The sequence below is a fragment of the Kitasatospora purpeofusca genome (genome assembly GCF_042691725.1).
GTDB lineage: Bacteria > Actinomycetota > Actinomycetes > Streptomycetales > Streptomycetaceae > Kitasatospora > Kitasatospora purpeofusca_B.
Genome location: NZ_CP170483.1, coordinates 6,793,603 through 6,846,327 on the forward strand (window position 1 = coordinate 6,793,603; position 52,725 = coordinate 6,846,327).

A 52,725-nucleotide genomic window follows, 5' to 3' on the forward strand; every position below is an offset into this window, starting at 1 on the left:
GCCGGGCACGGGGACGGAGGCCGCGGCGGTGCGCTCCACCACGGTTCGGGTGACCGTCGGTGGATCCCCCGCGCTCGCCGGCTCGGAGCGGACTCGCGCGCTCGCCTCGTCGAGCAGGTCGACGGCGGCGCCCGGCAGGGCGTGGCCGGGCAGATGCACGCGGGCGAGTCGGGCTGCCGCCACCAGGGCCGGCTCCGTGATGGACACACCGTGGTGCTCGACCAGCCGGTGACGGGCGCTGTGCAGGATCTCCAGCACCTCGCCCGGCGTCGGCTCGTTCACCGGTACCGGTTGGATCAGGCGGTCGAGCCCGGGGTCGCGGTCCCAGCGCTGGTACTCGGCCGTGGTGGCGGCCGCGATGACGGAGACCCCCGGTCGTCCGAGGACCGGCCGGAGGAACGCCAGCGCCTCCGCCTGTCCCTCCCGCGTCCGGACGGTGGTCAGGGCGTTGTCGAGGAACAGGACGAGCCCCGTCGCCTGCCGGAGGTCGCCGATCAGCTCCGACATCACTTCGGTGAACCGTCCGTGGTGCTGCGGGTCGGTGAAGAGCTCGCCGACGTCGAGCAGGCGGACGGTCCGGTGGCGGAGGTTCGCCGGCCCGTTCCCCTGCGCCAGGGCCGCGGCGAGCCCGAGCACCACGCTCGTCTTCCCGACTCCCGGTTCGCCGGTCAGGAGTGCGACGTTGCGGGTCCGCCGGCTGAGGACCTGGATGAGCCGTGCGATCTGCGGCTGCCGTCCGACGATCCCGGCCGCCTCGTCACGGAGATCCCGGCTGAGCGTCTCGAACACCGTCGGCGGACTCTGCGGCGCCGGGTCGGGTTCCCCGCCCGCCGCGAACGTCTCCAGGATCTCGACGATCCGCCCGCGCACCTGGTCGATGTCGACACCGAAGGACGTGAGCACGAGCGCGGCCACACCCCCGCCCTCACGCATGAGGCCCAGCAGGATGTGCTCGGTGCCGATGTGGTTGTGATGGAGGGCGAGGGCCTCGCGCAGCGAGAATTCGAGGGCCTTCTTGACTGCGGGGGTGAAGGGGAGATGGTCGGGGTCGTTGTTGTATCCGCCGGACCCGATGCGGTCCACCACCCTGCCGGTGATGGCGTCGAGCGGGAGGCCGAGGGCCTGCAGGGCCTTCACACCCACGCCTTGGCCTTCGCGGACGAGGGCCAGGAGGAGGTGTTCGGTCCCGATCTCGGTGTGACCGTGTTCGCGTGCCGACTCCTGCGCGAGGACGACGATCCTCCGTGCGCGGTCGGTGAACCGCTCAAACATCGTGCCGACCCCCTTCCAGTGCCGCCAGGTCCTTGCGGGCCCGCACCGTGTGCGGGTGATTCCCGCCCAGCAGCCGCTCCCGTTCCACGATCAGCTGGCGCAGCAGGGCCACCGCCTCCTCCTCGGCGTCCGTCAGCGCAAGGTTGCGGGCGAGCATGTGGCGCGTGCGCAGGGTGTCCTCGTGTTCCCCGCCGAGGACGCGGCTGCGGTCGGCGAGCAGGATCCGCAGCAGGGCGACCGCCTCCGCCCGGCGGCCCGACTCGCCGAGGTTGACGGCGAGGAACTGGCGGGTGTGCAGGGTCTCCGGGTGCTCGGCGCCGTGCAGGTGGGCGAAGGCCTCCGGGAGGGGGCGCAGCAGGCGGGCGGCCTCCGTCGGGTCGCCGGCGCCGCCGATGCAGTGGGCGAGGGCGCGGCGGGAGAGCAGGGTGTCCTCGTGCTCGGGGCCGAGGAGGTGGCTCTGCCCGGCCAGGACGGCGCGCAGGGTCTCGGCGGCGCCCGGCCAGTCGCCCTCCAGGGCCTGCTGTTCGGCCTCCTCCCGCCGGGCTCGCAGCGCGGACGCGGCGAAGGCCCGGTTGAGGCCGAGGGCGGTCTGGTCGGCGTTCTCGGTGCCCCGGTTGCGCGGGACGGGCAGGCTCTCGGCGCGCATGACGGCGGCGAGCCGCCCGTAGAGCGCCGCGATGGTGAGCTCCTCCGGGCCGCCGACGATGCCCTCGCGCAGCAGTCGCAGGAGCCGCCCGGAGAACGCGGTGTGCTCCTCGTCGGGCGGGGAGAGGGAGACCTGGTCGTGCGAGGAGGAGGCGAGCACATAGGTGCCCGCGACCTCCAACTGCGCGATGGCGGCGTTGTTGCCGGCCATGGCGTCGTTGACGGCGCGGCCGGAGAAGCAGCAGTCCAGCACGATGATCTTGGTGGTGGCGTGGCTGTTGAGCACGGTGGCGCGCAGCTTGTCGTACTCGATGGAGTTGAACTCCGGCGCCTCGTACTCGCTGTCGGGCAGCGCCAGGTAGAGGTCGTGCCGTCGTCCGCCGACCAGCCCGTGCCCGACGAAGTAGACCAGCAGCAGGTCCTCGGCCGCCCGCGCGGCGTCCCGCAGCCGGCGGCCGACGCCGGACAGGTCGCCGTCGTTCAGCAGGACGGTGCAGTGCTCCTCGGGGACGATGCCGTGGTCCGGGTCGGTGAGCTGGGCGGCGAGGTCGGTGACGGTGCGCCGGACCGCCGGGAGGTCCGGCAGGTCCGGGTCCGTGTAGTCGCTCGCGCCGACGAGCACGACGCGGGAGAGCCGGGGGTTCGGAAGCGGCACGTCAGTCCTGCTCGGCGTCGGCGCCGGCCGCGTCCTCCAGCGCGCTGCGCAGGATCGCCTCCAACTCCCCGGCGCGCACCCGCTTGGCGTCGAGTTCCACCGTGACGCCGCCCGGCCGGCGGATCTTCAGCCGGACGTCGCTGCGCCGCGGCTGCGCGAACCACGTCCGCAGCGAGGAGGCGAGCACCGACAGGCCGCCGCCGGCCCCGAGGGCCACCGAGACGGTGTCCAGCACCCCGCCCATCTCGCCGGGCCCCGGCGTCCGCCCGGTCAGGGCCACACCCCGCAGCCCGGGCTCCCCCCGGAGCCAGTCGGTCAACGACTCGGCCTCCGCGACGGTCTCCCCACCAGTCACGGAAATGTGCACGTCCACGAGCGCCCCCCACAAGGCCTGGTGTCGGACGGAGTTGAGGGCGGCCAGTCTACTGATCCAGGCCTCTGTCCGCCCGTACCTCCGGGGGTACGGTGGCCCGGTTCCGTGACCTCGTGACGCCCTCCAAGGAGACGGTTGTGCCGTACTACCCCGACGGTTCGCCCTACGAGTACGACGACCTGTCGCCCGAGCTGGTGAACATCGGCTGGCTGGACGCCTCCCACCCGTACCCGCGCGGCGACGTCCCCGCCGAGGTGGTGGACGGCCTGCTGCGGCTGGCCGCCGATCCGGTGAACGTGACCCGGGGCGTGCACACGTGCCCGATGTGCGGCGGGTCCTACCTGGAGGTGGAGAACCCGCACGCCGCCTCCGGTTCGACACTGCTGGGCCACGCCGAGGTCCACCTCCCCGGGGCGGGCGGCACCGGCTTCGCGGCGCCGACCCTGGTGATCCACTACATCCTCGACCACGGCTACGCCCCGCCGCCCCCGTTCCGGGCGGCCGTGCTCAGGGGCCGGGGGTGAGGAGGTGGAGGGCGCCCGGGGCGGCGGTGACCTCGAGGGGGAGGGAAGCCATGAACTCGCCGTCGGCGTAGGCGGTGATGCCCGGGGAGGTGAGACGCAGCGAGGGGGTGCGGTGGGTGGTGACCTCCGGGTGGTCGATGTGGGTGCCCTTGAGGAGGGTGGGGAAGAAGCGGGCGATGCGGCGCCGGGGCATGGCGTCGACGAGGGTGACGTCGAGGAGGCCGTCCGCGGGGTCGGCGTCGGGGCAGATGAGCATGCCGCCGCCGTAGCTGCTGGTGTTGCCGACGGCGGCGAGGGTGAGGTCACGGCTGATCTCGGTGCCGTCGGCGAGGGTGATCCGGAACGGCAGGGGGCGGAGGTTGGCGAACTCCACGGCGATGGCGAGGTGGTAGCGCATCCGGCCGCGCGGCCAGCGCAGGCGGTTGGTGCGGTCGCTGACGAGGGAGTCGAAGCCGCTGGCGAGCACGGAGCCGAACCAGCGGGTGGCGCCGTCGGCCCCGGTGACCCGGCCGAGGTCGACGGTGCGGGTGTGGCCGGCGGCGATGACGTCGGCGGCGGCCTCGGGGTTGTCGCGGGGGAGGCCGTGGGCGCGGGCGTGGTCGTTGCCGGTGCCGGCCGGTATGACGCCGAGCGGGGTGGTGGTGCCGGCGACGGCCTGGAGGCCGAGGTTGATCATGCCGTCGCCGCCGACCACGACCAGGGCGTCGCAGGAGCCGGAACCCGAGCCCGAGCCCACGGCGGCGCGGGCGAGGGCGAGCGAGTCGGCGGCGCAGGCGCCCGCCCGGGCGTCCACGGTGATGCCGTGGTCGCGCAGGCGGGCGGTGGCGCGGCGGGCCGCCGGTTCGGCGTGGCCGGCGGCCGCCGCGGGGTTGGTGAGGAGAACGACGCGGGCGATGGTTCTCCGGCCGCTCATGGGATCAGCTTGCCCGGGTTGAGGATCCCGGCCGGGTCCAGCTCGGCCTTGACGGCGCGCAGGATGCGCACGCCGACCTCGCCGATCTCGTCCGCCATCCAGGGGCGGTGGTCGGTGCCGACGGCGTGGTGGTGCGTGATGGTGCCGCCGGAGCGGACGATGGCGTCGCCGGCGGCCCGCTTGGCGGCGGCCCAGCGCTCCAGCGGCTCCTCGCCGAGGGCGGCGACCACGGTGAAGTAGAGGGACGCCCCGGTCGGGTAGACGTGCGAGATGTGGCACAGCAGGAGGGCGCCGGGCAGGGCCTCGGTCAGCGCGGCGGTGACGGCGAACCGCAGGACCGCCAGCTGCTGCCAGCTGGTGGCGGTCTCCAGCGTCTCGCACAGCGCGCCCGCGTCGAGCAGGGAGTCGCGCAGGTAGGGGGCGTTGAAGCGGCCGTGCTCCCAGGCCCGGGCGGGCGCCTCGCCGAGCGAGGTGCCGCCGGCGGCGAGCAGGGCGGCGCGGGTGAGCCGGTGGCGGGCGGCGACCTGCTCGGCGGTGCCCTCGAAGACGGTGACGGCCAGGCAGCCGGTCACCGCGGCCTCGCCGCCGATCTTCTCGGTCATGGCGAGGTTGATCATGGTCTCGGCCTCGTCGGAGAGCCGGATGACGGTCGCTCCGGTGCCCTGCTGCTCGACGGCGCGCAGCGCGGCGGTGCCGGTGGCGAAGTCGGGGAACGACCAGGCCTCGTACGCCTTGACCTCCGGCACGGCGTGCACCCGCACCCGCACGGCGGTGATCACGCCGAGGGTGCCCTCCGAGCCGAGGAACAGTTCGCGCAGGTCGGGGCCGGCGGCGGAGGCGGGGGCGCGGCCGAGGTCCAGCACACCCGCCGGGGTGACGACGCGCAGGCCGCGCACCATCTCGTCGAACCGCCCGTGGCCGGCCGAGTTCTGCCCGGAGGAGCGGGTGGCCGCGAAGCCGCCGATGGTGGCGAAGCGGAAGCTCTGCGGGTAGTGGCCGAGTTCGAAGCCGCGTTCGGCGAGCAGGGCCTCCGCGGCCGGGCCGGTGAGGCCGGCGCCGAGCAGGGCCTCGCCGGAGGTCTCGTCCAGGTCGAGCAGCTGGTCGAGGCGGCGCAGGTCGAGGGAGACGACGGCGGCGAAGGCGCCGCGCTGCGGCTCCAGCCCGCCGACGACGCTCGTCCCGCCGCCGAACGGCACGACGGCGATGCGGCGCTCGGCGCAGACGGCGAGCAGCGCGGCGATCTCCTCCTCGCCGCCGGGCAGCACCACGGCGTCGGGGGCGTCCTGCGGCTCGCGGGAGCGGCGGCGCAGCAGGTCGGGGGTGGACTTGCCGCCGGCCCGGGGGAGGCGGTCGGCGTCCGCGGTGCTGACGTGGGCCTCGCCGACGGCGGCGGCGAGCGCCGCGAGGTCGTCGGGGGTGAGGGCGCAGGGCCGCAGCACGACCTCCGAGGCGTCCGGGCCCGGGGCGGCGTCACCGGTGACGCCCAGGGCGGCGGCGAGCAGGCCCTTGATGTCGGCGGACAGCTCCTTGGCGAGGGCCGGGTCGCCCCAGGCGTCCCACTTCATCGGGGGGAGGGGCAGCGCGGCCGCACCGGCCGGCGCTGCTTGCTTCTCGGGGGTCATGCGTTACAGTTTTACACATCATGTCAAGTAGTAACGATGCCTCCGGACCGTCGGCCGAACCCCGCGGGACCGATGACGCGATCCTCGACGCCGCCGCCGAGCTGATCGTCCAACTCGGCGTGGGACGAACCCAGTTGGCCGAGATCGCCCGCCGCGCCGGGGTGAGCCGGCCGACCGTCTACCGGCGCTGGCCGGACGTCCGGGCGGTGATCGGCGCGCTGCTCACCCGCGAGATCGGCGCCACCCGGGACGCCGTCCGGCTCACCGGCACCGACCGGGCCGCGTTCGTCGACGGCGTCGTCGAGGTGGCCGTCCGGCTGCGCGACCACCCGGTGCTCGGCGCGCTGCTGCGCTCCGCCGACTCCGACACGCTCTTCGAGTACGTGGTCGACCGCCTCGGCACCAGCCAGCGAGGGCTGCTGGAGGCGCTGCGGGCCGGTATCGCCGAGGGGCAGCGGCACGGGTCGATCCGGGCCGGCGAACCGCTCGAACTCGCCGCGATGGTGCTGCTGATCGCCCAGTCCACCGTCCAGTCGCACCGCATGGTGGCCGCGCTGCTGCCCGAGGCCGCCTGGCGGCGCGAACTCGCCCGCGCCCTCGACGGCTACCTCGCGCCCTGACCCTTCCCGCCCTGCCCCTTCCCGCCCCCCGTAGACCTGGAGGCCGCAGATGACCACCACCGCCGGTCCCTTCGCCGGTCCCTTCGCCGGGACCTCCCGACTCACCGCCCGCCGCCGGGAGTCGGAGCTCGACGCGCTCGCCTCCGGGCCGGCGGTCGACCTGCTGGTGATCGGCGGCGGGGTGACCGGCGCGGGCGTCGCCCTGGACGCGGCCGCGCGCGGGCTGACCGTGGCGCTGGTCGAGGCCCGCGACCTCGCGTTCGGGACCAGCCGGTGGAGCTCCAAGCTCGTCCACGGCGGCCTGCGCTACCTCGCCTCCGGGCGGATCGGCGTGGCCCGGGAGAGCGCCGTCGAGCGCGGCGTGCTGATGACCCGCACCGCCCCGCACCTGGTCCGCCCGCTGCCCCAACTGGTGCCGCTGCTCGACGGGTTGATGAAGCCCGGGCAGGCCGCGCTGGTCCGGGCGGGCTTCCACGCGGGCGACGCGCTGCGGCTGAGCGCCGGCACCCCGGGGCGCCTGCTGCCGCGGGTGCGCCGGGTGGGCGCCGACCGGGCCCGCGCCCTGGTGCCGGGGCTGCGCGGCGCCGGGCTGTCCGGTGCGCTGGTCGCGCACGACGGCCAACTCGTCGACGACGCGCGGCTGGTGGTGGCTCTGGCCCGGACGGCGGCGCAGTACGGGGTGTCGGTGCTGACCCGGGTGCGCGCCGAGCAGGTGACCGGGACCGGGGCCCGGCTCACCGACACCCTGACCGGCGAATCGTTCCCGCTGACCGCCCGCGCCGTCGTCAACGCCACCGGCGTCTGGGCGGGCGAGGTGGACCCGTCCATCCGGCTGCGCCCCAGCCGGGGCACCCACCTGGTGGTCGACGCGGCCGCGCTCGGCCGGCCCGCCGCCGCGCTCACCGTGCCCGTCCCGGGCTCCACCAGCCGGTTCGTCTTCGCGCTGCCGCAGCAGCTCGGCCGGGTGGCGATCGGCCTCACCGACGAGGACGCGCCCGGCCCGATCCCGGACGAGCCGCAGCCCACCGAGGCCGAGCTGGACTTCCTCCTGGACACCGTGAACACCGCCCTGGAGACGGCGCTGACCAGGGCCGACGTGCGCGGCGCCCACGCCGGTCTGCGCCCGCTGATCGACACCGGCGACGGCGCCACCGCCGACCTCTCCCGGCAGCACGCCGTGCTGGAGTCGCCGAACGGGGTGATCACCGTGGTCGGCGGCAAGCTCACCACCTACCGCCGGATGGCCGAGGACGCCGTGGACACCGCGGTCCGGCTGCGCGCCCTGCCCGCCCGCGCCTGCTGGACGGCCCGCCTGCCGCTGGTCGGCGCGCCCGCCCACCGCGACAGCCGCCCGGCGCCGGAGGGCGGGGTGGCGGCCTCGCTGCTCGCCCGGCACGGCGGCGCGGCGGGCGAGGTGCTGGCGGCGGGGGAGGAGCGGCTGGGCGCCGGCCACGGCGCGCCGGTCGCGGAGGGCATCGACGTCAGCCGCGCCGAGATCGCGTACGCGCTCACCCACGAGGGCGCGCTGGACGCCGAGGACGTGCTGCACCGGCGCACCCGCATCGGCCTCGTCCCCGCGGACGCGGAGCGCGCCCGCGCGGCCGTCGAGGAGATCGCGGCGACGATGCGCTGACTCCGGGGGCCCTCAGCGCTCCGTCCGCTCCGCCATCGGGTACACGGCCCCGTCCAGCTCCAGCGCACACCCGAGCGGCCGCTCCGCCGAGCCCGTCCGCTCCAGCCGCACCGCCACCGCCCGCGCCGGCTCCCCGGCGAGCCGCGCGGCCAACGTGAGCGGATACACCCCGTGCCCGTGCACCCGGTGGAAGGCCACCTCCTTGCCGTCCACCAGCACCTCGGTCTCGGTGATCCACCCGGACCGCACGTTCACCATGAAGGAGTGCCCGCCCCGTTCGAGGTGGAAGCTGTGCCGCTGGCGCATGAGGACCTCCCGGCAAATCCGGCGAAACCGCCGTCAGTCTACGGCGGCCCGCTACCATCAGGGCCCGGAAATGCCGTCAGGCTTGATGTCGCGGCCGGGGTGACCGTCTCGGTGATGGCCGCCGGAATGCTCGTGGTGTCCGGAATCTCGGACCGTGACTGTTCCGGTTCCGGTTCCGGGGCGGACCGGGCGGTGGGGAGCCCGGAGGTCGCGATCCTGCTGGACGGCCGCCCCTCCGAAGCGGGCGCGGTCGGCGCTCCCGCAGCCTCGTGCGACCAGGACGGCGGATACTCCTACGCGGTCGGGCGCTTCACGTACCAGGGGACGGAGGCCGGAGTCGTGGGTCACTACGCCGCCCTGGCTGCCGCGGGCGGCTGGAAACGGGACCTCCCGTAACCCGCCGCACCGGTGACCTCGGACGCGTGCTTCAGCCGGACGGTCGGGGCCGAGCGGTTCACCGCACACGGGCTCCGCGACGCGGGGGCCGAGGTGTTCGCCGGCGAGGTCGAGCGGACGTTGGAGGAAGAGGAGACAACGGACCGGTGACCCTGTAGGCCGACCCGCCGGGCACCGGCGGGTCGGCCGCAGAGCGGTGGTCGGGCCCCGCGATCGGCAGCCCGCCGATCGCGGGGCCGCCGCCCAGGTTCCAAGATCTACAACAACATCAAGCAGGGTAAGTGGAACTGATTCGGAAGGCAGATCCAGTGGAGGATGACCGCCTTCTTTCTTTGGCCCTGGCCGACGCTCGCATCGCGTACGGCTCTCTCGTAGATCCGAACTTCTCCTTCGCCACCCACGCGTACCAGCGTCAGCGATGGGTGGGATCTCGTAGGGTGATCCGGGGGGAATGGGATAAGGGCTGAGGGTGATTCCGTTGGGCCGGAATCACCCGGGATCCTCCCCGCGGCCGAGGTGTGTCCGGGGGCTGGGCTGATCGGTAGGGTGGCGCGCCGGAGGATCGGGAGAGGGCGGATGCACCAGTACCGGGTGGTGAAGTACTCGGCGGAGGAGCGGGCGGGGACGGTGCCGGCGTGGACGGCGATGTCCGACATCGGCCGGAGCTTCGGTGGTGAGGTGCTCACCGAGGTGGAGTATCTGGCGACGGAGGGGCGGTATCTCGCGGCCGTCCGCCGGTTCGCGGCGGTGCAGGGGGTGACCGGGCTGCGGGTCGACGGGCTGGAGGTCCACCCCGAGAGCCCGTGGTGGCAGCGTGTCGCCGAGGGGGACCGGTTGCCGCTCGACGAGGCGATCGAGCTGGCGAGGTCGATTCTGCGCGAGGAGTTCGTCTGGTGCAGGCTCGTCGGTGACGGCGACTTCTTCGTGCACTTCGGCTACGACTACTACCTGTACATCGGCGCTGAGCGCTCGCCGGAGGAGGCCGTCCGGGAGGTACGGGAGTCCGGCCTCCACGTCGACGAGTTCGAGTCGCCGTACCTGACGTAGGAAAAGGAACCGGGACAGCGGTGCGTTGGGTCAACACGGACTTCGACTATTACGCGCCGTGCCCGGTGGATCTCCTCCCCTCGTGGACCGGACATGAGGCGGATGCCACGGTCGTCGACGACATCACTCTTGGAGGCGAACCGCTCGAAGTCGCCTGGATCCCCGAACGGTTCGCCTTCATTCGCTGGATTTCCGCCGACAGCGACCTGAGCCGGCCCCGCTCAGGCGGGCGGGGAGCTGGAATTGGCGGCGGCGTTCGTCGAGCTGTTGGCCCGGCGGGCCTGCCTGCTGGCGGACCAGGTCCCCCGGATGTTGTCCGGAGACGGCTGCTCGTGATCTCTACAGTGCTGTAGATTCGTTTGCAGGGAGAGCGACCGAGGAGGGCACATCGTGGGAGTTTCGCTGGCCAAGGGCGGCAACGTCTCGCTGACCAAGGAGGCGCCGGGGCTGACGGCCGTCATCGTCGGGCTCGGCTGGGACGTCCGTACCACCACCGGCGCCGATTACGACCTGGACGCCAGCGCGCTGCTCTGCAGCGCGCACGGCAAGGTCGTCTCGGACCAGCACTTCGTCTTCTTCAACAACCTGCGCAGCCCCGACGGTTCGGTCGAGCACAGCGGCGACAACCTGACCGGTGGCGGCGACGGCGACGACGAGCAGATCAAGGTCGACCTGGACGCCGTCCCGGCGGACGTCGCCAAGGTGGTCTTCCCGGTGTCGATCTACGACGCGGACGCCCGGTTCCAGAGCTTCGGGCAGGTGCGCAACGCGTTCATCCGGATCGTCAACCAGGCCAACGGTCAGGAGATCGCCCGCTACGACCTCACCGAGGACGCCTCCACCGAGACCGCGATGGTCTTCGGCGAGCTGTACCGCAACGGCGCCGAGTGGAAGTTCCGGGCGATCGGCCAGGGTTACGCCTCCGGCCTGCGCGGCATCGCCACCGACTACGGCGTCAACGTCTGACCCGAAGCGGAGCGGCGGGCCGGTTCCCGCCGGCCGACGGGGGGTTCGGCTACCGCCCCAGCGCCAGGCCGCCGAACCCGCCCGTGGCGCCCAGCTGTTGGCGCCACCACGCGACCATCCCCGGCTCGTCGATGGCCGCCCAGTCCGGCGCCGCGGTGACCTGCGCCCGGCCGAGCCGGCGGCTGAGGTCCACCAGGGCGTGCCCGGCCGCGCCGCGCTCGCGGTCGTAGCCGGGCAGCAGTCCGGCCCAGTCGTCCGCCGCCCGCCAGGCGTCCTCGAAGGCGCAGGCGTCCTGGAGCGCCTTGGCCGCGCCGCTGGTGGTGTGCGGCCGGACGAGCGTCGCGGCGTCACCGGCGAGCAGCAGCCGCCCGGCGGTGCGGCGCGGGGTCTCCAGGTCGTGGATCGGCTGGAGCAGGATCCGCTCGACCGGGGTCAGGTTGACCACGCCCGCCCAGTACGGCGGCAGGACGCGCTCGGCGAGTTCGGCCAGTTCGCCGTGGCGGGCGGTGTCGAGCGCGCCGACCGGGAAGCCGAGCGGGTCGGAGTCCTCGTCGGCGCGCCGCAGCCAGGCGGGCGCGGGGGCGTAGAAGACCCAGTTCACCAGGGTGGAGCCGGGGTCGAGCCCGGGGATGCGGTAGAGCACCACCTGGCCGCCGGGGTAGCAGGCGGTGATCACCTCCTGCTCGGGCCAGCGGGCCGCGCCGCCCGGGAGGCCGTCGAGCAGCCGGGCGTCGAAGCTGCCGCGCCAGGCGACGTACCCGGCGTACTCGGAGCGGGCCTCGGGGCAGACGGCGGCGCGCACCACCGAGCGGTGGCCGTCGGCGCCGACCACCAGGTCGTGCTCCTCGCGCCCGCCGGTGGCCGTCTCCACCCAGGCGGGCCCGGCGCCGTCGGCGCCGTCGACGTCTTCGGCGCCGCCGACCGCCGTCACGGCCGTCCCGGGGCGGAACTCGACGCTGTCCGGGGTGCGCTCGCGCAGCCCCTGCCAGAGCACGCCCCAGTGGTAGGAGTGCATGGCCATCGGCTGCACCCACAGCGCGCGCCCCCGCGCGGAGCCCTCCGCGTCCCTGGCCACCCAGTGCCGGGCGGTGACGGGGTGGTGGCGGATGCCGTCGTCGAGGTGGCCGGCCCGGACCAGCTCGTCGTAGCGGTCCAGCAGGATGCACAGGCCCACCCCGCGGTCCTCCAGGTGCCCCGGGCTGCGCTCCAGCACGGTGACCCGCTCGGCGCCGCCCCGGGCCGCGGCCCGGGCGACCGCGCATCCCGCGATGCTTCCGCCGACCACGGCGACCGATCCACCCCGCACGACCGTCCCCCCTCCTCGCCGGGGCCCCACCGGCCCCGTCCGTCGTCCCGTCGACCTCGACGATACGACGTGAACTGATGATCCGTCAGCGAAAGCCCGGAGCGGTGCCCGGAGGTGTTCCCCGGATCACCTATGCAACTGGTTGCATAGACGGATCCGCGTCCCCTACCGTGTGGTAACCACCAGCCCCCGGGGCCGCCCCCGTCCGTCCCAGGAGACGCCGCGATGACGACGACCGCCAGTACGACCCCCGGCGCGGCCCCCGCGACCCCGACCCCCGCGACCCTGACCCCCGCGCCCTACCCGCACCTGCTGCGCCCGCTCGACCTCGGCTTCACCACCCTCCCCAACCGCGTGATCATGGGCTCCATGCACGTCGGCCTGGAGGAGGCCCCGAACGGCTTCGAGCGGATGGCCGCCTTCTACGCCGAACGCGCCCGCGGCGGCGTCGGCCTCATCGTCACCGGCGGCATCGCCCCCAACGAGGCCGGCCGCCCCTGGGACGGCGGCGCCAAGCTCACCACCGAGCAGGAGGCCGACGAGCACCGCGTCGTCACCGACGCCGTGCACGCCGCCGGCGGCCGGATAGCCCTGCAGATCCTGCACTTCGGCCGCTACGCCTACCACCCCGGCCTGGTCGCCCCCAGCGCCGTCCAGGCGCCGATCAGCCCCTTCCCGCCGCACGCCCTCACCGCCGACGAGGTCGAGCGCACCATCGACGACTTCGTCCGCTGCGCCGCGCTCGCCCGGCGGGCCGGCTACGACGGCGTCGAGATCATGGGCTCCGAGGGCTACCTGATCAACGAGTTCATCGCCGCCGCCACCAACCACCGGGAGGACGCCTGGGGCGGCCCGTACGAGAACCGGATGCGCTTCCCGGTCGAGATCGTCCGCCGGGTCCGCGAGCGGGTCGGCCCCGACTTCATCCTCGTCTACCGGCTCTCCATGCTCGACCTCGTCCCCGGCGGCTCCACCCTCGACGAGGTGATCCGCCTCGCCAAGGCCGTCGAGGAGGCCGGCGCCACGATCATCAACACCGGCGTCGGCTGGCACGAGGCGCGCATCCCCACCATCGCCGCCTCGGTGCCGCGCGGCGCCTACGCCTGGGTCACCCGGCGGGTGATGGGCTCGGTCTCCGTCCCGCTGGTCACCAGCAACCGCATCAACACCCCCGAGCTGGCCGAGCGGCTGCTCGCCGACGGTTGCGCCGACCTCGTCTCGCTCGCCCGCCCGCTGCTCGCCGACCCCGACTTCGTCGCCAAGGCCGCCGAGGGCCGCCCCGAGGCCGTCAACACCTGCATCGGCTGCAACCAGGCCTGCCTCGACCACACCTTCAGCGGGAAGATCACCTCCTGCCTGGTCAACCCGCGCGCCTGCCACGAGACCGAACTCGTCCTCGCCCCCACCCGGCTCGCCCGGCGGATCGGCGTCGTCGGCGCCGGACCGGCCGGCCTCGCCTGCGCCGTCACCGCCGCCGAGCGCGGCCACCGGGTCACCCTGTTCGACGCGGCCGACACCATCGGCGGCCAGCTCGACATCGCCCGCCGCATCCCCGGCAAGGAGGAGTTCGCCGAGACCCTGCGCTACTACCGCCACCGGCTCGACGCCCTCGGCGTGGAACTGCGGCTCGGCGCCCGGGTGGAGGCGGCCGGGCTCGCCGCCGAGGGCTTCGACGAGGTCGTGCTCGCCACCGGCGTCACCCCGCGCACCCCCGACCCCGCCGACCTGCCCGGCGTCGACCACCCCCGCGTGCTCGGCTACCTCGACGTGCTGCGCGACGGCGCGCCCGTCGGCGAGCGGGTGGCCGTCCTCGGCGCGGGCGGCATCGGCTTCGACGTCGCCGAGTACCTCACCGACGCGGGCGACGCGGCGAGCCTCGACGCCGCCGTGCACCGCCGCCACTGGGGCATCGACGAGGAATACCGCGAGCGCGGCGGCCTCGCCCGCCCCGAGCGCCCCGAGCCGCCGCGCCGCGTCCACCTGTTCCAGCGAAGGACCGGCAAGGTCGGCGCCGGGCTGGGGAAGACCACCGGCTGGATCCACCGCACCGAGCTCAAGCACCGCGGCGTCACCACGGTCGCCGGCGCGCGCTACGACCGGATCGACGACGCCGGCCTGCACTTCACCGTCGACGGCGAGCCGCAGCTGCTGCCGGTCGACACCGTGGTGCTCTGCACCGGCCAGGAGCCGCGCCGCGACCTCGACGCCGCCCTGCGCGCCCTCGGCGTCACCCCGCACCTGATCGGCGGCGCCGACGAGGCGGCCGAACTCGACGCCAAGCGCGCCATCAAGCAGGGCACCGAACTCGCCGCCGGCCTCTGACCCGGGACGCCGCCCCGTACGAGCCGCACCGGCCGTGCGGGGCGACGCCTAGGATCGGTGCCATGTCGCTGCCGCACGCCATCCTCACCGCCCTGCTGGAGAAGCCGTCCTCCGGCCTGGAGCTGACCCGGCGGTTCGACAAGTCGATCGGCTTCTTCTGGTCCGCCACCCACCAGCAGATCTACCGCGAGCTGGGCCGGCTGGAGTCCTCCGGCCTGATCCGGGCGCTCCCGCAGGCCGGGCCGGTGCGCGGGCAGAAGAAGGAGTACGAGGTGCTGCCCGCCGGCCGCGCCGAACTGGAGCGGTGGACGGCCGCCGAGGACGAACCCCGGCCGATCCGCGACCCGCTGCTGCTGCGGCTGCGCGCCGCCGCCGTGGTCGGCACGGCCGGTCTCGAAGCCGAGCTGCGCCGGCATCTGGCCCTGCACCGGGAGCAGTTGGCCCACTACGAGGAGATCGAGCGGCGTGACTTCCCGGCCGGGGAGGAGTCCGACGGCGACCCGCTTCAGCACGCCGTACTGCGGGCCGGTATCGGCCTGGAGGCCTTCTGGGTGAGCTGGCTCGCGGAGACCGTCGGCACCCTGCCCGAGGCCCCGGCGGAACCCGCCTGACCTGCGGCGATGCCCACCGGGCGGGCGGGGTGGGGCCGCCGGTGGGACACTGGACGCCTGTCCCTGCCCGACCTCATCGACCGGGGGCCGTATGTCTCTCCCGAGGCCTCTCCTCGCCCTCACCGCCGCGGCCGTCACCACCGTGCTGAGCCTCGGCACCGCCCAGCTCGCCGCCGCTTCGGCGCCATCGGCGCCATCGGCCGCGCCGGTGACCGCCGTCGGCGCCGCCGTCGGGCTGCCCACCGACGCCCAGCTCAGGGCAGCCCTGCTGACGGCCGCCGAACTCGGCCCCGACTTCACCGAAGTCCCCGCCGATCCCGGCTCCTCGCCCGAAGCCGAGCCCGAGCCCGGCGCCGGCGCCTCCCCGATGGCCGGCTGCGACACGCTGCGCGCCCTGCTGAACCAGGTCGGCGCCAACGGCCCGTCCCAAACCCCGCACCAGGAGGCCGAGTTCGACGGCCCCGACGGCAACCCGATGGTCACCGAGTCGCTCACCGCCGAGGAACCCGAGCGCCTGAACGCCGACTTCGCGACCGTCACCGCCGCGTTCGCCGACTGCCACAGCCTCACCTTCACCGACGACATGGGCGGGGCCGTGACCTTCTCCGTCACCCCGCTCGCCCTGGGCGAGCGCGAGGGCGCCCCCGCCGTCCGCATCGACGGCACGATCTCCGGCGTGCGGCTCAACGGCTACCTCGGCATCGAACGCCTCGGGGACGTCGCCCTCGCCTACGGCTTCTTCCAACGCGACTCCGACGCCTCCCAGCTCGCGTCGCTCTACTACCGAGCGGCCGTCGCCAAGGCCGAACGCACCCTCGGCCTCCAGGCCGGCTCCACCGTCGCCCCGGGCGCGCCCGCCTGACCACGGCGTCCGCACCCGGGGCCCGCCGGCCTCACCACAGCACCGGCCTCACCACAGCACCGGGATCAGCGCAGCACCCACTGCTGGTAGGCGCTCCCGTCGCACTGCCACATGTTGACGTCACGCCGGCTGCCGTCCCCCGACAGCCAGTCCTGGAGGCACAGGCCGGTCGCCTTGTTCCTGAAGGTGACCGCGTTGACGCCGACCGGGATCTGCTCCCAGCGCTGGGTGTCGGCGCCGGAGCACTGGCGCTGGATGATGCTGCTGTACGCGTTCAGCGTGGTCGGTTCGAGACAGAGGAAGGAGCTCTGCACCCGGATCTCGGTCCCGCCGACGGCGGCGTCGTCCGTCCAGAACCGCTGGTTCGAGGCGTTCTTGCAGCTGAACTCCTGGAGCACCGCGCCCTCGGCGTTGGAGGCGCCGCGGAGGTCGAGGCACTTGCCCTGGACGACGTTCGTGTAGCCGTGCAACACCGGCGCGGCCTGCGCGGGGGAGGCCAGCATGGTCGCGGCGGCGAGCACGGTGCCCGCGACGACACCGGAGCGGACGACGGACTGACGGGTGAATCGCATGATGGGACGCACTCCTCACCGAAGGATCGGGGCGCCGCGCTGGGGCGCCCTCGGCCGTCAGTCTCACGAACCGTCGAGGTTCGTCCCAAGACCTTTCGAGCTGCATCGAATTCGGGCGGGGCAATGTCCGGGCCGTGCCACGAAGCGGTCAGAGCCGGGCAACACGCCCGACACGCCCGGCCGTCGCGTTTACGGTGGGCTTACGGCCGCCCGGGGCCGCAGGGATCGGTGGGTGCGAGCGAGGCCGGGCCGATCCACGCTCCCCGCCGGGAGGCCGACGGAAGGGACCGGATTGCTGCGTATCCACTTCACCCACGACGACCTGACCAGGGTCCGGATCGCGCGGTCACCCGACCCGCTCACCGAGACGGTCCTGAGCCTGTCACTGGTACAGGCCCGCGACGCGGGAGGAGTGGCACTGGAGGGGTGGCGCAGCAGGACCCGCAAACGCCTGCGCCCCGAACTGGGGATGCTGTTCGAGCTGGCGACCCCCGCCGGGCCGGCGGAGGCCCCGGAGGCGTTCCTGCACGCCGCCACCGGCAGCCTGCCGGACAGCCTGGACCACACCTGGTCGCTGCCGCGGCGCCGCTGGGCGGCGGACCTGACCGTGCTGGAGTACCTGCGGCCGAGGACGCCCCGCTGGGTGCGCGAACTGCACGGCGGTTCCCGGGAGTGGCGCGGCGTGGTGGACCGCAGGCTGCGCGACTACCACGCCCTCGCGATCGCCCCCTACTGGTCGCAGCTGATGGCCGCCGCGCACACCGAGCGGACGGCGCGGGCGCTGGGGGCGGCGGACGCCGGGCTGGACGGCCTGCTCGGCTCGCTGCACCCCGACATCCACTGGGCGTCACCGGTGCTGACGGTGCCCTGCCCGCTGGATGCCGACGTGCATCTGCGGGGGACCGGCATCCTGCTCGTGCCCACCTTCTTCTGGCCGGAGCCGATGGCCATGACCGACAACCGCGGACCGGAGCACCCGCTGGTGCTGCACTACCCGCTGGCCCGTGACCTCGCCACCTACCGGACCGTCTGGGCCGCCACCGAGGAGCCGGCCGGCGCGCTGGTCGCCCTGCTCGGCGCGACCCGCGCCCGCGTCCTGCGGGCGGCGGCCGAACCGGCGGGCACCGCCGAACTGGCCCGCCGCACCGGCACCTCCGCCGCCACCGCCAGCCACCACGCCACCGTGCTGCGCGCGGCCGGCCTGCTCACCACCGAACGCGCCGGCCCCGGCGTCCGCCACGCCCTCACCCCCCTCGGCCAGGCCCTCCTCGACGACCGCGTGCCCCGCCCCTCCGCCCGCGCCCCGCGCCCGCGCACCTGACCCCGTCCGGCGCCCCGTGCCCGTCCCCACGCCCCGTGTTAGCGTGCGCGGACGGGTGCGGTACACGGGTGCGGTACACGGGGGCGGGGCGATGGGGGCGTGGCGGAGATGAGCGACGAGAGCCTCGGCACGGGCGACCTCGGCAAGCCCGCCGCCGAGCCCGCCGCCGAGCCCGCCCACCGGCCGGGCGACCCGACGCCCGTGTCCGACCCCCCGCACGGGCCGGTGCGCGGCTGCCTGCACGCGATCGGCGAGTTCCTGCTGGAACTCGCGGGGGAGGCCCTCCTCGGGGTGCTGACCACCGCCTCGCTCGTCGCCGCCTTCGTGCTCGCCGAACTCGCCCACCGGCGGAGCCCCGTGCTCGCCTACGCCCTGGGCGCCGCCGCCGTGCTGGTGGTCGTCCTCGGCGTGCGGCAGCTGCGCCGGCCGAAGGAGCGGCGCGGCCGCCTCGGCCGGATCCTGGCGGCGCTGACCGCCGGCCTCGGCGTCTGGCTGCTGCTCTGCGTGTGCTACGCCTCGCTGCGCGGAGCCCTCGACCTGGCCTCCTTCTGAGCGATCCGCCGCTCCAGGTGGGCCCGCGCCCGCGGCCACTCCTCGGCGGTGACGGAGAACATCGCCGAGTCGCGCAGCCGCCCGGCCTCGCCGGGGGCCCAGGACGGCGACCAACTGCGCAGCACGCCCTCGAACGTGGCGCCCACCGCCGCCAGGGCGGCGCGGGAGCGGGCGTTGCGGGCGTCGGTCTTGAGGTCGACCCGGGCGACCCGCCACTGCTCGAAGGCGTGCCGGAAGAGCAGGTACTTGGCCTCGGTGTTCACCCCGGTGCCCTGGGCGGAGGCGGCGAGCCAGGTCCAGCCGATCTCGACCGCGGCCAGGCCCTCCCCGGAGGGCCAGGGGCGCGGGGACCAGTACGCGGTGGCGCCGACGGCCCGCCCGGTGGCGCGGTCCACCTGCGCGTACGGGGCGCCCAGCCCGGCCTCGACCCGCGCGGCGTGCTCGTCGAAGTAGCGGGGCACGTCCTCGGCGCGCGGCACCTCGGTGAAGCCGTACGAGCCGCGCTCCTCCTCGGCGGCGGCCGCGAGGTCGGCGAGGTGCCGGCGGGCGAGCGGTTCCAGGCGGACGAGGGTGCCCTCCAGCGGCGGGGCGTCGAACGGGAAGGCCATCAGGACTCCGCAGGGGTGGCGAGCAGGGCGCGGACGGTGTCGGCGAGCGGGGTGGCGGGACGGCCGAGCAGCCGGGCGAGGTCCGCCGTCCGCCGCTCCAACGCACCGGACCGCACCAGGGAGTTGAGGAAGCGCGGCACCCCCGGCGGCTCCTCGGCCGGGTCGGCGTCCCGGTGGGTGACGCCGGGCAGCAGGGCGGCCAGCCCGGGGTGGGTCCAGCCCGCACCGGTGAGGTCGTACGCGGCGCCCTCGTGCCCGTCCTCGACCAGGACCCGGGCCGCCGCCTCCGCGAGGTCGGCCCGGGTGGCGGTGTTGAGACCGCGCCCGCCGGTGGTGGTCGCGAGGGTGCCGGTGGCGAGCGCGGTGCGCAGCAGCTCCGGGGTCACGAACCCCTCGGTGTAGAACGGGTTGCGCAGCACGGTGGTGGCCGACCCGCTCTCCCGCAGGAGGAGTTCGGTGGCGTGGTGGGCCTCGGTGAGGCCGCCGGCCTCGGTGTCCGCGCCGAGGAAGCTGGTGTAGACCAGTCGCCGGACCCCGGCGGCGCGGGCGGCCTCGACGACCGCCCGGTGGTGCTCGGTCCGCCGCTCGGCGGCGAGTTCGGGGGAGGAGATCAGCAGCACCCGCTCCGCGTCGGCGAACGCGGCCCGCAGGCTCCCCGGTTCGCCGTAGTCGGCCGGGCGCACGCTCACGCCCCGGGCGGCATGGGCGTCGAGCGCGGCGGGGCGCCGGACGGCGGCGGCTACGCGACCGGCCGGGCCGAGCGCGAGCAACTGGTCGAGGACGAGGCGTCCGAGGGCGCCGGAGGCGCCGGTCACAACGATCACGCGCGCAACTCTCCTGAGCCGCACGCCCGTTCGTCAAAGCCTTTTCGCCGTACGCCGGTCAGAGCGTGTGCAGCCGCAGCCCGCTCGCGCCGGGCTGCTCCAGCCCCTCCCGCAGCCGCATGTCCCGCCCGTAGTCGCCGCCGTCCAGCCGCCGGAACGGCACCGGCTCCTCCGTGAACAGCCCGTCCAGCCGCCGCCCGTACGCCTCCGCGACCTTTGCGAACCCCTCCTCCGGCAGGCCCACCGTCCCGTACGCGGCGAACGGTTCGAGCGCCGCCAGGCCGGTGAACCAGAACACGCCGTGCTGCAGCGGGAACAGCACCTCCGCCAGCGGCCCGTGCGCGCCCCGGTCGGTGAACGCCGACTCGCGCGCGCCGACGCTCACCGCCAGCAGCCCGCGCTTTCCGCCGAGCGCGCCCTCGGTGTACGGCGGCGGTACGCCCGGGCCGTGCGCGAACCCGAAGGTGAGCACCCGGTCGATCCACCCCTTGAGGATCGCCGGTACCGAGAACCACCACAGCGGGAACTGGAGCACCACCGCGTCGGCCCAGCGCAGCTTCTCCTGCTCGGCCGCGAGCTCCGGCGCGAGCCGCCCCGCGAGAGCGGCCTCGCGCTGGGCGGGGAGCACCTCCAGCCGGGCGTCCGCCGGGTGCTCGGGGAAGTCGTCGGCGCCGAGGGCGGCCTGCCACTTCATGGCGTAGAGGTCGGAGACCCGCACCTCGTGCCCGGCGGCGCGCAGCCGCTCGACGGCGAAGTCGGCCAGCGCGGCGGTGAGGGAGCGCGGTTCGGGGTGGGCGGTGACGATCAGGACGCGACGGGGCCGGTCGGCGGGGGGCTGCTGCGGTGCGTTGCTGCTCATGGCACCCACCCTCGCCCGCCCCGCCCGCCGCAGCCAGGTCCCTGTGCTTCCGGTGGACTCCCGGTCCTGGTACTGCCGGGGCCACCCATACTGGAGGCCATGGACACCGCCGCCGCCCGCCCCGCCGACCCCCGCCGCGCCCTCGGCGAGTTCCTGCGCGCCCGCCGCGGCCGGGTGGCCCCCGAGCGGGTCGGCCTGGCGGGCGGCGGCCGGCGGCGGGTGCGCGGGCTGCGCCGCGAGGAGCTGGCCCAGCTGGCGGGCATCAGCGTCGACTACTACGTCCGCCTGGAGCAGGGCCGCTCCACCCAGCCGTCGAACGAGGTGCTGGAGGCGCTGGCCCGCACCCTGGGCCTGGACCGGGCGGAGCGCCGCTACCTGGACACCCTGGCCTGCGCCCGCCGGGTCCCGGTGCCCGCGCCCCGGGTGGGCCCGGTGCTGGGCCGGATGCTGGACGCGCTGGGAGCGGGCCTGCCCGCCTTCGTCACCGACCACCGCCTCGACGTGGTGGCCTGGAACGCCCTGGGCGCCGAACTCCTCGGCGGCGCCGGGGATCCGGCCCGCCGCGACCGCAACCAGGCCCGCTTCCTCTTCCGGGACGCCGCCGCCCGCACCGTCCACCCCGACTGGGCGGCGCGCGCCGCCGAGGCCGTCGGCCAGCTCCGGGTGGCGGCCGGCACCTGGCCGGACGACGCCGAGCTGTCCGCACTGATCGCCGAACTGTCCGCCACCGCGCCGGAGTTCCGCCGGATCTGGGACTCCGGCGAGGTGGTGATGTGCGCGGCGGGCCGCAAGCGCCTCCACCACCCGCTCACCGGCACCCTCACCCTGGACTTCGAGGCCCTGCACGTGCCCGCCGCCCCGGGCGAGACGGGCCTCGTCCTGCACGTCTTCTCCCCGGGCGAGGACGCGGCCGCGGCCGCCGCCCTGGCCCGCCTCGCCGGGGCGTAGCGCGCGCCCGGCCCACCGCGGCCCCCGCCCCGTCACTCCTCCGTGACGCCCAGCAGCGCCAGGAACGCGGCCGCCGCCGGGTGCGGGCGCTCCCGGCACCAGATCACGTACTCCGCGCGGGACGGTGCGTCCGTGACCTCGACGGTGACCAGGTCGGTCGCCAGGCTCGCGACGTACGAGGGCGCGAGCAGCGCCACGCCCAGGCCCGCGCCGACCAGCCGGGCCAGGTAGTCCGCGTTGGTCACCTCGAAGGCGACCTCGCGGGTGAGGCCGGCGGCGGCGAAGGCCTGATCGGACTGGGCCCGGCCCGCGGTCTTCGCCGGGAGGTCCACGAACACCTCCGAGGTCAGCCGCCGCAGGTCCACCGGGCCCTGCCCGGCGAGCGGGTGGCCCGGGGCGACCACCGCGACCAGGCGTTCCCTCGCCAGCTCCCGGGCCATCACGCCCCGGGGCCGTGACGTGACGGGGATGCCGATCAGGGCCACCTCGGTCTCGCCCTGCCGGACCTGCTCGACGAGGTCGTCGCTCGCGCCCACGCCGAGACTCACCCGGGCCTTCGGGTGGCGCCGGTGGAACTCCCCGAGGACGGCGGGGAGGTCCACGGCGGCGACGGAGGGGATCAGCCCCACCGTGAGCCGTCCGCGCACCTCCCCGACGGCCGCCGCGACCTCGGCCGCCGCCCGGTCCGCCGCGTCCAGGCACTGACGGGCGACCGGCAGGAAGGCCGCGCCCGCCGGGGTCAGCCGGACCCGGCGGCTGCTGCGCTCGAACAGCCGCGCTCCCAACTCCTTCTCCAGGCGCGCGATCTGGTGACTGAGCGCGGACTGCACCACCAGGCAGCGCCGGGCGGCCCTGGTGAAGCTGCTCGTCTCGGCCACGGCGACGACGTACCGCATCTGCTGGAGCTCCATCGATCCATCGTGATACGCGATGCATCGCGTGACAAGCATGTGTTGGACTCATCGATCCATTCGGTCCGAGACTGGTGCCCTTCCCCTCAACTCCCTTGCCCGAGGCGTGCCGACGCGCGCGCCCGGCAGCCCGCGCCGTCGAACGGACCGCCATGCGTACCACGCCGCCCCGAACGCCGCCGACCACGGTCACGGCCACGACCACGACCACGACCGTGCAGGGCACCGCATGGGACTGACGAACGCGCCCACCGCCGCCCTGACCGCCCTGGCCCCGACGGTCTGGGGCAGCACCTACCTGGTGACCACCGAACTCCTGCCCCCGGACCGGCCGTTGCTGGCCACCACGGTACGGGCCCTGCCCGGCGGCCTGTTCCTGCTGGCCCTCGGCCGCCGGCTCCCCGCCGGCGTCTGGTGGTGGCGCGCCCTGGTACTGGGCGTGCTGAACATCGGCGCCTTCAACGCCCTGCTCTTCGTCGCCGCCTACCGGCTGCCGGGCGGCATCGCCGCCGTGCTCCTGTCGGCCCAGCCGACCTTCGTCGTGCTCCTCGCCGCCCTCCTCCTCGGCGAGCCCGTCACGGCCCGGCACGCCCTGGCCTGCGCCCTGGGCGCCGGGGGAGTGGCGCTGCTCGTCCTCCGGGGCGCGGTGGCCCCGGACACCGTCGGCGTCCTGGCCGCCGTCGGCGGGGCGCTCTGCATGGCCTCGGGCATCACCCTCACCAAGCGGTGGGGCCGACCCGAGGGCGTCGGCCTGCCCACCTTCACCGGGTGGCAGCTCACCGCGGGCGGCGCCGTCCTGCTGCCGGTCTGGCTGTCGCTGGAGGAGATGCCCGACCGGCTCACCGGCGCCAACCTCCTCGGGTTCGGCTATCTCGCCGGGCTGGGCGCGGTCCTGAGCTACCTGCTCTGGTTCCGGGGCATCGCCCGCCTGCCGGCCGTGGCGGTCTCCCTCCTCGCGCTCGGCAGCCCGGTCGTCGCGGCGCTGCTCGGCTACCTCGTCAAGGACCAGACGCTGTCCGCCCTCCAACTCCTCGGCATCGCCGCCGTCCTGCTGGCGGTCGTGCTCGGCCAGCCCACCTCATCCCGCTCCGGAAGGACGACATGACCACCCGAGAAGAGACGCGGACGCCGGCCGCGCTGCCGCCGCGGGCGCAGCTGGCCGTCCGATGGCTGGGCGTGGCCGCCATCACGGCCAGCCTGTTCGTCTTCCTCACCACTGAGCTGATGCCGATCGGCCTGCTCACTCCGCTCGGCGAGAGCCTGGACGTCTCCGTCGGCACGGCCGGCCTGATGGTGACGGCGCAGGGCGTCGCGGCCGGCCTCGGCGTGCCGTTCATCGTGGCCTGGACCCGCCGGGTCGACCGGCGCAGGCTGCTGACCGCGCTGCTGGCCGTCCTGACGCTCGGCAACCTGATCACCTCGGTCGCCCCGAACTACCCGCTGATCCTGGTCACCCGCATGGGCATCGGCTTCGCCAGCGGCGTCTTCTGGGCGATCGGCGTCAGCATGGCCATGCGCATCGTCCCGGAGAAGCACGCCAACCGGGCCGCCGCCGTCGTGATGTCCGGCATCTCGATCGCCACCGTCGTCGGCATCCCGCTCGGCACCCTGCTGGAGAGCGCCGGCTCCTGGCGCACCACCTTCCTGATCTGGGCGGGCCTCAGCGCCCTGGTGCTGCTCGCCGTCGCCGTCACGGTCCCGCCGATGCCCTCCGCGAACGCCGTCCCGGTGCGGGAGGTGTTCGGGCTGCCGGTCACGAACGTGCCGCTGCGGGTGGTCCTGGTGATGGTGGTGTTCTTCGTCCTCGGCCACTTCGGCGCCTACACCTTCGTCCGCCCCTACCTGGAGGAGAAGGCCTCCGCCTCCGCCGGCTTCGTCACCGTCGTCCTGATCGTCTTCGGCATCGGTGGCGCGATCGGCAACTTCGTCGGCGGCCGGGCCGTCGCCAGGAGCCCGCGGGGCAGCTTCGCCGCGGGCGGCCTGCTGCTGATCGCCGCGCTCGTCCTGCTGCTGACCACCGGCGCGAACGACGTCGGCGTGATCGCCGCCATGGTCCTGTGGGGCATCGCCTTCGGCGTCGTCCAGCTCAGCCAGATCACCATGACGCTCGCGGCCGCGCCCGAGACCTTCGAGGCCGCGATGTCGCTCAACACCATGGCCTACAACACCTGCATCGCCCTGGGCGCCCTCGTCGGCGGCCTGCTCGCCGACCACACGGGCGTCACCAGCGCCCTCTGGTTCGGCATCGTCCTGGTCGGCCTCGCCGTCCTCCTCCGCTCGGCCGCCGGCCGGCGGTCCCTGTCATGATGGCGCGATGGATCACAGTGACCGACAGAACGTCAGTTCCGGCTCCCCGCTGGAGCCGGAGATCGGATTCTCCCGGGCCGTGCGCAAGGGGGCGCACGTCGCCGTCGCCGGGACGGCGCCGATCGGGGAGGACGGCGGCACGGTCGGTGTGGGGGACGTCTACGCCCAGACCGTCCGCTGCCTCGACATCGCGGAGGCCGCGCTGAGGGCAGCGGGCGCCGGGCCGGCCGACGTCGTGCGGACCCGGATCATGCTCACCGACGTCACCGCCTGGCGCGAGGCCGCCCGCGCCCACGGCGAGCGCTTCGCCGCCGTCCGCCCGGTCACCACCTTCGTCGAGGTGTCCCGCTTCATCGACCCCGAGTGGCTCGTCGAGATCGAGGTCGACGCGGTCCTCGACCGCGACCCGGCGGCGGACTGACCGCCGCCGCCGCCGAGGCGGGCGTACGGCCGGGGCCGCCCCACCCCCGCACCCGCCCCTTCCCCCCGGCTCCGCGTCCCTTACCTCGGTCCCTGCTGTGCGGCGCGTGACCGCCGTGGGGCAGGATCGGTCCGGTCGGAACGGATCGGGCGGGTGCGGAGGAGGCGCGGGTGCGGCGGCGCGGGGCGGGAGCGGTGATGGCGGCGGCAGCCGTGACGGCGGTGGCCGCGGCGGCGATGGCCGGCTGCGGCGGGCCGAAGCCCCCGCAGGAGGAGCTGATCGCCGTCCGCCTGGAGGCCGGCCGCCTGGTCGTCCGCACCGGCATGTGCCACGACGAGCGCCTGCACGCCGTCCGGGTCAAGGTCTTCCCGGGCTCCGAGAAGCTGGACGTCCGCCCGCGCGAGGGCCGCTCCGCCGCCGAAGCGCTGGAGACGGTCGACCTCGGCGCCCTCCCGCCCGGCTGGACCTCGCACGGCCAGCTCCCGGGCGGCGTCACCGCCGACAAGCGCTACACCGTGGAGGTGCTCCGCAACCGCACGCTCACCGTGACCGTCCCCGGAGACGTGCTGCTCGCCCTGCCCGTCGACAAGTGGGCGGCCGGCGGCTGGGACTGGGACTACAAACTGCTCACCCCCAAGGAGTTCGACAAGCGCCGCAAGGCCTCCTGCCGCGACGACTCCTGAACGGCGGCTCCTGCGGCTGCCCGTACCTGACCTGCGAGGATGGACACCGGGCCCCGCCACCGCGGCGGCCCGACGTCGAGACGCAGGGAGCACCGAGGGTGTCGCAGCAAGGACCGCACGGCGGCGGCCCGGTCGAGCGGATGGAACGGCACCAGGTGGCGGTCTACCTCGCCGCGATGGCGCTCGGCGCCCTGCTGGGCCGGCTGGCCCCGGGTGCGGGCCCGGGCCTGGAGCAGGCCGTCAGCCCCGTCCTCGGCGCCCTGCTGTTCGTCACCTTCCTCCAGGTGCCCGCCGCCGAACTGCTGCGCTCGCTGCGCGACACCCGTTTCCTCACCGCCGCGCTGACGGTGAACTTCGCCGTGGTCCCGCTCGTGGTGGCCGCGATGTTCACCTTCCTGCCCGACGACCGGGCCGTGCGCGTCGGGGTGCTGCTGGTGCTGCTCTGCCCGTGCGTCGACTACGTGATCGTCTTCTCCGGCCTGGCCGGCGGCTCCAGCCGCCGCCTGCTCGCCGCCACCCCGCTGCTGCTGGTGGCGCAGATGCTGCTGCTCCCGGTGTTCCTCCGCCTCTTCATGGGCCCGGGCCTGTCCGACCTCGTGGAGGCCGGCCCGTTCGTGCGGGCCTTCCTCACCCTGATCGTCGTCCCGCTCGCGCTGGCCTGGCTGCTCCAGGCCTGGGCCGCCCGCCGCCCGGCCGGGCAGCGGGTCCGCGACGCCGCGAGCACCACCATGGTGCCGCTGATGGCCGCGACCCTGCTGACGGTGGTCGCCTCCCAGGTCCCCGAACTGGGCGACAGCCTCCGCGACGTCGCCGGGGTCGTCCCGTTCTACGTGCTGTTCCTGCTGGTGATGGCGTTCGCGGGGAAGGCCGTCGCGCGCCTCTTCCGACTCGGCACCGGTGCCGCCCGCGCGATCGTCTTCACCGGAGCGACCCGCAACTCCCTGGTCGTCCTGCCGCTCGCGCTCGCCCTGCCCGACCCGCTCGCCGTGGCGGCGGCCGTCGTCGTCACCCAGACGCTGGTGGAAGTGCTGGGCATGGTCGCCTACGTGCGCCTCGTTCCCCGGCTGGTCGCCGACGGGGCCTGAGGAATTCCCTCCGCCGCATTCCCCGGCTTAGGTCGTCGGCCATCTGTCCCGGTGTCCGGAAACACGTCGGGTGACTGATTAGTGGGCGCACGAAGTCGGCCATCCCGGTGGCGGGTTATCGCCCTTCCGAAACCCCCATGTCGGACATAGCGCGACGCGTCACCGGCCCGTCGTCGCCGTCGGGAGTGGCGCGAGTGACGCACCGTCACTGTACGGACTAAATTTGCGAAACCTTTCCCCGGGCGGGCGTGCGCATGTCCTAGGGTGCCGTACGGATCTTCCCGGAAATCCGGGGGCCGCCGTTCCGCCGTTCGTTCCGGAATGGCGGTTGCCCTGCTGGAACTGCGCTTCGCCGGTGGACCGGCCGTATCGGCCGTGTCACCGTCACCCGATCTAGGAGCCCACTCCATGTCCCGTACTTCCGCCCCGCGCGCCTGGCGGTCCGGACTGGCCGCCGCCGCGCTCGCCGCCGGCGCGCTGACCACCGCCACCGCCGGTACCGCCGGAGCCGTCACCGGCACCCCGGCCGCCGCCGGCAGCTACGCCTACACGGCCCACCTGGACATCGGCAACGGCGCCAAGGCCTGCTCCGCCGTCCTGATCGACCGCCTCTGGATCATCACCGCGGCCAGCTGCTTCGCCGACAACCCCGACCCCGGCTACCCGGCCACCGCGGGTGCTCCCGCCAAGCGCACGGTCGCCACCATCGGCCGGACCGACCTCACCACGACCAACGGCGTCCAGACCGAGGTGGTCGAGCTGGTGCCGCGCGCGGACCGCGACGTGGTCCTCGGCCGGCTGGCCACCCCGGTCGACGGCATAGCCCCGGTGCCGATCGCCGCCACCGCCCCGGCGGCCGGCGAGACCCTGCGCGTCGCCGGCTACGGCCGCACCGCCACCGAATGGGCGCCGCTCAACCTGCACTCCAACACGTTCACGGTGAACTCCGTGGCGGCCACCGGGGTCAACATCACCGGCCAGAGCGGCGCGGCCGTCTGCATGGGCGACAACGGCGGCCCGGCGCTGCGCGCCACGGCCGGCGGCGGCGCCGAGCTGGTGGGCGTCAGCAGCCGCTCCTGGCAGGGCGGCTGCTGGGGGAAGGCGGCCGAGACCCGGACCGGCGCGACCGAGGCGCGGGTCGACGACCTCCGCGGCTGGGTGCAGGACACCGTGCGCCACGGCCGGACCGCCCGGGACGCCAACGGCGACGCCCGCGCCGACGCGTTGCTGACCTACTACCACGCCGACGGCTCGATCGGCTTCTACACCGCGCTGGCCGGCCGCAACGGCGGGCTCGGCGAGTACTTCGGCGGCTACAAGGTCCCGGTGGCCGGCGGGTGGGACCGGGCGGCGATGAAGCTGGTGCAGGGCGACTTCAACGGCGACGGCCGCTCCGACCTCGCGATGCTCTACCACCGCGGCGACGGCTCGATCACCCTGCACACCGCGCTCACCGGCCCCGACGGCCTGCTCGGCGCCTTCGACGTCAACGGCACCACCGTGCCGGCCTGGGGCAACTGGGACTGGAACGCGTTCGACCTGTTCCCGGGCGACGCGAACGGCGACGGCCGCACCGACCTGATGATGGCGTACTACCACCCCGACGGCTCGATCGGCTTCTACACCGCGCTGGCCGGATCCAACGGCGCCATCGGCGAGTTCAACGGCGGCTTCTCCGTCCCCGCGGGCAGCTGGAGCCGGGCGGACATGAAGCTGGTGCCGGGCGACTTCAACGGCGACGGCCGCGCCGAGCTGGCCATGCTGTACCGCCACGGCGACGGCAGGATCAGCCAGCACACCTCCTCGGCCAACGCCGCCGGCCTCCTCGGTGACTTCACCACCGACGGCTGGACGGTGCCCGCCGGGGCCGGCTGGGACTGGAACGCCATCCAGCTCCTCCCGGGCGACACGAACGGCGACGGCCGCACCGACGTGATGATGGCGTACTACCACGCCGACGGCGCGATCGGCTTCTACACCGCGCCGGCCGGGGCGAACGGCGGCGTCGGCGAGTACACCGCCGGGTTCTCCGTCCCCGCGGGCAGCTGGGTCCGCGGCGACATGAAGCTGATCCCGGGCGACTTCAACGGCGACGGCCGCGCCGAGCTGGCCATGCTCTACCACCACGGCGACGGCAGGATCAGCCAGCACACCTCCTCGGCCAACGCCGCCGGCCTCCTCGGCGACTTCACCACCGACGGCTGGACGGTGCCGGCCTGGGGCAACTGGGACTGGAACGCCCTCGAGCTTCCGTAACCACCGCCTGACGGCCTGACGGCCTCCCCGGCTACGGCCGGGGAGGCCGTCAGGCCAGTGGCGTCCCCTCGCGGCCGATCCGGCGGACGCCGCGCGGCGCGAAGGTCATCGGGCCGCTCCAGCCCCGGTGCACGAGGGCGATCTGCGAGGGCAGCGGCTCCACCGGGTCGAACTCCCGGCCGAGCGCCCAGTTCCGGAACAGCCCCTCGGTCGTCGCGACCGCCGACACCACCATGGTCACCTGGAGCCCGCCCTTGCCCCAGGTGTGCCAGAGCGCCCAGCCCTCCGGCCGCGGCTCGACGCCGAACCGCGCGCACGCCTGCTCGTAGTCCTCGTCCAGGCCCGCCGGCACGGCCCCGGGCTTGAGGACGGCAGCGGCGGCCAGCTCGAGGAGGGGGCGGTCCTCCACGCAGCCGTCCCCCTCGAAGTGGTACGCGCGCACCGCCCGCGCGAGCGCGTTGACGCTGTGCTGGAACGGCGTCGCGTCCGGCGGGTCGGGCGCGTACGAGAGCCGGCCCTCGGCGGAGGCCTCGACGGTGACGTCGTGGGCGAGGCGCTCGATCTCCCGGAGGTAGTCCAGCTCATCGGGTTCGGGTGTGCTCACGGCGCGCAGTCTCGCACCCGCCGCCCCGTACGGGCACGCGCTTTTCCACCGCGCGGGCAGTCCCCGGGCGGCCGGCGAGCCGGGGCTCGGCCCGTGGGTGAATGCTCGGCAAGACCTTCAAGGGGCCGACCGACCGGACGCTCGCCCGGCAGACCGCCGAGTCGCTCGCCCGGGAGACCGGGCGGGACGCCCGGGCGGTGCCGGTCCGGCCGGAACTGGTCGAGGTCGCCTTCGACGGCCTCCAGCGCGGCCCCCGCTACCCCGCACGGCTGGCCCTGCGGGGCAGCCCCCGCTACCCCGCAGGGCAACCCCCGCCACCTCGCCGGGCCGGTCCTGCGGTCCGCCGGGGTGGTGCGCTACCGGCCGGACAATCGCGCCGCCGAGGCCGAAACGGCGGCCTCAGTAAGGGAGTTGGCCACCACCGAAGGCTTGTGAGGCCGTCCGCGCGGCCGGGTCCGCCGACCCGTCCGGCGAAGTACCGCGGGTTGAAACGCATTGCGCCGCACGGGGGTTCACGCACAGGGGCCGAATCGGCCATTCTCGATCCGGCCACCGGACCCCTCCGTGAACGGATCAGCGATGGCTAGGTTGACCGTGACAACGAGAGGCGGCCGCCGGGCAGTCGGCGCCGCCCTGGCGAAAGGTGCCCGACATGCAGGTGAGCGTCGACCGGGACCGTTGCTGCAGCTCCGGCATGTGCGTGACGAACGCCCCCGAGGTCTTCGACCAGGACGACCGGGACAGTCTCGTGAGGCTCCGTCAGACCGTCTTGCTGCCCGAGCAGTTCGACGGCGTGAGGCTCGCCTCCGAGCTCTGCCCGGGCCGGGCGATCACCGTCACCGGGGACGAGCCCGCGCGGACCGGGGCCTGACGGACCCCCGCCGCCGGCCGCGCAGGCCGCCGGGAACCTTCCCGGGCCCCGAACCCCACGAGAACACCCGCGACGTGAGGAGACCCCGCCTTGACCACCGCACCCACCACCCCCGCCCTCCCACTGCCGGCCCGGCACTCCGGCGGCTGCCCGTTCGGCCCGCCGCCCGTGTACTCCGAGGCCGCCGCCACCGGGCCGGTGACCAGGGCCGAGCTGCCCGACGGCGACCTCTGCTGGCTGGTCACCGGCTTCGCCGAGGTCCGCACCGTGCTGTCCGACCGCCGGTTCAGTGCCGACATACGCCACCCGACCTTCCCGCTGCTGATCGCCGGCGCTCGCGAACTGATCACCGACAATCCGGACTTCCTGCGGCTCGACGACCCCGAGCACGCCCGCCAGCGCCGCATGCTCACCGGGGAGTTCCTGGTCAAGCGGGTGGAGGCGCTGCGCCCGGAGATCCAGCGGATCGTGGACGAGGCACTGGACCGGATGACCGCGGGCCGGACCACGGCCGACCTGGTCACCGACTTCGCGCTGCCGGTGCCCTCGCTGGTGATCTGCCTGCTGCTCGGCGTGCCGTACGAGGACCACGACCGCTTCCAGCGCCTGAGCCGCACGATGCTCAACCAGGAGAGCACCGTGGAGCAGCTCCGGGAGGCCCAGGAGGAGGTCCGGGACTACCTGCGCGACCTGACGGCCCGCAAGCGCGCACAGCCGGAGGACGACGTCCTCAGCCGACTCGCGGCGCGGGACGACCTGACCCCGGACGACGTGGCCGGCATGGGCGTGCTGCTGCTGATCGCCGGGCACGAGACGACCGCGAACATGATCGCGCTGTCGACCGCGCTGCTGCTGGAGCACCCCGAGCAGATCCCCGGCCTGGCCGACCCGGCCACCCTGCCGGGCGCGGTGGAGGAGCTGTTGCGGCTGCTGACCATCGTGCACACCGGACTGCCCCGGGTGGCGCTGGAGGACGTGGAGCTGGGCGGCGTCACCGTCCGGGCCGGGGAGGGCGTGATGGCGATGCTCTCCACCGCCAACCGGGACGAGGCGGTGTTCGGCGGCGCCGGCCATCGGGCGACGGACGAGCTGGACCTCTACCGGGACGCCCGGCGGCAACTGGCGTTCGGCTTCGGCGTGCACCAGTGCCTGGGCCAGCCGCTGGCCCGCGCCGAACTCCAGATCGCCCTGGAGACGCTGTTCCGCCGGCTGCCGGGGCTGCGGCCGGCCGGCGAGCGCGAGTTCCGTACCGAGTCGTTCATCTACGGGATGCGGTCACTGCCCGTGACCTGGTGAGCGGGGCCCGATGGAGAACTCTCACCGGAGTACCGGTGTGACCGCCTGGCGGCCGGGGGCGATGGTGCTCGTGCGCGGCGCGCCGACGTCATCAGCCGTCTCTCCGACGAGGATCACGACCTCGGCTCTCAAGTCCCGCATGGCCGCCGCCGTCCTCGGCGCCGTCGAGGTCTACTGGGCCCGCGGGCTCAGGCGAGGGCGGAGACCAGCAGGGCGAACGCGGCGACGATGACGGCGACGCGGGCGTAGTGGTAGCGGTCCCAGCGGCTCATCTGCTCCTTCCAGTCCGCGGGCCGGTTCTCGGGGGTCCACGTCTTGCCCCGGTTGTTGATCGGGACGAGCAGCAGGACCGACATCAGCACACTCAGGACCAGCAGCGCCCCGGCGCCGACCACCAGGCCGGCGCCGGGGTTCTGCCATTCGGCAACGGCCCAGACGGCGCTCAGGGCGAGCGAGCCGATGTACCAGACCGGCATCACGGCGCCGAGCATCCGGCCCCCGTGGGAGCGGGCGAGTTGGCCGCTGTCCTCGGGGAGTGCGTTGAAGATCCGGTTCATGACGAAGGCGACGGAGAACTCCACCCCCACCATCAGGCCGACGACCACGGTGGTGAACACCTCAAGTGCGTTGAGCATGACGACCCCTCCGGGGATCTAGTGCTGCTAGCTGATGAGGCAACGCTAGCGCTGCTGCCGCTTGATTGTCTAGCGATGCTAGGATCGAGTCATGTCGGTACAGGAACGCAAGCAGCGCGAACGCGCGGAGCGTGAACGCCTCATCGTGGCGACGGCCCGCGAACTCGCCGAGCGGCAGGGCTGGGACGCGGTCACCACCCGCCGGCTCGCCGAGCGCATCGAGTACAGCCAGCCCGTCCTCTACAGCCACTTCCGCGGCAAGCGCGAGATCATCGGAGCCGTGGCCCTGGAGGGCGCCGCCGAGATGGCCGCGGCACTGCGGGCCGCGACCGCCGCCGCGGACGGCCCCCGCGCCCGGGTCGCCGCCCTCGCCCGGGCCTACCTCGACTTCGCCGAACGCAACCCGGCGGTCTACGACGCCATGTTCCGGCTCGACGGCGGTCTGGCGTTCGCGCGGGAGGACACCCCGGAGCCGCTGAAGGACGCCTTCGCCGCCCTGCTGGAGAGCCTCGCCGAGGTCGCCGGGGAGGGTGTCCACCCGGGTCAGTTCACCGAGACGTTCTGGGCGGCCCTGCACGGGCTGGCCACCCTGACCCGGGCCGGGCGACTGCCGGCGGAGCACGTCGAGTGGCGGGTGGACCTGCTGGTGGACCGGCTCGCCGTGCTCTGACGTGCCGACGGAGCCGCGCTCAGGCGAACGCCGTCACGCCGTCGGTGCACAGCAGACCGAACCCGGTCCGCGACCCGACCGGCACGGCACCCCTCGCGGCCGAACTCTACTGCTCCACCGCCCCGCCCGGCCTGGTGCCGACGGTCTCGCCGATGGCCGCCAGCAGGTTGGCCACCAGGGGGCTGCGGTCCTCCCGCCGCCAGGCGACGGCCACCCGGGTGCGGGCGGTGCGCGGTTCGACGGGCCGGAAGGCGACCTCCCGCAGCCCGAGGCGCCGGATGCCCGCCGGGGCGAGCGACACCCCGAGCCCCGCGCCGACGAGCGCGCACACCGTCTGCCACTCCACCGCGTGCTGCACGATCCGCGGCGCGAACCCCGCCGCCCCGCACAGCTCCGCTATCCGGTCGTACAGCTGCGGCCCGACCGGGCGGGGGAGGAGGACGAACGGGGAGTCGGCCAACTGGGCGACGTCGACGGTTCGTTGGGCGGCGAGCGGGTGGCCCGCCGGAAGCACGGCGACGAACGGCTCGGTGAGGACGGTGCGGAAGCCGAGCGGCCCGGCCCCGGCGTCCGGGGGCTCGCGCAGCAGCCCGATGTCGATCGTCCCCTCGTGGAGGGCGGCGAGCTGCGGGGCGGTGGTCATCTCGCGCAGGTCCAGGTCCACGTCCGGGTAGCGCGCGCGGAAGGTGCCGAGCAGCCCCGGCAGGACGGTCAGCGCGAGGGAGGCCGAGAACCCGATCCGCAGCCGCCCCGCCCGCCCGCTGCCCACCGCCCGGGCGGCGGCCAGCCCGTCGGCGAGGTCGGCGAGCGCCCGCCGCGCCGCCGGCAGCAGCTCCCGCCCGGCCGGGGTGAGCGCGATCCGCCCCGGCGCGCGGACGAACAGGCGGTGCCCGACCCGCGCCTCCAGGCGGGCGATCTGCTGGCTGAGCGGGGGTTGCGCGATGCCGAGGCGGGCGGCGGCGTGACCGAAGTGCAGTTCCTCGGCGAGCACGGCGAAAGCGTGCAACTGGGGGAGTGGGAGTTCGGGGCGGTCCATATTCCTAGAGATATCAGGCGATGGTTTTCGGGGTATTAGACGTATCGCCGCAGCTCGCTTAGCGTTCGCCGCATGACAGAGCGACGCGCCATTCTCAGCGGCTCCACCTTCGAGGAGCAGATCGGCTATGCGAGGGCGGTGGTCGTCGGCGACGCGGTCCACGTCTCCGGGACCACCGGATTCGACTACCGGACGATGACGATCGCCGACGACGTGGTGGAGCAGGCCGAGCAGTGCCTGCGCAACATCGGCGAGGCCCTGGCCGAGGCCGGCTGCACGTTCGCCGACGTGGTGCGGGTGCGCTATCTGCTGCCGCAGCGTGAGGAGTTCGAGCCCTGCTGGCCGGTGCTGCGGCGGTACTTCGGGGAGGTGCGGCCGGCGGCCACGATGATGGTGTGCGGCCTCGCCGACCCCCGGATGAGGATCGAGATCGAGGTCGACGCGCGGCGGCCGGCGGGGGAGTGAGGAGCAGGAAGTCGGCGGGGCCGACTTCCTGTTTCGGCGGTCAGGGGGTTGCGGTCGCCGTGGCGGCCGGGGCGGGGTGTGGGGTGGGGCGCGGGTCGTGGTGGTGGTGCTTGAGGACGGGGTAGACCCAGGCGATCAGCGCGAGGAGCAGGGTGAGGGGGAGGACGGTGTAGGCCGCGGCGGCGGCCGGGCCGTGCGGGGTCCGATCAGGCGGCGGCATCGTCGGAGGCTGCCTTGAACTCGGTGAGGGGCAGGTCGAGTTCGGCCCAGACCGTTTTGGCGTTGGGATCCCGGGGCAGGGTGCCCCAGCGGTCGGCGAGCGCGTTGACGAGGGTCAGCCCGCGCCCCGACTGGGCGTCCACCGGACAGGCGGGCGACGGGAAGACCGGCCGGCGGTCCCCTCGGCAGTCCGACACCGCGATCCGGAGCACGGTGGTGCGCGCCCGGCGCGCGGTGGTGAGCGAGAGGCACAGTTCGAACCCGCGCCCCGGGGTGCGCCCGTGGCTGGCGGCGTTCGCGGCCAGCTCGGCGACGATGATCAGCGCGTGCTGAAACGCCTCCGGCCAAAGGGAGTTGAGGTCCCAGGCGGTCAACTGCTGCCGGGCGATCCGGCGCCCGATGGCGGCTCCCTTGGGGGTGCACGTGAGGAGCGCGGTGTGGGCGCGCGGCTCGGGCTCGTCGAGGGGAATTTCGGACTTCATGGGGAAAAGCCTGCCCCCCCGGGCTTAGGCTGACGACGCATCCGGTGGGCACGGTGAGTGCCTGTGTGTGTGCGGAAAGTGTCGCGTGACGGCGGTCGGCCGTGACAGGAAAATGGGGAGGTCGTAATGACTGAAGTTCGGGGCACCGGCGGAGACAGCGGCGACGTGGCGCGGCCGCAGCTCGACGAGGACCTGTCCGAGGTGTCGGACTTCCTCCGGGCGATCGGCAAGCAGATCAAGCTGCTGCGCGAGCGGGCGGGCCTGACGCAGAAGGAGTTCGCCAAGGAGGTCGGCTACACCGAGAGCCTGATCGGCGCGGTCGAGCAGGGGAAGCGTACGCCGCAGCGGGAGCTGCTGGTGGCGGCGGAGCGGGTGCTGGACGCCGGCGGGCTGCTGCTCATCATCGCGGACGACATCGAGCGGGCGAAGGCCAAGGCCCGCGTGCGGCACCCCGAGTGGTTCCGGGGCTACGCGGGACTGGAGGCCATCTGCGAAGAGCTCAACGACTGGAGCCTGTGGGACTTCCCGGGACTGCTCCAGACCGAGGCCCACGCCCGAGCCATCTACGAGATGCGCCAGCCCGTGCTCTCCGAGGAGGTCATCGAGATGCGGGTGGCGGCCCGCTTGGCGCGGCAGGAGATCCTCGCGAAGTGGCCCCGGGCCATGTTCAGCTGGGTGATCGACGAGAGCGTGCTCCGCCGGCCGATGGGGGGCTGGGATGTCCACGCGGGCCAGCTGCGTCACCTGCTGGAGGTGGGGAGTACGCGGGGGATGGTGATCCAGGTGATGCCCCTGAACCGTACGGACCACGCTGGTATGGGTGGCCCGTTCATTCTGCTCACCCCGAAGGGGCGCTCGCAGATGGGCTACATCGAGGTGCAGACGAGCAGTAGGCTGATCACGGATCAGAGTGAAGTCCGGATCCTGAACGCGCGCTACAGCACGCTCAGGTCTCAGGCGCACACTCCTGAGGAGTCCCTGTCGTTGATCGAGAAGATTCTGGGAGAGCGATGAGCAGCGAACTGGTGTGGTTCAAGAGCAGCTACAGCGGCAACGAGGGCGGCGCTTGTGTCGAGGTCGCCGAGGCGACCGAGGCCGTGCTGGTGCGTGACTCCAAGGACAAGTCGGGTCCCCACCTCACCTTCTCGTCGGCGGCCTGGGAGGCCTTCGTCGAGTTCGCGCAGTCGGTCTGACGACCAGTCTCCCCGCTCGGCGCCCAGCGGCCGTCCACCCACCGGTGGACGGCCGCTTTCTGTGTGGGCGCCGTCCCCCCGCTGTGGGGGTTGTGCCATGGCCTCCCGGGGCGCTGCTCCGTATCCTGAACGCGCGCTACAGCAGCCTCACTTCAGGGAGAGCCATGAGCAGCGATCTGGTGTGGTTCAAGAGCAGCTACAGCGGCGACGAAGGCGGTGCGTGCGTCGAGATCGCCTGGTTCAAGAGCAGCTACAGCGGCAACGAAGGTGGCGAGTGCGTCGAGGTCGGCTGGCACAAGAGCAGCCACAGCGGCGACGAGGGCGGCAACTGCGTCGAGGTCGCCGAGACGACGTCCGCCGTCCTCGTCCGTGATTCGAAGGACAAGTCCGGTCCCCACCTCACCTTCTCGCCGGCGGCCTGGGAGGCCTTCGTCGACTTCGCCCAGTCCGCCTGACGACCAGTGGGTTGCGCCGTGGCCTCCCGTGGCGCGGCTCCGTATCCTGAACGCGCGCTACAGCAGCCTCACTTCAGGGAGAGCCATGAGCAGCGATCTGGTGTGGTTCAAGAGCAGCTACAGCAGCAACGAGGGCGGCGCCTGCGTCGAGATCGCCTGGTTCAAGAGCAGCTACAGCAGCAACGAAGGTGGCGAGTGCGTCGAGGTCGGCTGGCACAAGAGCAGCCACAGCAGCGGCGATGGCGGCGAGTGCGTCGAGGTAGCCGAGACGACGTCCGCCGTCCTCGTCCGTGACTCCAAGGACAAGTCCGGCCCCCACCTCGCCTTCTCCCCGGCGGCCTGGCAGTCCTTCCTCGACTTCGCCCAGTCCGCCTGACCCCGGCCGGGGTTGGCGTCGCTGCGACGCCAACCCCGGCCGGGGATCACCACGAGGCCGTTCCCGACCTCGACCACTGAGGAACCGGATCAGATGTCGATCCAGAAAGCCTCCATCCAGCGGGCCTCACCGATGCTGCCGATCCACTGGTTGTACGACCACTGGTCCGTGCCCTTCCAGCCGACGTTCTGCACGTGGGCGGCGGCCTTCATGGGCGCGTTGCTGCTCCACAGGTGAATCGCCTCGATCACATTGCCGTTGGGGTTCCAGAACTCGATCTGGTAGCTCGAAGGCACGTGGACCGCAGGGGCGGTGCCCTCATTGGCGAAGTGCAACTGCGTGTGGAAGTCCAGGCCGCCGCCCACGGTGAAGATGACGCGGTCGATCGGGTCGTTGTGGTTCTCCGTCCCGGTGAAGCCCGGACCGTCACTGCACACCGTGTTGGTCCACTGGCCGCTCCGCGTGTGCGCCTGGAAGCACACGTAGTACGACCTCGCCGTGCCGGACTCGACGGCCTCCGCACGCGCCGCGTCCACCGACCGGCTCAGTTCCGGAGTCAGCTTCTCGATCTTGATCCCGGTGTTCGCGGCAGGAACGGACGGGTCGGCCGCCTGCGCCACCGGAACCATGCCGAGGAGCGTGAGGGCGGTGAGCGCCGAGACGGCGGTCAGTGCGCGGATTCGCATGATCACTTCTCCGTTCGATTGTCGGGCCAACTGCTTTGCATACGTAATGAAATGCCACCCGACGGTGCCCCGGCCATGTGAAAATCGGACACAATTTCAGCCGTACACGAATGGCCATGACCTGGAGGAGCGACCGCGGGGCCGGTGCACCGAGGGGCGATGGGTCACAGCCGGTGCCGGACGATCAGGGAGCCATGTGCAGGGCCTCCAGCATCCCGCCGGGCCGCGTCCTGGCCGGAGCGAACTGCCAAGGAGGACGGGCTGTATCCCTTGAAGTGCCAGAGCCCTGGCGGCAGTCGGCGGCGGTCGGTCACGGTATTGCCGCGAATGCCTCCCGATGGTCGCGTGCCCACTGCTCGAACGTGCCCGCCGGCCGGCCGAGCACCCGCGGCACGTGGTCCGTGACGTAGGCCGCACCGCCGGCGCGTGCCCAGCCGACGCCGGTGCGCATCCCGGCCGGCAACCGGTCGAGCGCATTCGTGTCGGTGATCCTGACCGGCCGTTCGAGCACGCCCTCCAGGATCGCCGCCTGGTCCGCGAACGTCAGCAGCTCCGGCCCGGTCAGGTCGTACCGCCGCCCGTCGTGCGCATCGCCGGTCATGGCGGCGACGGCGACCGCGGCCACGTCCCTCGGGTCGACGACGGCCTGCCGGGAGTCGCCGGTCAGGTTCGGGATCGGCTCTCCGGCCTGGATCAGCGCCCGATGCCACAAGACGTTCGAGGCGAAGCTCGGCGGGCGAAGCATCGTCCACACGAGCCCGCTGGCCTCGATCGCCTCCTCCGCGGCGAGGTGCCACGCGCCGACGGTCGCCCCGTCGAACCGCTCGCCGCTACCGATGGCGGACAGCTTGACGATCTTACGGACGCCCGCCGCCCGCGCGGCCGTGACCAGGGCGATGTCGTGGTCCGCGGTTGGTGTCGGGGGCACGGTCAGGAGGAAGACCGTGTCGACGCCGGCCACCGCGCGCGCCAGCGACGCCGGGTCGTCGAAGTCGGCCCGCACCCCGCCGGGCCGCTCGCGGCGGGACATCGCCCGGAACGGTAGGCCGCCCTCGGTGAGCAGGCGGACGACGTGACTGCCGATGGTGCCGGTGGCACCGGTAACAAGGATCATGTCCTGACGATGACAGCGCTCTCACGGCTCCTGATAGGAAGTTTCGGCACTATCGTGGGCCGCGTGAGTTCTCTCGTCGTGCCGCCCGCCCTTCTGCGGTGGGTGGCCGGGATCGATGTCGCCACGGCGGTCGGGTCGGCGGCGGTCGATGTGCCCGACCACGCCACCACACTTCTCGTGCGCACTGACAAGCGCGAGCTGGTCGTCATGGGCCCCCGCACCCGGGCGGCCTATCACGTCGCCGCGCCCGGCCACTCGTGCGTGCGGGTTCGCATGCGGCCGGGGCGTGCCCAAGCCCTGCTCGGACGTTCGCTGAACGGTCTCGCCGACGGTGTCCTGCCGCTCCGCGAACTACCGGGCCTGGACATCGACCAGCTCGCCGCCGACCCGGTCACCGCTCTCGAAAGAGCGTTGGCCGACCGCCCGGAGCCGTCGGAGCGGCTCGAAGAGGCGGCGCGTCTACTGGTCGGCACCACTGTCACCGCGACCGCGGCCCGGCTGGACATCAGTGAGCGCCGCCTGCACGCCCTGTTCACCGACGCCACCGGCTTGTCCCCCAAGCGCTTCGCACGCATTGACCGCGTTCGCACCGTGCTCGCGGCCGATGCGGGCCGATGGGCGGACATCGCCGCGACGGCCGGCTACTACGACCAGTCCCACATGACGGCCGAGTTCCGCCACTTCATGGGTGTCCCACCGGCCGCGTTCACCGCTGGTCGGCGGCCCGCCGCGACTCTGTGCACTGCCTGAGTTCCAGGACACGGCACAAAGAAGCAGGTCTCCCGTGATCACAGAGCGTCGCGACCCCGTGATCACCAGGCCCTGTGGGGGTTGTGCCATGGCCTCCGGGACGGCCGCTCCGTATCGGCACAGCGAGCCGGATCAGATGTCGATCCAGAAGGCCTCCATCCAGCGGTTCTCGCCGATGCTGCCGATCCACTGGTCATACGCGAACAGGTTCGTGCCCTTCCAGCCGACATTCTTCACATGGGCGGCGGCCTTCATGGGCTCGTTGGTGCTCCGCAGGTGAATCGCCTCGACCACGTTGCCGTTGCCGTTGTCAAGCTCGATCGAGCCGCCCGGCGGCACGTGATACTCCCAACCCTCACCGTCGTTCGCCCAGTGCACCTGGACGTTGAAGTCCATGGCGGCGACCGTGTTGACCCAGAAGCGGAGGCGGTCGATCGGGTCGTTGTGGCCTTCCGTCCCGGTGAAGCCGGGCTGGTCACTGCACACCGTGCTGGTCCACCCCGCCGAGCGGGAGTGCGCCTGGAAGCAGACCTGCCGCCACTGGGTCGCGTCGGCGATGGACGGGGCCCCTTCCGCGCGTGCCGCGTCCATCGCCTGGGCGACGTCCGGGATCGACTTCTCGAATGCGGTCCCCCCGCTCGCCGCAGGAGCGGACGGGCCGGCCGCCTGGGCCGTCGGAACCGCCCCGAGGAGGGCGAGGGCAGTGAGCGCCGAGACGGCGGTCAGTGCGCGGAAGCGCATGGTGGCGTCCCCTTTCCATGTCTGAACCAACTTGCTTTGTGTACGTAATGAAATGGCATGCGCCGCTCATCGGCCACGTGAAAACCGGACAGATTTTCGGACGCGTGCGAACGGCTTCATCCTTGAGGGCCCCACCACCACGTGGCCGGGGCGGGCAGCCGGTCGCTGCCATGTGGACGTGGACGGTGGGCCCCGGCTGGGCGGGGGCCTTTTGCGTCCTGGAAGAATCTTCGAGAATCAGCGCCCCATTCCGGGCCGGCCCCACGGCATCCTGAACCGGCCTGACCGACAGCGAGGGGAGCGGCTGTGAGCCGACGACTGCGGCCGCCCACCCCGGGACAGCGGGACCTGCTCGACAACGCCGGGCGGAACTGCGCCGTCGGCGAGGACATCCGGTACCTCCGGCGGGCCGACGCCGATCGCCTCGGCCTTCCGGAGGAGGACACCTGGCTGTTCGACTCACGCGTGATCGCCCTGCTGCACTTCGACCCCGACGACGATCTGACCGGCGTGGAGCTGATCACCGACCCGGTCCAGCTCGCCCGCGCCTGCCAGGTCCGGGACGCTGCCTGGCACTTCGCCACGCCGTATCGGCTGTTGCCCCAAGGCTTTCCGCTCGGCCCATGGCGCCCTGGCCGTGATCTTTAGTCCAACACGGGAATATTCCCTTCCCGCCGTGGACATGCGCCGGCCGGCTCTCTAGCGTCATTGCCGGATGGTCTGACGGTCCCGCAGCTCCAGGGGGTTGAGACGGACAGCAGGTCGGGTCTCACGAGGCTGACCAACACGGGCAACGGCAGTGGCTCGGGGGAGTGCAACAGGAACGACTGCCCCAACGTCTACCGCACCGGCCGTGGGACGATCGTGGTGCAGGGGGACGTGTCCGGCGCCTTCACGCCGCCCAGCGGCTAAGGGCTCGTGGAGATCCCCGAGAGCGTGCTTCGGGAGGCTGTTCGTGCGCTTGGACGGTGATGCCTGGCAGTCCAGGTTCCGGGAGTTCGAGACGGAGGCATGGCGCCTCGAAACCCTCCCGGTCTACAACGTGCCGCAGGAAGTCGAGGAGTTGCGGGCCTTCCGGGCCGGCGAGCGGATCGACCCGCACGCGCACTCCAACGAATACACCGACGACCTCAAGCGGGTTCGGCGGGAGGGAAAGACGAAGGGGCGGGTGCACATCGTCACGCGTCCGCTCTCCGAGTACCTGCGCTACGAGTTCATGTACTACCTGCCGCACGTCTGGGCAGGGGAGGACATCCGCATCATGGACGTCACGGACCGGCCCAATCCGCTGGCCGGCGTCACCGACTACTGGATGTTCGACAAGAAGGAGGTGGTGCTCATGAACTACCTCCCCGACGGGACGCAGATCGACCGTACCGTCTTCGAGGGCGACGTCAGCCCGTTCATCGAGTACCAACGCATTGCCATCGCCGAGTCGGTGCCTTTCGAGGAGTACGTGAAGGGCATTGACGCTTGATCCACAGGAGCTGGGTCAATCGCATTCGGACCTGGCGGCAATCCTTCAAGGGCTCCGCAAGCGAGCTGGACTCTCCGGGGTCCAGCTCGCTCGGCGTGTCAGTATGTCGCAGTCCAAGATCTCCAAGATCGAGACCGGCAGAGTCACGCCGTCACTCGTCGACGTCGAGTTGATCCTGCGGGCGCTGGACGCGCCGCCGGACCTTGTCGCCCATGTGACGGCGCTTGCCCGCATCGCCAACACCGAGTGGCAGGATGCGAGGGCCCTGCAGAGGAAGGGCCTCGACAGGAAGCAGGTCGAGCTGGCGGCACTTGAGCGGAGCGCGAGCCGGTTTCGCTACTTCCTGCCAACGATGATCACCGGACTGCTGGCGACGCCCGAGTACATTCGGGCCAGCCTTGCCCCGTTTCCCGGGGACCATGCGAAGGCCATCGCCAAGAAGCTCGAACGGCAGGACGTCCTCTACGAGTCGGCCAAGCGGTTCAGCTTCATTCTGACCGAGCAGGCCTGCCGCTGGCCCCTCGTCCCGGGGCAAGCGATGGCGATGCAGATCGACAGGCTGGCCTCCGTCTCCCGCTTGCCGAACGTACGGCTCGGGGTCATTCCGATGGCCGGCCACATGCCATGGGCGCCGTTGAACGTCTTCACTGTCTATGACGAGTCCTTGGTCACCGTCGAAGTCTCCACGGGAGCGCTCGTGTTCCGCGAACCCCGGGACATCCAGGAATACCTGGATGAGTTCCGGGTCTTCGAGGGCTTTTCGCTGTGGGATGAGGATGCCCGGGTCAAGCTGGGGGAGTGGGCTGACCACTGTCGAGGGATATCGCAAGATATTTAGTCGATGGCAGGAATATCGTTGAGTCTTTATCTGGAAATCCCCTAGCCTGGCATCTCACTCCGCGAAGCCAAGCGAAGGGGAGCGATGAAGGGGCGACCCATGAAGAAGATCGTTGCGAAGCTCTGGCGGCTCATCCGTGGGCCGGTGCAGTGGCGCGTTCTGTGGCTGTGGCACTCGAAGTTCATGGTCGGGGTCACCGGCGTCGTCCGCGACGAGGAAGGCCGGGTGCTGCTGCTCAAGCACCGGTTGTGGCCGGAAGGGCGGCAGTGGGGTCTGCCGACCGGCTATGCCAACAAGGGCGAGAGCTTCGAGGACACGATCGTGCGTGAGGTCCGGGAGGAGACCGGACTCACGGTGAAGGTGGGCGAACTGGCGCACCTGAAGAGCGGATACAAACTGCGCGTCGAAGTCGCCTACGAGGCGCTGTATGTCAGCGGTCGGATCGAGGCGGCCTCGTTCGAGATCCTGGAGGCTCGATGGTTCTCGCCGGACGATCTTCCCGAGGGAGTGCAGGAGTCGCACCGGCAACTGATCAGGCGTCAGCGGTTCTGACACTCGGTTGCTCGCTCACGCCCTCGTGGCTGGGGCCGAACGAGCACCTGGCCGGCGGCCCGGCCGAGCGCGCCGAGCTGGCGCACCTGCTGGCCGCACGACGGGCGACGGCCGCGCTGGACCAGGCGCACCCGCACGTGACGTTCTCGCTGCTGCACTGGGTGCTGGACACCTGGGCGGACGAGCCGGCACGGGAGGTGTTCCGGCAGGGGGCGACCCTCCTGGCCAGCCGCTACCGGCAGCTGGGATTGAACCAACTGCTGCCGATCGACCGGGTGTGGGTCGGGGTGCGCTCGACCCGGCCTGATGCGTTCGGTGGCTTCCACCATCCGAACCAGGGTTATCGGCACCTGCAGTTGGCATCCGTGATCACTCGGTACGGTCGGCTGAGCGATCCCCGCTTGGCGTCACCGGAGTTGGTGGCGCTCGACCTCCTCCGCAGCTACGCGCATGACTGCCTGCACTGGGGGTCATTCCGGGAGTACCGGCTCCAGGAGGGGCGCGTGGTGCGGAGTCGGTACGGGATCAACCGGCGCGACCCGCAGGGGCGCACCTACTCGGCGAGGGACAAGGACGACGCCGTTTCGACCCGGAATCTGGGGATCGTGATGGAGGGAGCGACCGACCGGGAGGCGCGAACCATCGCCGCCACGGTGGCCGATCGGCTCGGCCTCACGGAGCTGATCGCACCGCCCGGCCGGCTGGCGTTCCGCGACACCACGGGCCGCCTGGAGCCGTCCGACTTCGATGACGCCGATCCCGGCGTTGCCGGCCGCTTCCGTCTGGCCATGGCCGGATACGAGCACGGCGTCGGGATGCGGTACCGGCAGTTCCTGGCGGAAACGGGCGGGGCCGAGGCGGGCACGCTGCACGGCCTCATCGTTGCTGCGATGATCGGGGGAGACCTCTCCGGCCTGACCGGCTGGCTCGACCGGCGTCATGGCGCCCGAGCGTTCCCGCGCATCTTTCGTTCACCGGCTTACGCCGGGCCGGATCCCGGCGAGTAGCCCTCCGAGTCAGGAGTCGGCCCCTATCGACCCGTCGGCCATCGTCGCCTCCGGCCCCTGACGGACCGTCATGGCCAAGGTAGGCCCTGCCCCTGCGGACGGCCACTTTGCGTGCCGGCGCCGTTCCGAGGTCACGGGCCGTAGCCGTCACGGGGCCCGCGCGTCAATGGTCGGCGTGCGAACGATGTCGGCCCTACCTATGGTTGATGTGTTCTCCTCGCGGGGGACCCCCGCGCCTTCTGGCCGTCTCACCTCTAGGAGGCAGCCGCCATGCGCTCCTCACACGCACCTGATGCCCCGGACCCCGGCCGGTCCCACCACCGCTGCCAGGGCACGACAGCGGTTCGGGGCCGCCTCGTCTGGTTCCGGGACGACCCGTTCCTCACGTCCAGTGACGAAGCGCTGGTGTACGTGGACGACGGGCTGCTCGTCTGCCAGGACGGGAAGATCGTGGCCGCCGGCGACTACGGCCGGCTGGTCCGCGCCCTCCCGCCGGGCGTGACCGTCGAGTCCTACCGCGACAAGCTGATCCTGCCGGGCCTCGTCGGCTCCCACGCGCACTACGTCCAGATGCGGATCATCGCCTCCTACGGCGAGGAACTGCCCGAATGGCTCCAGGACTACGTCTACCCGGAGGAGATCCGCTTCTCCGACCCCGCCTACGCCCGGCCGATCGCCGCCCTGTTCTGCGACGAGCTGCTGCGCTGCGGGACGACGACCGCCATGGTCTACTGCGCCCCCTCCCCGCAGTCGGTCGACGCGCTCTTCGAGGAGAGCGTGGGCCGTGGGATGCGGCTCGCGGCCGGGAAGGTGCTGATGGACCGCAACGCCCCGCCCGAGATGCTGGACTCCTCTCCCGAGCAGGCCTACGAGGACTCCGCGAAGCTGATCGAACGGTGGCACGGCGTCGGCCGCAGCGTCTACGCGGTCACGCCGCGCTTCGCCTTCACCTGCACCTCCCGGATGCTGAGCGTGGCCGGCGCGCTGTGGCGGGAGCATCCCGGAACCCTCCTGCAGACCCACGTCTCGGAGAACGTCCGGGAGATCCAACAGGTGGCCGAACTCTTCCCGCCCCCGCAGTACCGCGACTACGTCGACGTCTACGAGCAGCACGGGCTGCTCGGCCCCGGCGCCGTCTTCGCCCACGCCGTCCACCTCAGCAAGCGCGAATGGCGGCGCCTGCACGAGACCGGCAGCGGAGTGTCGCACTGCCCGACCTCGAACCTGTTCCTGGGCTCCGGCCTCTTCCGCATGAAGCGGGCCGTCAAGCCGGGCCGGCGGGTCCCCGTCGGGCTCGGCTCCGACGTCGCCGGGGGCACCAGCCTGTCCCTGCTCCAGACCGCGAGCGAGGCCTACAAGGTCGGCGCGCTGCGCCAGTATCCGATGGACGGGGTCCAGCTGTTCTACCTCGCGACCGTCGGCTCGGCGACGGCGATGCGCCTGGACCACCTGATCGGCTCCCTGGAACCGGGCCACGAGGCCGACTTCATCGTGCTGGACCCGGCCGCGACCCCGACGCTGGACGCGCGCACCGCCGGCGACGACTCCATCGACGACCTGCTGTTCTCCCTCGCGGTCATGGGCGACGACCGCACCGTCCTGGCCACGTACATCGCCGGACGCCTCGCCCACTACCGCGACGCCTGCCCCAAACCCTTGCCCGTTCGCCTGACCGACACGAGAGGAGCGGAATCATGACCCCCAGGAGTAGAAAACTGCGGTGCGCCGCCTACGACAAGGACGCCCCGTCCCCCAAATGGAAGTCGGTCCCCGAGATCCCCGGAGCGGAATCGAGCTTCGGGCCCGCCGTCGAGGCGTACAAGGACCTGCTGTACTGCCTCCACCAGGACATGGCGGGCAGCTCCAGCACCCTGTGGTGGAGCCAGACCGCGGCGGAGCCCGTGAAATGGCGTGACGACGAGCCCGTCCTCGACGCGGAGGGGCGCGCCGTTCCCTGCGCCGACGCCCCCGCGGTGACGCACGCCAACGACTTCCTGTACTGCGTCAACCACCGGAGCGCGAAGGACAACAGCCTCTGGTGGTCGCGCTACAACACGGAGGGTGAGGAAGCAGGCTGGCGCAACTGGCAACCGCTGGAGGACAGCTCGCACAGCATCGTCCGTTCCGCGGACCCGGCCGCGCTCACCGTCTACGACGGGCTGCTGTACTGCGTGCACGACGACGAGAACGGCCGGCTCAACTGGATCACCTACGACACCCACGCCGAGGCCTGGGGGGAGGACCGGCCGATCCCCGGGGGCATCCCCGTCAGGCGGGCCCTCGCCGTCGAACGGTACAAGGGCCTGCTGTACGTCCTGCACGACGGCGCGGACGACCAGCTGTACTGGATCACCTATGACAGCAGCACGGGGGTGTGGGGCCAGGACCAGCGCGTCGAGGACCACTTCGACACGCCGGTCAAGGGTGCCCGCACGCCCGGGCTGTCCCGGTACAACGACGGCCTCTACAGCGTCTTCTACCGGGGCCCGGACTCCGGGGACGGCAAGCTGCACTGGATGAAGTACCACGACGAGTACGGCTGGAGCACGCAGCAGTCCGGCCCGGCCGACAAGGCGGATCCGGGGCTCGACACCGCGCCCTACTCCGGCCTCCTCTACCTGGTGTACCGGGCCTGAGACCCGCGCCGAGGCGGAACCGCCGGGGCCGACGCCGACACGACGCCGACCCCGGCGGTGCTCACCGCCGCCGGATCAGATGGCGACCCAGAAGGCCTCCATCCAGCGGTTCTCGCCCATGCTGCCGATCCACTGGTCGTACGACCACAGGTTCGTGCCCTTCCAGCCGACGTTCTGCACGTGGGCGGCAGCCTTCATGGTCTCGTTGGTGCTCCGCAGGCGGATGGCTTCGAGCGGGTTGCCGTTGACGTTGTAGACCTCGACCGAGGTGTTCGGCACCACGTGGCGGTCCAGGCCGGTGCCGTCGATCGACCAGTGCAGCTGCACGTTGAAGTCCAGGTCGCCGTACACGGTGAACATGACGCGGTCGATCGGGTCGCTCTGGCCCGTGGTGCCGGTGAAGCCCGGGCTGCCGTCGGTGCACAGGCTGGCGGTCCACCCCGCCTTCCGCGAGTGGGACTGGTAGCACAGGACATGCGCGTTCTGGAGCGTGGCGCCGGACGCGGCGGCCTCCGTGTGTGCCGCGTTCGCCGCCTGGCCCCGGGCCGGGGCCGGCTTCTGGACCCAGGCCTCGGTGTTCGCCGCAGGGGCGGACGGGCCCGCCGCCTGCGCCGCCGGAACCGCGCCGAGGAGGGTGAGAGCAGTGAGCGCCGAGACGGCGGTCAGTGCGCGGAATCGCATGATCACTTCTCCGTTCGTTTGCTGGGCCAACTGCCTTGCAAACAACATGAGATGAGAAGAGCCGTGCTCCGGCCGCGCCGGAACCGGACAGGTTTCCGGCCATGCCCGGTGAAGGACCCGCATCGACGCCGACACGCCGCCGACCCCGGTGGTGCTCAGCGCGCGGTGGTTCCCGGCCTCACTGGCCGGTCAGCGTCTCGAGGCCGGTCGGGAGGTCGATCCAGAACGCCTCCATCCAGCGGGCCTCGCCGATGCTGCCGATCCACTGGTCGCGCTCCCAGGTGTTCGTGCCCTTCCAGCCGACGTTCTGTACGTGGGCGGCGGCCTTCATGGCGTGGTTGAGGCTCCGCAGGTGAATCGCCTCGATCGCGTTGCCGTTGTTGAAGAACTCGTACTCGGAGCCCGACGGCACATGGATCTCGCTCGTGGTCCCGGTGTTCGCGAAGTGCACCTGTGCGCGGAAGTCGAAGCCGCCGCCCACCGTGAACCTGACGGCGTCGATCGGGTCGTTCTTCCCCTCCAACCCGGTGAAGCCCGGACCGTCGCTGCACACCGTGTTGCTCCACCCCGCGTTCCGCAAGTGCGCCCGGAAGCACACGAAGTGCGGGGTGACCCCGGCGACGGAGTCGGCCGCTCCCGCGCGCGCCGCGTTCACCGCGTCGGCCATCTCCGGGGTCAGCTTCCGGAGCTTGCCCTCGGCGGTCGTCGCGGGAGCGGACGGCTCGGCCGGCTCGGCCGCCTGCGCCGTCGGGACCGCCCCGAGGACCGTGAGGGCGGTGAGCGCCGCGACGGCGGTCAGTGCGCGGAATCGCATGATGACGTTCCCTTCCGATGCCTGGAGCAACTGCTTTGTGTACGCAATGAAATGGCATGCGTCACTCCTGGGCCACGCGAAAATCGGACAGATTTTCGGCCGCATACGAAGGGTTACGGCGCGCAGTCCGCACAGCCGTCCGCCTCTCGGCGGACGGCCGGGGCTCCCGGCGCATTCCCGTGACGACCGGTCGGCGGCGTCGCGGGGTTGTACCGGCGTGGAGGTCGTGCGCGTTGAGGCAGACGATCCGGTCCGCCGGTACCTCGGTGGCGCAAGGACATTGACGAGACGTCAGGGAATCCCGAGGGTTCTCGGCGAGGCCGGTACCCGGACCGCAAGTGCTTGGGCGGTCGGGTGCGGCAGTCCTGTTCCGCCGCCCGGCGGAGCGGTGCGGATCGTCACCTGGGGTTGGGCATGCAGAGGATCAGGAAGGCCGCTGCCGTGGCGGTGGCCACCATGGCGCTGGCGGCCGGCGGCGCGGTGGGTGCGGCGGGCACGGCCCACGCCGTCACGTACCCGGTCAAGCTCGTGTGCGACGCGTCGACCGAGGAGGTCAGGGAGCTTCCCGGGTTCGGGGGGCCGATCAGGTGCGGGGGCCGGTTCGGCCAGCCGCAGTACGTGACGTTCGACGACGGGACGTTCCAGGCGTTCGCGGTGGGAACCGACTACGCCCTGTGGACCCGGTGGATGAACCCGAACGGCACGGTCAGCACGTGGGTGACGCTCGGCGGCGTCCTCAGCGGGGGAATCTTCCAGAAGTGGGACGGGCGCGGGAACCTGCTCATCGGCGGGCGCGGTTCCGACGGCAGCTACTGGGCGCGGATCCGTGACGTGAACGGCGGCTGGACCCCGTGGAACCCGTTCACCTTCGGCCCCCCGTGGTACCCGTAAGGCGTCCCGGAGGAGCCGACCCGCGGGTGAACCGGCCTCCGACAATGGTCGGAGGCCGGTTCCGCGGATGCGGGTCTAGTTGACGCCGACGGCGGTCCAGGCCGCGGCGACCGCCTTGTACTCGGCGCCGCCCACCTTGTACAGGTCGGCGGCGGCGTTGAGGGAGGCGGTGCGGGCGTCCTTGTAGGTGGTGGTGGAGGTCATGTAGACGGTCAGCGCGCGGTACCAGATCTGGGCGATCTTCTGGTTGCCGACGCCCGTCACGGTGGACTTGTCGCAGGTGGGGCTGTTGTAGGTGACGCCGTTGATGGTCTTGGTGCCGCTGCCCTCGCTGGCGAGGTAGAACCAGTGGTTGCCGACGCCCGAGGAGTAGTGCACGTCGAGGTTGCCGACCGTGCTGCTCCAGCAGTCCGCCGAGCCGCCGTCCAGCGAGGGCTTGTCGAAGCGGCGCAGCCACGGCGGGGTGGACTGGTCGCTGAAGAGGTAGTCGGGGGTGTCGATCGGGTTGTTGGCGTACCACTCCACCATCGTGCCGAAGATGTCGCTGGTGGACTCGTTGAGGCCGCCGGACTCGCCCTGGTAGATCAGGCCGGCGGTGGCGCTGGTGACGCCGTGGGTCATCTCGTGGCCCATGGTGTCGAGGTCGACCTGCTCGGGGTCGGTGGTGCCGTTGCCGTCACCGGTCTTCATGCAGAAGCAGCCGTCGGACCACGAGGCGTTGTCCCACTTGGTGCCGACGTGGACGAAGACGGTGGCGGCCTTGCCGTCGTTCCTGATGCCGCTGCGGCTGTGGACGTTCTTGTAGTAGTCCCACGTCCAGGCGGTGTTGGCGTGGGCGTCGACGGCGGCGGTGGCGCGGTTGGTGGAGAACTTCTTCCCGTCGCCCCAGACGTTGGTGGTGCTGGTGAACGTGGTGCCGGAGCCGGCGTTGACGGAGCCGGGGGAGGCGTTGTTGGCGTCCTTGGTGACGTGGCCGCGGACCGGGTCGGTGAGGGTGTAGCCGCCGCTGATCGGGGTGGTGTCGATGGTGATCCTGCCGGTGTACTCGGAGTTGCCGGTGCCGGCGGCCTGGTGCTCGTCGTCGTAGGCCGCGAGCTGCTCCCCGCTGACGGCGTCGGTGACGACGACCCGTCCGACGGGCCCGCCGTGGTCGCCGCTGCCCCGGACGGTGGTGCGCCAGGCGAGGTGGGGGGTGCCGTCGGCGGCCCAGATGACGAGCTCGGGGGTGCTGACGGCGTCCTGGATGCCGGGGGAGGCGGCGAGCGCGTTCGCGGCGCTGGTCTGGGCGGCCACCAGGGGGACGGTGGACTTCACGGAGGGGTCGTGGGCGGCGGCACGACTGGCGCCCTTGAACCGGCCGCGGGCGTCCTGGTGGACGACGAGGTCGCCGCCGACCACCGGCAGGTCCCGGAAGGTGCGGTCGAAGCGCACGTGCGAGGCGCCGTCGGCGTCGAGGACGACGTCCTTGAGCACGAGCTCCTGGCTCGGGCCGAAGCCGAACACCGCCGCGTTGCCGGCGACGTTGGCGAGGGCCTGGGCGACCGCGCTGTCCCGCGCGCCGGCGGCGGACGCGGAGGTGGAGGCGGCGGCCGAGGTGGCCGGGATCGCGAGGGCGGCGAGGGCGGCGACGACCGCCACGGCCATGGCCGCCAGGGGGCGGGGGGAGAAGGGGGTGGTGCTCACTCTGACTCCTGGGGTGGTAGCGGTGCGGGGAGACGAGCCACCATCGAGGTTGACGACGATCCGTCAGTTCGCACCAGGAGGACGGACATAACGTTGTCAAGCCGTATCTCTGTGTTCAAATAGCGATGGAATGTCGCGGCTCAACCCGTGCTTCCGTCGCGACGACCGAACGCCGTCCGCCGCGGCTTCCCGGGGCAGCGCTTAGCATTCCGACGCATGGCGATGTTTGTGCACGTGACGTCGACGGCGAACGCGCCGCGCATCCGGCGGGCCGGGATCCGGGCGGTGAGCCACGGCCAGGACGGCACGCGGGGGGTGTACTGCTTCCCGGTGCTGCCGTCGTACACGCTCACCCACCAGTGGATGCGTGAGCTGGGCCGGTTCGACAGCCGGGGAGGGAAGGTGGCCGTCCACGTCCGGCTGGACGACGCGCAGCCGGTGCAGCTCGGGCCGTACGGGGAGCGGATGCGGCAGGGGCAGCGGACCGTCACGGCGGCGGAGGCGGTGCGGCGGATCGCGGCGCTGGAGGACCCGCGCGGGTGGGAGGTGTTCGTGCCCCGGGCGATCCGGGCGGGGGAGGTGCACCGGGTGCGCGCCGCGCCGCAGGTGGTGGGCTGGCGGTACCGGCCGGACGCGCACGGCGTCCGGCCCTGCACCTGCTCCGGGTGCCGGGTGCGCGGCGAGTACGGGTCGCGGCGGCTGCGCGAGCGGCTACCGCATCCGCTGGACGGCCCGCCGCCGCCGGCCCGGGCGCTGCTCGCCAGGATCGCGGCGGCGGGCGATCCGGGCGATCCGACGGAGCTGCGGGAGGCCCTGTACTGGTTCCGGGTGCTCCGGCGCCGGCGGGGCCCGGTCGACGAGCTCGCCCGCCTCGCCGCCCACCCCGACCCCGACGTCCGGGAGGAGCTGGTGATGACGGTCGCCGACTGGTCGACCCCCGGGGCCGCCGAACTGCTGGAAGGGCTCGCCGACGACCCGCACCCGGACGTCCGGGAGGCGGTGGGGTCGGCGAGGGATGCGCGGGAGGCGCGCGCGGCGCGGTGATCAGCGGTCCGGCGACCGCAGGCCGAGCCACTGCTCGGAGCCCCAGGCCTCGAACCGCTCCACCTCGGTGAACCCCAGCTTCGCCGCGA

61 protein-coding genes and 1 pseudogene (2 of these 62 cut by a window edge) are annotated in these 52,725 nt (G+C 72.9%); 38 read left to right on the plus strand and 24 right to left on the minus strand.

Annotated features, from left to right (window positions below; translation table 11 throughout):
- The 3 genes in view from ACFCLZ_RS29195 to ACFCLZ_RS29205 are tightly spaced (at most 1 nt apart) and all read right to left on the minus strand, a layout consistent with a single transcriptional unit that may run on beyond the window.
- On the minus strand, positions 1 to 1,272 hold the 5' portion of the coding sequence (locus ACFCLZ_RS29195) for a Clp protease N-terminal domain-containing protein (RefSeq protein ID WP_380280783.1). It extends 42 nt beyond the left edge of the window; only the first 1,272 of its 1,314 coding nucleotides appear in the window; its start codon is at positions 1,270 to 1,272; its stop codon lies off the left edge, out of view.
- A complete protein-coding gene (locus ACFCLZ_RS29200) occupies positions 1,265 to 2,572 on the minus strand; it encodes a tetratricopeptide repeat protein (protein WP_380280785.1) in 1,308 nt (435 codons plus the stop codon). Before ACFCLZ_RS29200 ends, ACFCLZ_RS29195 begins: the two co-directional genes overlap by 8 nt.
- 1 nt (position 2,573) lies before the next feature.
- Positions 2,574 to 2,945 (minus strand): hypothetical protein, encoded by a 372-nt coding sequence (locus ACFCLZ_RS29205; RefSeq protein ID WP_380280787.1) that lies wholly within the window; start codon positions 2,943 to 2,945, stop codon positions 2,574 to 2,576.
- A 137-nt stretch (positions 2,946 to 3,082) separates the two neighbouring features.
- On the opposite strand from ACFCLZ_RS29205, the gene ACFCLZ_RS29210 reads away from it, so the two are divergent.
- Positions 3,083 to 3,469 (plus strand): hypothetical protein, encoded by a 387-nt coding sequence (locus tag ACFCLZ_RS29210; protein WP_380280789.1) that lies wholly within the window; start codon positions 3,083 to 3,085, stop codon positions 3,467 to 3,469.
- Here the strand turns inward: ACFCLZ_RS29210 and ACFCLZ_RS29215 are convergent.
- Together ACFCLZ_RS29215 and ACFCLZ_RS29220 are read right to left on the minus strand one after the other, a co-directional pair.
- On the minus strand, positions 3,453 to 4,382 hold the full coding sequence (locus ACFCLZ_RS29215; RefSeq protein WP_380280791.1) for a diacylglycerol kinase: 930 nt from the start codon (positions 4,380 to 4,382) through the stop codon (positions 3,453 to 3,455). The genes ACFCLZ_RS29210 and ACFCLZ_RS29215 overlap by 17 nt on opposite strands.
- Complete coding sequence (locus ACFCLZ_RS29220) at positions 4,379 to 6,004, minus strand: FAD-binding oxidoreductase (RefSeq protein ID WP_380280793.1); 1,626 nt, start codon at positions 6,002 to 6,004, stop codon at positions 4,379 to 4,381. Before ACFCLZ_RS29220 ends, ACFCLZ_RS29215 begins: the two co-directional genes overlap by 4 nt.
- A gap of 20 nt (positions 6,005 to 6,024) precedes the next feature.
- Between ACFCLZ_RS29220 and ACFCLZ_RS29225 the strand changes: the two genes are divergently transcribed.
- Both ACFCLZ_RS29225 and ACFCLZ_RS29230 read left to right on the plus strand, forming a co-directional pair.
- Positions 6,025 to 6,624: a TetR/AcrR family transcriptional regulator gene (locus ACFCLZ_RS29225; RefSeq protein ID WP_380280795.1), complete on the plus strand. Its 600-nt coding sequence runs from the start codon at positions 6,025 to 6,027 to the stop codon at positions 6,622 to 6,624.
- Between the two features lie 49 nt (positions 6,625 to 6,673).
- Positions 6,674 to 8,257: a glycerol-3-phosphate dehydrogenase/oxidase gene (locus tag ACFCLZ_RS29230; RefSeq protein ID WP_380280797.1), complete on the plus strand. Its 1,584-nt coding sequence runs from the start codon at positions 6,674 to 6,676 to the stop codon at positions 8,255 to 8,257.
- Positions 8,258 to 8,269: 12 nt separating this feature from the next.
- On the opposite strand, the gene ACFCLZ_RS29235 is transcribed toward ACFCLZ_RS29230, so the two are convergent.
- Positions 8,270 to 8,563, minus strand: coding sequence for a hypothetical protein (locus tag ACFCLZ_RS29235; protein ID WP_380280799.1), 294 nt, complete (start codon positions 8,561 to 8,563; stop codon positions 8,270 to 8,272).
- Positions 8,564 to 8,755: 192 nt separating this feature from the next.
- Here ACFCLZ_RS29235 and ACFCLZ_RS29240 point away from each other — a divergent pair, with 192 nt between their 5' ends.
- The 4 genes from ACFCLZ_RS29240 to ACFCLZ_RS29255 all read left to right on the plus strand — a co-directional run bounded on the left by ACFCLZ_RS29240 (position 8,756) and on the right by ACFCLZ_RS29255 (position 10,972).
- Positions 8,756 to 8,959 carry a hypothetical protein gene (locus tag ACFCLZ_RS29240; RefSeq protein ID WP_380280801.1) on the plus strand — a complete coding sequence of 68 codons (204 nt, stop codon included), beginning with the start codon at positions 8,756 to 8,758 and terminating at the stop codon, positions 8,957 to 8,959.
- A 12-nt stretch (positions 8,960 to 8,971) separates the two neighbouring features.
- The gene (locus ACFCLZ_RS29245) at positions 8,972 to 9,109 is read left to right on the plus strand and encodes a hypothetical protein (RefSeq protein ID WP_380280803.1); all 138 of its coding nucleotides are present in this window, start codon (positions 8,972 to 8,974) and stop codon (positions 9,107 to 9,109) included.
- Positions 9,110 to 9,535: 426 nt separating this feature from the next.
- On the plus strand, positions 9,536 to 10,006 hold the full coding sequence (locus ACFCLZ_RS29250) for a hypothetical protein (protein WP_380280805.1): 471 nt from the start codon (positions 9,536 to 9,538) through the stop codon (positions 10,004 to 10,006).
- Between the two features lie 390 nt (positions 10,007 to 10,396).
- A complete protein-coding gene (locus ACFCLZ_RS29255; protein ID WP_380280807.1) occupies positions 10,397 to 10,972 on the plus strand; it encodes a TerD family protein in 576 nt (191 codons plus the stop codon).
- Positions 10,973 to 11,021: 49 nt separating this feature from the next.
- Here the strand turns inward: ACFCLZ_RS29255 and ACFCLZ_RS29260 are convergent, their stop codons facing one another.
- A complete protein-coding gene (locus tag ACFCLZ_RS29260) occupies positions 11,022 to 12,278 on the minus strand; it encodes a monooxygenase (RefSeq protein ID WP_380280809.1) in 1,257 nt (418 codons plus the stop codon).
- Between the two features lie 225 nt (positions 12,279 to 12,503).
- Here ACFCLZ_RS29260 and ACFCLZ_RS29265 point away from each other — a divergent pair, with 225 nt between their 5' ends.
- The 3 genes from ACFCLZ_RS29265 (at position 12,504) to ACFCLZ_RS29275 (ending at position 16,073) form a co-directional block, all read left to right on the plus strand.
- Entirely contained in the window at positions 12,504 to 14,600 is a 2,097-nt protein-coding gene (locus tag ACFCLZ_RS29265) for an FAD-dependent oxidoreductase (protein WP_380280810.1), read from the plus strand.
- Between the two features lie 62 nt (positions 14,601 to 14,662).
- Positions 14,663 to 15,211 (plus strand): PadR family transcriptional regulator, encoded by a 549-nt coding sequence (locus ACFCLZ_RS29270; RefSeq protein WP_380280812.1) that lies wholly within the window; start codon positions 14,663 to 14,665, stop codon positions 15,209 to 15,211.
- Between the two features lie 91 nt (positions 15,212 to 15,302).
- Positions 15,303 to 16,073: a hypothetical protein gene (locus ACFCLZ_RS29275; protein ID WP_380280814.1), complete on the plus strand. Its 771-nt coding sequence runs from the start codon at positions 15,303 to 15,305 to the stop codon at positions 16,071 to 16,073.
- Positions 16,074 to 16,138: 65 nt separating this feature from the next.
- Here ACFCLZ_RS29275 and ACFCLZ_RS29280 read toward each other — a convergent pair whose 3' ends face one another.
- On the minus strand, positions 16,139 to 16,645 hold the full coding sequence (locus ACFCLZ_RS29280; RefSeq protein WP_380280816.1) for an RICIN domain-containing protein: 507 nt from the start codon (positions 16,643 to 16,645) through the stop codon (positions 16,139 to 16,141).
- 292 nt (positions 16,646 to 16,937) lie between these two features.
- On the opposite strand from ACFCLZ_RS29280, the gene ACFCLZ_RS29285 reads away from it, so the two are divergent.
- Together ACFCLZ_RS29285 and ACFCLZ_RS29290 are read left to right on the plus strand one after the other, a co-directional pair.
- A complete protein-coding gene (locus ACFCLZ_RS29285; protein ID WP_380280817.1) occupies positions 16,938 to 17,966 on the plus strand; it encodes an ArsR/SmtB family transcription factor in 1,029 nt (342 codons plus the stop codon).
- Positions 17,967 to 18,074: 108 nt separating this feature from the next.
- Complete coding sequence (locus ACFCLZ_RS29290) at positions 18,075 to 18,518, plus strand: hypothetical protein (protein ID WP_380280818.1); 444 nt, start codon at positions 18,075 to 18,077, stop codon at positions 18,516 to 18,518.
- On the opposite strand, the gene ACFCLZ_RS29295 is transcribed toward ACFCLZ_RS29290, so the two are convergent.
- The 3 genes from ACFCLZ_RS29295 to ACFCLZ_RS29305 are packed head-to-tail and all read right to left on the minus strand — an operon-like array spanning position 18,476 to position 20,809.
- Positions 18,476 to 19,126 carry a GNAT family N-acetyltransferase gene (locus ACFCLZ_RS29295; RefSeq protein WP_380280819.1) on the minus strand — a complete coding sequence of 217 codons (651 nt, stop codon included), beginning with the start codon at positions 19,124 to 19,126 and terminating at the stop codon, positions 18,476 to 18,478. The two genes, ACFCLZ_RS29290 and ACFCLZ_RS29295, sit on opposite strands and share 43 nt — an antisense overlap.
- Positions 19,126 to 19,950, minus strand: a complete 825-nt coding sequence (locus ACFCLZ_RS29300; protein ID WP_380280820.1) for an NAD(P)H-binding protein — start codon at positions 19,948 to 19,950, stop codon at positions 19,126 to 19,128. Before ACFCLZ_RS29300 ends, ACFCLZ_RS29295 begins: the two co-directional genes overlap by 1 nt.
- A 58-nt stretch (positions 19,951 to 20,008) precedes the next feature.
- On the minus strand, positions 20,009 to 20,809 hold the full coding sequence (locus ACFCLZ_RS29305; protein ID WP_380280822.1) for an NAD(P)H-dependent oxidoreductase: 801 nt from the start codon (positions 20,807 to 20,809) through the stop codon (positions 20,009 to 20,011).
- 99 nt (positions 20,810 to 20,908) lie between these two features.
- Here ACFCLZ_RS29305 and ACFCLZ_RS29310 point away from each other — a divergent pair, with 99 nt between their 5' ends.
- On the plus strand, positions 20,909 to 21,757 hold the full coding sequence (locus ACFCLZ_RS29310) for a helix-turn-helix transcriptional regulator (RefSeq protein ID WP_380280824.1): 849 nt from the start codon (positions 20,909 to 20,911) through the stop codon (positions 21,755 to 21,757).
- 32 nt (positions 21,758 to 21,789) lie between these two features.
- On the opposite strand, the gene ACFCLZ_RS29315 is transcribed toward ACFCLZ_RS29310, so the two are convergent.
- Positions 21,790 to 22,668 carry a LysR family transcriptional regulator gene (locus tag ACFCLZ_RS29315; protein ID WP_380280826.1) on the minus strand — a complete coding sequence of 293 codons (879 nt, stop codon included), beginning with the start codon at positions 22,666 to 22,668 and terminating at the stop codon, positions 21,790 to 21,792.
- 229 nt (positions 22,669 to 22,897) lie between these two features.
- Here ACFCLZ_RS29315 and ACFCLZ_RS29320 point away from each other — a divergent pair, with 229 nt between their 5' ends.
- The 6 genes from ACFCLZ_RS29320 (at position 22,898) to ACFCLZ_RS29345 (ending at position 29,420) form a co-directional block, all read left to right on the plus strand.
- Positions 22,898 to 23,773, plus strand: a complete 876-nt coding sequence (locus tag ACFCLZ_RS29320; protein ID WP_380280827.1) for an EamA family transporter — start codon at positions 22,898 to 22,900, stop codon at positions 23,771 to 23,773.
- Positions 23,770 to 24,975 (plus strand): MFS transporter, encoded by a 1,206-nt coding sequence (locus tag ACFCLZ_RS29325; protein WP_380280829.1) that lies wholly within the window; start codon positions 23,770 to 23,772, stop codon positions 24,973 to 24,975. The genes ACFCLZ_RS29320 and ACFCLZ_RS29325 overlap by 4 nt, the downstream gene beginning before the upstream one ends.
- Positions 24,976 to 24,982: 7 nt before the next feature.
- On the plus strand, positions 24,983 to 25,396 hold the full coding sequence (locus ACFCLZ_RS29330) for a RidA family protein (RefSeq protein WP_380280831.1): 414 nt from the start codon (positions 24,983 to 24,985) through the stop codon (positions 25,394 to 25,396).
- Positions 25,397 to 25,593: 197 nt separating this feature from the next.
- Positions 25,594 to 26,079: a hypothetical protein gene (locus ACFCLZ_RS29335; RefSeq protein WP_380280833.1), complete on the plus strand. Its 486-nt coding sequence runs from the start codon at positions 25,594 to 25,596 to the stop codon at positions 26,077 to 26,079.
- A gap of 140 nt (positions 26,080 to 26,219) precedes the next feature.
- On the plus strand, positions 26,220 to 27,164 hold the full coding sequence (locus tag ACFCLZ_RS29340) for an arsenic resistance protein (RefSeq protein WP_380286317.1): 945 nt from the start codon (positions 26,220 to 26,222) through the stop codon (positions 27,162 to 27,164).
- A 408-nt stretch (positions 27,165 to 27,572) separates the two neighbouring features.
- Entirely contained in the window at positions 27,573 to 29,420 is a 1,848-nt protein-coding gene (locus ACFCLZ_RS29345) for a trypsin-like serine protease (protein WP_380280835.1), read from the plus strand.
- Positions 29,421 to 29,469: 49 nt separating this feature from the next.
- On the opposite strand, the gene ACFCLZ_RS29350 is transcribed toward ACFCLZ_RS29345, so the two are convergent.
- Positions 29,470 to 30,024, minus strand: a complete 555-nt coding sequence (locus ACFCLZ_RS29350; RefSeq protein ID WP_380280837.1) for a hypothetical protein — start codon at positions 30,022 to 30,024, stop codon at positions 29,470 to 29,472.
- A 652-nt stretch (positions 30,025 to 30,676) separates the two neighbouring features.
- Between ACFCLZ_RS29350 and ACFCLZ_RS29355 the strand changes: the two genes are divergently transcribed.
- On the plus strand, positions 30,677 to 30,895 hold the full coding sequence (locus tag ACFCLZ_RS29355; RefSeq protein WP_380280839.1) for a ferredoxin: 219 nt from the start codon (positions 30,677 to 30,679) through the stop codon (positions 30,893 to 30,895).
- Between the two features lie 90 nt (positions 30,896 to 30,985).
- The gene (locus ACFCLZ_RS29360; protein WP_380280841.1) at positions 30,986 to 32,191 is read left to right on the plus strand and encodes a cytochrome P450; all 1,206 of its coding nucleotides are present in this window, start codon (positions 30,986 to 30,988) and stop codon (positions 32,189 to 32,191) included.
- Positions 32,192 to 32,379: 188 nt separating this feature from the next.
- Here the strand turns inward: ACFCLZ_RS29360 and ACFCLZ_RS29365 are convergent, their stop codons facing one another.
- Entirely contained in the window at positions 32,380 to 32,826 is a 447-nt protein-coding gene (locus ACFCLZ_RS29365; protein ID WP_380280843.1) for an anthrone oxygenase family protein, read from the minus strand.
- A gap of 91 nt (positions 32,827 to 32,917) precedes the next feature.
- Here ACFCLZ_RS29365 and ACFCLZ_RS29370 point away from each other — a divergent pair, with 91 nt between their 5' ends.
- The gene (locus ACFCLZ_RS29370; protein WP_380280845.1) at positions 32,918 to 33,496 is read left to right on the plus strand and encodes a TetR/AcrR family transcriptional regulator; all 579 of its coding nucleotides are present in this window, start codon (positions 32,918 to 32,920) and stop codon (positions 33,494 to 33,496) included.
- Positions 33,497 to 33,602: 106 nt separating this feature from the next.
- On the opposite strand, the gene ACFCLZ_RS29375 is transcribed toward ACFCLZ_RS29370, so the two are convergent.
- Positions 33,603 to 34,532, minus strand: coding sequence for a LysR family transcriptional regulator (locus tag ACFCLZ_RS29375; RefSeq protein WP_380280847.1), 930 nt, complete (start codon positions 34,530 to 34,532; stop codon positions 33,603 to 33,605).
- A 72-nt stretch (positions 34,533 to 34,604) separates the two neighbouring features.
- On the opposite strand from ACFCLZ_RS29375, the gene ACFCLZ_RS29380 reads away from it, so the two are divergent.
- On the plus strand, positions 34,605 to 34,997 hold the full coding sequence (locus tag ACFCLZ_RS29380; protein ID WP_380280849.1) for a RidA family protein: 393 nt from the start codon (positions 34,605 to 34,607) through the stop codon (positions 34,995 to 34,997).
- A 40-nt stretch (positions 34,998 to 35,037) separates the two neighbouring features.
- On the opposite strand, the gene ACFCLZ_RS29385 is transcribed toward ACFCLZ_RS29380, so the two are convergent.
- Entirely contained in the window at positions 35,038 to 35,217 is a 180-nt protein-coding gene (locus ACFCLZ_RS29385; RefSeq protein WP_380280851.1) for a hypothetical protein, read from the minus strand.
- The gene (locus tag ACFCLZ_RS29390) at positions 35,204 to 35,698 is read right to left on the minus strand and encodes an ATP-binding protein (RefSeq protein ID WP_380280853.1); all 495 of its coding nucleotides are present in this window, start codon (positions 35,696 to 35,698) and stop codon (positions 35,204 to 35,206) included. Before ACFCLZ_RS29390 ends, ACFCLZ_RS29385 begins: the two co-directional genes overlap by 14 nt.
- Positions 35,699 to 35,824: 126 nt before the next feature.
- Between ACFCLZ_RS29390 and ACFCLZ_RS29395 the strand changes: the two genes are divergently transcribed.
- From ACFCLZ_RS29395 to ACFCLZ_RS29410, 4 genes are all read left to right on the plus strand, one after another.
- A complete protein-coding gene (locus ACFCLZ_RS29395; RefSeq protein ID WP_380280855.1) occupies positions 35,825 to 36,712 on the plus strand; it encodes a Scr1 family TA system antitoxin-like transcriptional regulator in 888 nt (295 codons plus the stop codon).
- Positions 36,709 to 36,891, plus strand: a complete 183-nt coding sequence (locus ACFCLZ_RS29400; RefSeq protein ID WP_380280857.1) for a DUF397 domain-containing protein — start codon at positions 36,709 to 36,711, stop codon at positions 36,889 to 36,891. Before ACFCLZ_RS29395 ends, ACFCLZ_RS29400 begins: the two co-directional genes overlap by 4 nt.
- A 164-nt stretch (positions 36,892 to 37,055) precedes the next feature.
- The gene (locus tag ACFCLZ_RS29405; protein ID WP_380280858.1) at positions 37,056 to 37,346 is read left to right on the plus strand and encodes a DUF397 domain-containing protein; all 291 of its coding nucleotides are present in this window, start codon (positions 37,056 to 37,058) and stop codon (positions 37,344 to 37,346) included.
- Between the two features lie 85 nt (positions 37,347 to 37,431).
- Positions 37,432 to 37,722 carry a DUF397 domain-containing protein gene (locus ACFCLZ_RS29410; protein WP_380280859.1) on the plus strand — a complete coding sequence of 97 codons (291 nt, stop codon included), beginning with the start codon at positions 37,432 to 37,434 and terminating at the stop codon, positions 37,720 to 37,722.
- Between the two features lie 89 nt (positions 37,723 to 37,811).
- Here ACFCLZ_RS29410 and ACFCLZ_RS29415 read toward each other — a convergent pair whose 3' ends face one another.
- Positions 37,812 to 38,408, minus strand: a complete 597-nt coding sequence (locus ACFCLZ_RS29415; protein ID WP_380280860.1) for a hypothetical protein — start codon at positions 38,406 to 38,408, stop codon at positions 37,812 to 37,814.
- A gap of 310 nt (positions 38,409 to 38,718) precedes the next feature.
- Positions 38,719 to 39,522: an NAD(P)H-binding protein gene (locus tag ACFCLZ_RS29420; RefSeq protein WP_380280862.1), complete on the minus strand. Its 804-nt coding sequence runs from the start codon at positions 39,520 to 39,522 to the stop codon at positions 38,719 to 38,721.
- A 63-nt stretch (positions 39,523 to 39,585) separates the two neighbouring features.
- On the opposite strand from ACFCLZ_RS29420, the gene ACFCLZ_RS29425 reads away from it, so the two are divergent.
- The gene (locus ACFCLZ_RS29425; RefSeq protein ID WP_380280864.1) at positions 39,586 to 40,272 is read left to right on the plus strand and encodes a helix-turn-helix domain-containing protein; all 687 of its coding nucleotides are present in this window, start codon (positions 39,586 to 39,588) and stop codon (positions 40,270 to 40,272) included.
- A 132-nt stretch (positions 40,273 to 40,404) separates the two neighbouring features.
- Here the strand turns inward: ACFCLZ_RS29425 and ACFCLZ_RS29430 are convergent, their stop codons facing one another.
- Complete coding sequence (locus tag ACFCLZ_RS29430; RefSeq protein ID WP_380280866.1) at positions 40,405 to 41,013, minus strand: hypothetical protein; 609 nt, start codon at positions 41,011 to 41,013, stop codon at positions 40,405 to 40,407.
- 306 nt (positions 41,014 to 41,319) lie between these two features.
- Between ACFCLZ_RS29430 and ACFCLZ_RS29435 the strand changes: the two genes are divergently transcribed.
- From ACFCLZ_RS29435 to ACFCLZ_RS29470, 8 genes and pseudogenes are all read left to right on the plus strand, one after another.
- Complete coding sequence (locus tag ACFCLZ_RS29435; protein WP_380280868.1) at positions 41,320 to 41,661, plus strand: DUF6879 family protein; 342 nt, start codon at positions 41,320 to 41,322, stop codon at positions 41,659 to 41,661.
- Positions 41,662 to 41,733: 72 nt separating this feature from the next.
- A pseudogene (locus tag ACFCLZ_RS29440) lies at positions 41,734 to 41,922 on the plus strand (hypothetical protein); the annotation flags it as partial.
- Between the two features lie 46 nt (positions 41,923 to 41,968).
- A complete protein-coding gene (locus tag ACFCLZ_RS29445; protein ID WP_380280870.1) occupies positions 41,969 to 42,490 on the plus strand; it encodes a DUF6879 family protein in 522 nt (173 codons plus the stop codon).
- Positions 42,480 to 43,328: a Scr1 family TA system antitoxin-like transcriptional regulator gene (locus ACFCLZ_RS29450; protein ID WP_380280872.1), complete on the plus strand. Its 849-nt coding sequence runs from the start codon at positions 42,480 to 42,482 to the stop codon at positions 43,326 to 43,328. Before ACFCLZ_RS29445 ends, ACFCLZ_RS29450 begins: the two co-directional genes overlap by 11 nt.
- 99 nt (positions 43,329 to 43,427) lie before the next feature.
- Entirely contained in the window at positions 43,428 to 43,880 is a 453-nt protein-coding gene (locus ACFCLZ_RS29455) for an NUDIX domain-containing protein (RefSeq protein ID WP_380280874.1), read from the plus strand.
- Between the two features lie 137 nt (positions 43,881 to 44,017).
- Complete coding sequence (locus ACFCLZ_RS29460) at positions 44,018 to 44,887, plus strand: hypothetical protein (protein WP_380280876.1); 870 nt, start codon at positions 44,018 to 44,020, stop codon at positions 44,885 to 44,887.
- 270 nt (positions 44,888 to 45,157) lie between these two features.
- On the plus strand, positions 45,158 to 46,585 hold the full coding sequence (guaD, locus tag ACFCLZ_RS29465) for a guanine deaminase (protein ID WP_380280878.1): 1,428 nt from the start codon (positions 45,158 to 45,160) through the stop codon (positions 46,583 to 46,585).
- Complete coding sequence (locus ACFCLZ_RS29470) at positions 46,582 to 47,523, plus strand: hypothetical protein (protein ID WP_380280880.1); 942 nt, start codon at positions 46,582 to 46,584, stop codon at positions 47,521 to 47,523. Before guaD ends, ACFCLZ_RS29470 begins: the two co-directional genes overlap by 4 nt.
- 75 nt (positions 47,524 to 47,598) lie before the next feature.
- Here ACFCLZ_RS29470 and ACFCLZ_RS29475 read toward each other — a convergent pair whose 3' ends face one another.
- Together ACFCLZ_RS29475 and ACFCLZ_RS29480 are read right to left on the minus strand one after the other, a co-directional pair.
- A complete protein-coding gene (locus tag ACFCLZ_RS29475) occupies positions 47,599 to 48,204 on the minus strand; it encodes a hypothetical protein (RefSeq protein ID WP_380280882.1) in 606 nt (201 codons plus the stop codon).
- 178 nt (positions 48,205 to 48,382) lie between these two features.
- Positions 48,383 to 49,018, minus strand: a complete 636-nt coding sequence (locus tag ACFCLZ_RS29480; RefSeq protein ID WP_380280884.1) for a hypothetical protein — start codon at positions 49,016 to 49,018, stop codon at positions 48,383 to 48,385.
- A gap of 414 nt (positions 49,019 to 49,432) precedes the next feature.
- Here ACFCLZ_RS29480 and ACFCLZ_RS29485 point away from each other — a divergent pair, with 414 nt between their 5' ends.
- Complete coding sequence (locus ACFCLZ_RS29485) at positions 49,433 to 49,909, plus strand: hypothetical protein (RefSeq protein WP_380280886.1); 477 nt, start codon at positions 49,433 to 49,435, stop codon at positions 49,907 to 49,909.
- Positions 49,910 to 49,984: 75 nt separating this feature from the next.
- Here the strand turns inward: ACFCLZ_RS29485 and ACFCLZ_RS29490 are convergent, their stop codons facing one another.
- On the minus strand, positions 49,985 to 51,553 hold the full coding sequence (locus ACFCLZ_RS29490) for a M4 family metallopeptidase (protein WP_380286318.1): 1,569 nt from the start codon (positions 51,551 to 51,553) through the stop codon (positions 49,985 to 49,987).
- Positions 51,554 to 51,808: 255 nt separating this feature from the next.
- Here ACFCLZ_RS29490 and ACFCLZ_RS29495 point away from each other — a divergent pair, with 255 nt between their 5' ends.
- A complete protein-coding gene (locus ACFCLZ_RS29495; protein WP_380280888.1) occupies positions 51,809 to 52,636 on the plus strand; it encodes a HEAT repeat domain-containing protein in 828 nt (275 codons plus the stop codon).
- Here ACFCLZ_RS29495 and ACFCLZ_RS29500 read toward each other — a convergent pair whose 3' ends face one another.
- Positions 52,637 to 52,725 carry the final stretch of a GNAT family N-acetyltransferase gene (locus ACFCLZ_RS29500; RefSeq protein ID WP_380280890.1) on the minus strand. It continues 442 nt past the right edge of the window, so the window shows 89 of its 531 coding nt (coding positions 443-531); the start codon falls outside the window, past its right edge — the gene reads right to left on this strand; it ends in the stop codon at positions 52,637 to 52,639.

Bases quoted from the DNA above. Each gene is read 5' to 3' on its own strand.
- ACFCLZ_RS29220 (WP_380280793.1), bottom strand. From the start codon at position 6,004: ATGACCCCCGAGAAGCAAGCAGCGCCGGCCGGTGCGGCCGCGCTGCCC.
- ACFCLZ_RS29340 (WP_380286317.1), top strand. From the start codon at position 26,220: ATGGAACGGCACCAGGTGGCGGTCTACCTCGCCGCGATGGCGCTCGGC.
- ACFCLZ_RS29400 (WP_380280857.1), top strand. From the start codon at position 36,709: ATGAGCAGCGAACTGGTGTGGTTCAAGAGCAGCTACAGCGGCAACGAG.
- ACFCLZ_RS29265 (WP_380280810.1), top strand. From the start codon at position 12,504: ATGACGACGACCGCCAGTACGACCCCCGGCGCGGCCCCCGCGACCCCG.
- ACFCLZ_RS29270 (WP_380280812.1), top strand. From the start codon at position 14,663: ATGTCGCTGCCGCACGCCATCCTCACCGCCCTGCTGGAGAAGCCGTCC.
- ACFCLZ_RS29430 (WP_380280866.1), bottom strand. From the start codon at position 41,013: ATGCGCTTCCGCGCACTGACCGCCGTCTCGGCGCTCACTGCCCTCGCC.
- ACFCLZ_RS29490 (WP_380286318.1), bottom strand. From the start codon at position 51,553: ATGGCCGTGGCGGTCGTCGCCGCCCTCGCCGCCCTCGCGATCCCGGCC.
- ACFCLZ_RS29390 (WP_380280853.1), bottom strand. From the start codon at position 35,698: ATGAAGTCCGAAATTCCCCTCGACGAGCCCGAGCCGCGCGCCCACACC.
- ACFCLZ_RS29495 (WP_380280888.1), top strand. From the start codon at position 51,809: ATGGCGATGTTTGTGCACGTGACGTCGACGGCGAACGCGCCGCGCATC.
- ACFCLZ_RS29455 (WP_380280874.1), top strand. From the start codon at position 43,428: ATGAAGAAGATCGTTGCGAAGCTCTGGCGGCTCATCCGTGGGCCGGTG.
- ACFCLZ_RS29370 (WP_380280845.1), top strand. From the start codon at position 32,918: ATGTCGGTACAGGAACGCAAGCAGCGCGAACGCGCGGAGCGTGAACGC.
- ACFCLZ_RS29355 (WP_380280839.1), top strand. From the start codon at position 30,677: ATGCAGGTGAGCGTCGACCGGGACCGTTGCTGCAGCTCCGGCATGTGC.
- ACFCLZ_RS29410 (WP_380280859.1), top strand. From the start codon at position 37,432: ATGAGCAGCGATCTGGTGTGGTTCAAGAGCAGCTACAGCAGCAACGAG.
- guaD (WP_380280878.1), top strand. From the start codon at position 45,158: ATGCGCTCCTCACACGCACCTGATGCCCCGGACCCCGGCCGGTCCCAC.
- ACFCLZ_RS29315 (WP_380280826.1), bottom strand. From the start codon at position 22,668: ATGGAGCTCCAGCAGATGCGGTACGTCGTCGCCGTGGCCGAGACGAGC.
- ACFCLZ_RS29420 (WP_380280862.1), bottom strand. From the start codon at position 39,522: ATGATCCTTGTTACCGGTGCCACCGGCACCATCGGCAGTCACGTCGTC.
- ACFCLZ_RS29375 (WP_380280847.1), bottom strand. From the start codon at position 34,532: ATGGACCGCCCCGAACTCCCACTCCCCCAGTTGCACGCTTTCGCCGTG.
- ACFCLZ_RS29320 (WP_380280827.1), top strand. From the start codon at position 22,898: ATGGGACTGACGAACGCGCCCACCGCCGCCCTGACCGCCCTGGCCCCG.
- ACFCLZ_RS29225 (WP_380280795.1), top strand. From the start codon at position 6,025: ATGTCAAGTAGTAACGATGCCTCCGGACCGTCGGCCGAACCCCGCGGG.
- ACFCLZ_RS29480 (WP_380280884.1), bottom strand. From the start codon at position 49,018: ATGCGATTCCGCGCACTGACCGCCGTCGCGGCGCTCACCGCCCTCACG.
- ACFCLZ_RS29485 (WP_380280886.1), top strand. From the start codon at position 49,433: ATGCAGAGGATCAGGAAGGCCGCTGCCGTGGCGGTGGCCACCATGGCG.
- ACFCLZ_RS29475 (WP_380280882.1), bottom strand. From the start codon at position 48,204: ATGCGATTCCGCGCACTGACCGCCGTCTCGGCGCTCACTGCTCTCACC.
- ACFCLZ_RS29235 (WP_380280799.1), bottom strand. From the start codon at position 8,563: ATGCGCCAGCGGCACAGCTTCCACCTCGAACGGGGCGGGCACTCCTTC.
- ACFCLZ_RS29335 (WP_380280833.1), top strand. From the start codon at position 25,594: ATGGCGGCGGCAGCCGTGACGGCGGTGGCCGCGGCGGCGATGGCCGGC.
- ACFCLZ_RS29280 (WP_380280816.1), bottom strand. From the start codon at position 16,645: ATGCGATTCACCCGTCAGTCCGTCGTCCGCTCCGGTGTCGTCGCGGGC.
- ACFCLZ_RS29470 (WP_380280880.1), top strand. From the start codon at position 46,582: ATGACCCCCAGGAGTAGAAAACTGCGGTGCGCCGCCTACGACAAGGAC.
- ACFCLZ_RS29250 (WP_380280805.1), top strand. From the start codon at position 9,536: ATGCACCAGTACCGGGTGGTGAAGTACTCGGCGGAGGAGCGGGCGGGG.
- ACFCLZ_RS29230 (WP_380280797.1), top strand. From the start codon at position 6,674: ATGACCACCACCGCCGGTCCCTTCGCCGGTCCCTTCGCCGGGACCTCC.
- ACFCLZ_RS29395 (WP_380280855.1), top strand. From the start codon at position 35,825: ATGACTGAAGTTCGGGGCACCGGCGGAGACAGCGGCGACGTGGCGCGG.
- ACFCLZ_RS29325 (WP_380280829.1), top strand. From the start codon at position 23,770: ATGACCACCCGAGAAGAGACGCGGACGCCGGCCGCGCTGCCGCCGCGG.
- ACFCLZ_RS29345 (WP_380280835.1), top strand. From the start codon at position 27,573: ATGTCCCGTACTTCCGCCCCGCGCGCCTGGCGGTCCGGACTGGCCGCC.
- ACFCLZ_RS29365 (WP_380280843.1), bottom strand. From the start codon at position 32,826: ATGCTCAACGCACTTGAGGTGTTCACCACCGTGGTCGTCGGCCTGATG.
- ACFCLZ_RS29305 (WP_380280822.1), bottom strand. From the start codon at position 20,809: ATGAGCAGCAACGCACCGCAGCAGCCCCCCGCCGACCGGCCCCGTCGC.
- ACFCLZ_RS29405 (WP_380280858.1), top strand. From the start codon at position 37,056: ATGAGCAGCGATCTGGTGTGGTTCAAGAGCAGCTACAGCGGCGACGAA.
- ACFCLZ_RS29310 (WP_380280824.1), top strand. From the start codon at position 20,909: ATGGACACCGCCGCCGCCCGCCCCGCCGACCCCCGCCGCGCCCTCGGC.
- ACFCLZ_RS29215 (WP_380280791.1), bottom strand. From the start codon at position 4,382: ATGAGCGGCCGGAGAACCATCGCCCGCGTCGTTCTCCTCACCAACCCC.
- ACFCLZ_RS29290 (WP_380280818.1), top strand. From the start codon at position 18,075: ATGAGCGACGAGAGCCTCGGCACGGGCGACCTCGGCAAGCCCGCCGCC.
- ACFCLZ_RS29330 (WP_380280831.1), top strand. From the start codon at position 24,983: ATGGATCACAGTGACCGACAGAACGTCAGTTCCGGCTCCCCGCTGGAG.
- ACFCLZ_RS29295 (WP_380280819.1), bottom strand. From the start codon at position 19,126: ATGGCCTTCCCGTTCGACGCCCCGCCGCTGGAGGGCACCCTCGTCCGC.
- ACFCLZ_RS29275 (WP_380280814.1), top strand. From the start codon at position 15,303: ATGTCTCTCCCGAGGCCTCTCCTCGCCCTCACCGCCGCGGCCGTCACC.
- ACFCLZ_RS29415 (WP_380280860.1), bottom strand. From the start codon at position 38,408: ATGCGAATCCGCGCACTGACCGCCGTCTCGGCGCTCACCGCCCTCACG.
- ACFCLZ_RS29385 (WP_380280851.1), bottom strand. From the start codon at position 35,217: ATGCCGCCGCCTGATCGGACCCCGCACGGCCCGGCCGCCGCCGCGGCC.
- ACFCLZ_RS29380 (WP_380280849.1), top strand. From the start codon at position 34,605: ATGACAGAGCGACGCGCCATTCTCAGCGGCTCCACCTTCGAGGAGCAG.